Origin of the sequence: Persicitalea jodogahamensis (assembly GCF_014651615.1) — a bacterium.
GTDB classification, from domain to species: domain Bacteria; phylum Bacteroidota; class Bacteroidia; order Cytophagales; family Spirosomataceae; genus Persicitalea; species Persicitalea jodogahamensis.
Genome location: NZ_BMXF01000002.1, coordinates 737,629 through 795,299, shown reverse-complemented (window position 1 = coordinate 795,299; position 57,671 = coordinate 737,629). Strand labels below are relative to the sequence as shown.

Below are 57,671 nucleotides of genomic sequence, written 5' to 3'. Positions count from 1 at the left end.
CAATCGCCCGATCTATTCCTATCGTCTGTCGATCGTCCACTTCTGGGCATTGATCTTCCTCTACATCTGGGCCGGGCCGCACCACTTGCTTTACAACTCCCTGCCCGACTGGGCCCAAACCCTCGGTGTTGTGTTCTCAATAATGTTGATTGCCCCGTCCTGGGGCGGGATGATCAACGGTCTGTTTACACTGCGCGGTGCCTGGGACAAGGTGCGGGAAGATGTGGTACTTAAATTCATGGTCGTGGCCCTGACCGCTTACGGCATGGCCACCTTTGAAGGACCAATGCTGTCACTCAAAAGCGTCAATGCCATCAGCCACTTTACGGACTGGACCATTGCCCACGTCCACGTCGGGGCGCTTGGCTGGAACGGCTTCCTTACCTTCGGAATCCTGTATTGGCTTATACCCCGCATCTACAACACCAAACTGCACTCACAGAAACTGGCCAATTTTCACTTCTGGATTGGTACGCTCGGTATCATCTTCTACGCCGTGCCTATGTACTGGGCTGGCTGGACGCAAAGCTCCATGTGGCAGCAGTTTACGGAGGAGGGGCTTTTGAAGTACCCCAACTTTCTTGAAACGGTAATCCAGTTAATACCGCTGTACATACTCCGCGGCATTGGGGGCATCCTGTACCTGGTGGGCTTTGTGGTGATGGTGTACAACCTCTACATGACCGGCAAAAACGGCACGCTTATCGAAACGGAAACGGCCCGCGCTCCGTCGATCGCGTCCATCTGGAATCCCAGTAAAGGTGAGTACTGGCATAGCCGGACCATTGAGCGCAGACCCGTGCTGCTGAGCATTCTGGCCCTGATTGCGGTGGCCATCGGTGGCATCATCGAACTCGTACCGACTTTCATGATTGAATCCAATGTACCTACCATCGCCAGCGTCAAACCCTACACTCCCCTTGAATTGCAGGGCCGCGACATCTACGTCCGGGAGGGTTGCTACGTCTGCCATTCTCAGATGATCCGTCCCTTCCGGGCCGAGATCGAGCGGTACGGCGAGTACTCCAAAGCCGGGGAGTTCGTATACGATCACCCGTTCCAGTGGGGCAGCAAACGTACGGGCCCCGACCTGCACCGCGTGGGCCAAAAGTACCCCGATTCCTGGCACTACAACCACATGGAAGACCCGCGCTCGATGTCGCCCGGCTCAATGATGCCGCCTTACTCCTTTCTGCTGGAAGCCCCGCTCGACACGACCACCACTGCCGTAAAGATCCGCGCCATGCAAACGCTGGGTGTCCCTTACGAAGAAGGCTACGATCAGTTGGCAAACCAGGACCTGATGAAACAGGCCGATCAGATCAAGGCCAGTTTGAAGCAAAGCGGCATTGAGACCAAATCCGACCGTGAAATCGTGGCTTTGATTGCCTACCTGCAAAGATTGGGTACCGATATCAAGAGCAATAACAACGTAGCCACCCAGTCTGGACTTTAAAATCCCATCAATCATGAAATTCAAGAACTATTTGGAAACCATTGCGGGCATCAGCATTTATCCACTCATATCGCTGGTCATCTTCGTAGCTTTTTTTGTGGGTTTGCTTTGGTATGTTTTCAAAATGAGCCGGCAGCACGAAGACGAAATGAAGGCAATTCCGCTTGATGACGGGGTCATCAAAAAAACAGTACTGACTTTGATCGGCCTTCTCACATTCCCTGCTGCCTTCGCCCAGGGAGCCGAAGCATCGCCCTATCAGAATGTGCTGTGGTACACGGTACTTTTCATACTGGCCGGTATGATTGTAATCATGATCATCGTGATGTTTCAAGTGGTAATTCTCTACCAAAAACTAACCGCCGGTGCCCAACCCGCCGAAGTCCGCGAGACCGCCACGCCTCTGTTCAGCCCCGGCTGGTGGCAAAAATTCGTGGGATTCTCTACGCCGCTCAACAAGGAAGAGAAAATCCTCTTGGCGGACCATGAGTACGACGGAATCTACGAGCTGGACAATCGGATGCCACCCTGGCTGCAGTTTATGTTCGTCGGCACGGTGGTGTTCGCAATCTCCTATGCCCTGTACTACCATGCCTTCGGATTTGGAGAATTGCAGATGGAAGAATTGGAAAGCGAATTGGCAATGGCCGATATCCAAAAGAAAGCCTATATCGAAAAAATGGGAGCGGGCATTAACGAAGAGAATGTCACGCTGCTCACTGACGGCCCGCTGATCAAAGAGGGTGGCGTTATTTTCACCGAAAAATGCGCCGCTTGCCATGCCGCCGACGGCGGGGGCGGCGTAGGCCCCAACCTGACTGACGACTATTGGATTCATGGCGGTGGCATTCAGGATATTTTTAAAGTGATCAAGTACGGTGTACCCGAAAAAGGCATGATTTCCTGGAAGAAGCAACTCCCGCCGCAGGAAATGCAGAAAGTGGCCAGCTATATCATGGCTTCCCTCCATGGCAGCAGTCCAGCCAGCCCTAAGGCACCTCAGGGAGAGCTTTACAACGCACCCGAAGAAGTACCTGCCAATCCGGTACCCGTGGCAATTGAAGAAGCAAAAAATCAGTAGAACCCAGCTGCATGAAAAATGACTCTCCATACCTCGGCGACGCTTTCCGCGACCAATACAATGCGGTCAACGAGGAGGGAAAGCGCAACTGGTTCTATCCGCAGAAGCCCGAAGGCTACTGGCACCGTCGCCGCGCGTGGTTTTCGGTGGTGGCCCTCGCGCTGCTATTCGCCGGGCCGTTCCTGCGGCTGGACGGCCAGCCCATGTTCCTGTTCAATATCATCGAGCGAAAAATCATTGTATTCGGCCTCTTCATCGGTCCACAGGACTATTGGCTGTTCGGATTGGCGATGCTATCGTTCATGGTCTTCATCGTGCTGTTCACAGCGGTGTTCGGCCGGTTGTTTTGCGGCTGGGCCTGCCCGCAAACCATCTTTCTGGAAATGGTTTTCCGCAAGGTAGAATTCGCCATCGAAGGTACGCACACCCAGCAAAAGCTGCTCGACAAAGCACCCTGGACTACGGATAAAATAATCAAGAAAGTAAGCAAATGGAGTGTATTTCTGCTCATCTCGTTCGTCATCGCCAACCTGCTGCTCGCCTATGTTGTGGGCGTGGATGAGTTAGAGAAAATCATCACTGAGCCCCTCTCGGAACACCTTTCGCTGTTTGGCGGCGTGGTGGGTTTCACGGCGGTGTTTTACTTTGTTTTTGCCTGGGCCCGCGACCAGGTCTGCACCGTGATTTGTCCCTATGGCCGTCTGCAGGGCGTGTTGCTTGACCGTAATTCTATGGTTGTAGCCTACGACTATGAGCGCGGCGAACCCCGCGAAAAATTGCATAAGAAAGAGGAGCGCAACGCCGGCGACTGCATCATGTGCCTGCAGTGCGTGGCGGTATGCCCGACGGGCATCGACATCCGCAATGGCACTCAAATGGAGTGCGTGAATTGCACCGCCTGCATTGACGCCTGCGACCATATCATGGACAAAGTGGATCTGCCGCGCGGGCTGATTCGCTATGCTTCCGAAAACTCCATCTCCGAAGGCCGCAAGAAGTTCATCACGCCCCGTGTCGTTGGTTACGCTGTGGTACTGGCTTTGCTCTGGAGCGCGCTGGGCTTCGTGGTCGCCACCCGCACCGACACCGAAACCACGCTTTTCCGCGCCCCTGGCACAACCTTCGTCGACAATGGCGATGGTACGGTGAGCAACCTTTACACTTTTAAGATTTTCAATAAAACCAACCATGAAATAAAGCCAAAGCTCGTCCTTGAAGCGCCGCAAGGCACAGTAAAATTTGCCGGAACGCCCGACCTGACTCTCGAGCCCGCCGGCTTGTCGCAGGGTAGCCTTTTCGTAACCATTCCCAAATCAGAAATTAAAAAACGCCTGACGGACGTAAAGTTCTCGGTCTATCGAGGCAAAGAAAAAATCGAGGAATTCAAGACGACGTTCATTGCGCCACAATAGGGCAGTGGCATTAAAATAACAAAATCATGAAAAACATAAACTGGGGTACGGGAATTGCAATTCTCTATATAAGTTTTGTCGTAGGCATTCTGGCTTTAGTGACTTTGACCACGACCCAGCGCGTGGACCTCGTCTCGGAGGACTACTATGCCCTGGAACTGGACTTCCAGAATAAGATCGACAAAACTCACCGCGCCAACACCCTCGCGGAGCCACTCCGCTGGCAATTGACTGAGAAGACGCTGGAAGTGCAGTTTCCAAAAGAGTTTCTTCGTAAAGATCTGGCTGGAAAAATCCGCTTCTACTGCCCCTCCGACAACACCAACGACGCCGACTTCGCCATCATGCCCGATGCCAGGAACCAACAGCGTATTGCGCTTGCCAAGCTCCAACCTGGCCGCTACCTACTCCAATTTGACTGGAAAAACGGAGAAACGACGTACTGGAACGAGGGAGCCATCGTAGTGAAGAATAGTGAACGGCAATAAATGAGATTTGCCCCTGCGCCGGTTCGATTTACCGCTTTAATCCTTAAAAGCCTCTGACTACGTCCATGCTCCTCCTCGCTTTCACCCTCGGCCTCATGAGTAGTTTCCACTGTGTGGGAATGTGCGGGCCGATTGCGCTCGCGCTGCCTGTTCACCACGGCAGCCGTTGGCGACAGGTAACGGGGCTTCTGACCTACAACCTGGGACGGGTGGGTACTTATACTTTGCTGGGAGCGGGAATTGGCGCACTGGGTGGCGCGGTGCTGTGGATGGGGTACTTGCGTTACTTGTCCATAGTTGCCGGGGCAGCCATGCTGATGTACGTTTTCTGGCCCACCCACCTCGACCGAATATTAAAAACTCCGCTTTTTTGGCAGAAGGCCATCGGGCAACTGAAAAGCAGAATGGCTGCGCAGCTGCGCAGTCAAAAACTCCACAGCTGGGCCGCTTTGGGAATGCTCAACGGACTGCTGCCCTGCGGATTGGTGTACCTCGCGCTGATTAGCTCCGTGGCTACGGGCAGCGCGATCAGCGGAGGCGTTTATATGCTGGCTTTCGGCTTGGGTACTTTGCCCGCAATGATGGCAGTGGGCTTTTTCAAACAGTGGTTCAGCCCGTCCCTGCGTGGACAAATGCGCCGCCTGACGCCTGTTTTCGTCGCGGTGGCCGGGATTTGGCTACTGGGCAGGGGGTTGTGGATTCGGGTCCCGGCCGGGCTGCCCGCATCCGGCGAAACTACCGAATTACCTGTTTGTCATGGCGGGACGGTACTGAAATAGCACTTGCCCTTTCATTTTTATAAGGTAGTTGAACAACTAGGTTGGCGTCTACAGGGGTGAGCAGTGGCGAACTACCGCTGTGGTCGAAGAACTACCTTCTCCTTATATCACTCTCATTCCTGACCTCCGTCATATTGTGACTTAAAACGTCCGCCTATTTTTGGCAGCGATACTATCCATTTTCAATCTTCCATTGAAAAAATGAACGACTTGCTCCAAAAATACAATGTTCCCGGCCCCCGCTATACCAGCTACCCGACCGTCCCCTACTGGAACGAAACTCCACCTGCGCCCGAATACTGGGGCGAACTTGTCAACGATACTTTTGCTGCTACCAACAGCAGGCACGGCATCAGCCTCTATATCCATATTCCCTTCTGCGAAAGTCTCTGTACCTATTGCGGCTGCAATACCCGCATTACGGTAAATCATAAGGTGGAACGTCCCTATATGGAGGCGGTTCTGAAAGAGTGGGAATTATACAAAAAAGCACTCGGCACTGAAATGCCCGTCATCCGCGAGTTGCACATCGGCGGCGGAACCCCCACTTTTTTCAGCCCTCAACATCTGAAAGAAATGATTTCACGACTATTGGAAGGATGCACAATTCATGAGAAAGCGGACTTCAGCTTCGAGGCGCACCCCGGCAACACTACCGACCAGCACCTGCAAGCCCTGTACGAAGTAGGTTTCCGGCGCGTCAGTATCGGCGTTCAGGATTTCAACCCCATCGTGCTGGAAATCATCAACCGCCACCAAAGCTACGACCAGATTAAGCACCTGACCGAAAAGGCACGGGAGATCGGCTACACTTCCGTCAACTACGACATCGTCTATGGCCTTCCGCAACAGAAGGTTTGCTCTATGGCGCAAACCATATTCAAGGCCATCCAGCTTCGGCCCGACCGCATTGCGTTTTACAGCTACGCCCACGTCCCCTGGATCAAACCCGGCCAGCGTCGCTTTACCGAAGAAGACCTCCCCGATTCGATGAAGAAATTGGCGATTTACGAAACCTGCCGGGGTGCCCTGGAACTGGCGGGCTATGAGGACATCGGCATGGACCACTTCGCCCTTAAAACCGACAGCCTGTACAGAGCCGCCGCCGAAAAACGCCTGCATCGCAACTTCATGGGCTACACCGACACCCAGACGGCCCTGCTGATCGGCCTTGGCACTTCCGCCATCAGCGATGCCTGGTGGGGATATGCCCAAAACGAAAAAGGGGTGGAAGCTTACTACAAAAGATTGAAAAAAGATGAACTGCCCTTGTTCAGAGGTCATGTCCTGACTAAGGAAGACCTCATCCTGCGTCGCCACATACAGCGGCTGATGTGCAACTTCGAGACCACCTGGCACAATGAAAATGAAAAGTGTAAAACCCTGTACGAAGCGATCAACCGCCTGGAAGAAATGGAGGCCGATGGTCTGGTAGAAATCAAACCCTATCAATTGCGTGTCACGCCCGAGGGACGAAACTTCGTCAGAAACGTCTGCATGGCATTCGATGCCCGTCTTTGGAAGAAAGTGCCGAGAACGGATTTGTTCAGTTCAACGGTTTGAAAAAAAGTACCAGAGCAGCTAAACCCCAAAGTACCTCAGCACCATCACTTTCCCCATCGGGTACTTCACCCCTTTACCACTACTAGACTCCTTTTTTGTATGTTCGCAGTATATAGTAAACATACTGAAGAAATAATGCGGCATATCGAGATGCTCAATGCGCTCTTTAAGTACGCGACGGAGGGCATAGTGGTCGTGGATGGAAAGGGTACGATCGCCATGGTAAACCCGACGGCGAAGCGACTTTTTGATTACAAAGAGGAGGAGTTGGTGGGTAACAAGATAGAACTTCTGGTGCCGATTCCCGCGGCGCATCATCACGTTCATCTGCGTGACAACTACATGAAGGAGCCGCGTGCCCGGGGCATGGGCCACAACCGCGACCTTTTCGGCCGCAAGAGTGATGGAACCGAATTTCCGGTGGAAGTGAGTCTCAGTCCATTTTCCACCAGCGAGGGAGATTTCGTAGTGGCCTTTGTGGTGGATATCACAGAGCGAAAAAAGCACGAGAGTGATATTCTGGCGGCCAACAGCGAAATTCAAAAACTGAACACCGAACTGGAAACGCGGGTCGAGCAGCGCACCCGGGAACTGGCCGAAACGCTCCTGAAACTGGAAGAATCACAAAAGGAAGCACTGCGGGCTCTGGAAAAAGAGCGCGAACTCAACGACATGAAAAGCCAGTTCGTTACTATTGCATCACACGAGTTCCGTACCCCACTGGCCACCATCCTGTCGTCGGCATCGCTCATTGGCCGGTACGTAAGCAGGGAAGAGGACGAAAAACGCCAAAAGCATGTGCAGCGCATCAAGTCGGCCGTGAATAACCTGACCGGGATCTTAAACGATTTTCTTTCCATCGGCAAGCTTGAAGAAGGGCATATGCACAGTGTCCCGATGCAGGTAGACTTGCCGGTTTTTTGTCTCGAATTGCTCGAAGAAATGAAGGGCATTTGTAAAATCGGCCAGCGTATCGACTACCAGCACCAGGGCGCAGCAGAAACCTGGCTCGACCAGCACCTGGTGCATAATGTACTGATCAACCTGCTTAGCAACGCCATCAAGTACTCAGCCCAGCAGACCGAAATCCACCTGCACACCCGCGTGGAAGACGGAAATGTATTTTTCACCATTAAAGATCAGGGCATTGGCATTCCCGTGAGTGACCAACCGCACGTCTTCAATCGATTTTTCCGAGCCCATAATGCCGGGAATGCCCAGGGGACCGGGCTGGGACTCAATATTGTCAAGAAATATATCGACCTGATGAACGGCGAAATCTCATTTGAAAGCGCGCCGGATACCGGCACGACATTCATCGTCAGACTCCCCACGGTCTCGCCCACCGAAGCCTAAACCTGCTGCTATGAACGAAAAGAAAATTTTGCTGATTGAAGACAATCCCGAAATGCGGGAGAATACCGCCGAAATTCTGGAACTGGCCAATTACAAAGTCGTGACTGCCACCAATGGCAAGGAAGGGGTGAAACTGGCTCAGCACGAGCAGCCCGACCTTATCATCTGTGATATTATGATGCCCGAACTCGACGGTTACGGGGTGCTGCACATGCTGGGCAAAGATGATCACACGGCTGGTATCCCCTTCATTTTCCTGACCGCCAAAGCCGAACGCACCGACCAGCGCAAGGGCATGACGATGGGCGCCGACGATTACCTCACCAAGCCTTACGACGACATTGAGCTTCTGAACGCCGTAGAGGTGCGGCTTCAGAAAACTGAACGGCTGCGGGCGGGGTTCAGCCGCACCGTTGAGGGGCTTGATGCCTTCATGCAGGAAGTGCGCGGCAATGATGCTTTGCACAAATTGACTGAAGAAAAGCGGATCAAGTCATTCAGAAAGAAGGAAACCATTTTTACCGAAGGTAGTTTTCCAACCGGAATTTTCTTTTTGATCGAGGGAAAAATAAAGGCCTACCGTGCCAATGAATCCGGCAAGGAGTTCATCACCGATTTGTATAAGGAAGGGGATTTCTTCGGCTACGTGGACTTGTTGCAGGAAACACCTTACCAGGACTCTGCCGTGGCGCTGGAAGAATCGCAGGTGGCCATTGTTCCCAAGGAGGATTTCTTTGAACTGCTTCAGGCAAACCGGGAGGTGTCGTCCCGGTTTATCAAAATGCTCTCCAACGAGGTGAAGGAGCGCGAGGAACGACTGCTTCAGCTTGCCTATAACTCCGTCCGGAAGCGGGTGGCTGAGGCGCTCGTCATGCTGGCTCAGCGCTATCAGGCCGACAAAGAACGGCCATTTTCGATGGCGATCACCCGCGAAGATATCGCCTCGCTCGTCGGCACGGCGACCGAAACCGTCATCCGCACGCTCTCCGATTTCAAGCACGAAAAATTGGTGGAGATGAAGGGCAGTTTGATCACCATTCTGAACTACGAAAAACTGGTGCGAATGCGAAATTGAGAAGAGAGTCTATTTGAAAATTACTTTGGCCAGTGGAAACGCTGGCCTTTTTTTATGCAACAGGACAGGCATGTTTAGATGCAGAATTAAGATTATCTTAGCAACATGAAAAAAATTCTTGCCTGGCTGCATGTGCATAAGTACGAGGTACTTCTCGTGTCGCTGATTCAGCATCTGTTCATTGGGGTGTTTCTGGAAGACGTTGATTTTTACGCCAAGGTAATTTGGCCCATCAATATTCTCGTTGTGGGCATGGCCAGCGTGGGGATTTTTGTCAAAAAAGGTCGGTGGAAGAAGATCGTGCGCGATATCCTGTTCGTGGTAGTGCTGATCTTACCCATAGCGCTGCCATTTTTTGGTCGCCTGCCCTATTTCATGCTAAGTCTGAACATCGCCTACGTGATATTCTTTTCCTTCATCTTTCGGGAAATAATCGCCTTCCTGATTCGTCCCGGCTATATAAATAAAGATCTTATAACAGCTTCTGCCTGCGGTTATTTTCTCTTGCTGGAAATCAGCGTCTTCCTCATGCAAGTATTTGTTTATGAGGATAAGGATACTCAGGCACTCAACGGAATTGACTATTCCAGCCAAGCCGCTGTGTTCATGGACCTTGTTTATTTCAACAGTGTGACTTTCACCAGTATAGGTTTTGGCGACATTACACCCGAGGCGCACTACGTCAAGCTACTCACAGCTTTTGTAGGTATCATCGGGCAGTTTTATTCCGTAGTATTAGTCGGAATTCTTATCAGTAAGTTCTCGGCCAAAACTACCTTCGCCAACGAGCACGAAGAATCTACACCACCAGATTCGCCATAAATAATACTACTATGCAAGAGCTTGCCGAAATAGTAACGAAACACCTCAGCGCTTTTATTGAAATCCTGGCTGCCGTTGTAATCGGTGTCGCGCTGTTACAATTCCTTTACGCGTACATCCTCAACTTCACGAAACCTAACTCTGGCCGTTCCATTCAGGACATCCGCATCCGTTTCGGTAGTTCACTCACCGTGTCGCTTGAACTACTGCTGGGCGCCGATATCCTGGCTACGGCCATTGCGCCCACCTGGGACGAGATCGGGAAACTAGCCGCCATCGCCACGTTGCGGACGGCCCTCAACTACTTTCTGGAAAGGGAATTGAAGAATTCGGGTGAAAACGACCGAATCGGGCTGACCAGAAACCAGGCCGACCACTTCTCTACCACTCGAACAGATAAGGCTTAAGCCAGTTTATCTTTCATCTCATTGATCGTCCGTGTCAGCAGCGCGATTTCTTTACGTAGTTCTGCTACGTCGCTGGCGCCGGCTACGGGCGCATTCTTTTCTTCGGCATCGCGACCAATGAAAAATGTCGCCAGTGTGGCTGTCACATACCCAAAAATAGCAAAGCCGAATAGGGTGATCAGGAAAGCCAGGCCACGCCCTTCCGGTGTGGTGGGAGAGTACTCGCTGCCGGCCGTAGTCACGCGCATGGCGGTCCACCAAAGCGCCATACCGTAGCTATCGAACCCGGGCGCGGGCTGTTCTATAGCATACATTCCGGCTGCTCCCGTGAACGTGACGACCAGCGACAGAAGTACCACGTAGCCAAACGCCCGCCGTTTCATGGTGGCTGACAGGCTCTTCATGCTGCGGTTAAGTGAAGACACGATCCTGACCAACCGCAGCCCGCGCAAACTACGCAGTACCCGCAAAAACCTGAAAATGCGGAATACCCGTAGCGCCGGAATGATTAGCGAAATCGCCGTGAGCCAATTTTTCCTGACGTAGTCCAGCTTGGCAGGAGCGAGGATAAACTTGACGATGAAGTCGATAATGAATAGAATCCAGATCGTGATACTGATGTAATCCAGTGTTTTGGACAAGCCCCAGATCAAATCAACAATCAGCAGCACCAGCCACACAAATCCCAGAAAGATCATTGGACCGTCGAGCAGGCGGTCGATAGCGTAGAGAAGTCGGTTGCGTTCGCGTTGAAGTTGTTGTTTCATTTTGTGCATTTTAATAAATATACTGGTTGAAGGTATTTAAAAAGCTTGCCCAGCATTCTGTTTTTAGCAAAAGTCGGAAAGAGATTTTATCCTTTCCCCCTTCTGATTACCTTCGCCATCAAAAAAAAACATGCACCCCAATACTGCCCCGTTAGCCGAAAGAATGCGCCCGCACGCCCTGAACGATTACGTTGGACAGGAAAAACTGGTCGGGCCGAACGGTCCGCTGCGCCGGGCCATCGAGAGCAATACGATCCCGTCGCTCATTCTGTGGGGACCTCCGGGCGTAGGCAAAACTACCCTGGCTTTCCTGATTGCCGAAGCCACTAAGCGCCCTTTCCATAGTTTGAGTGCAGTAAGCTCGGGCGTGAAAGATTTACGGGAAATACTGAATCGGCCGATGGGATTGTTCTCCCCTATCCTGTTTATTGACGAAATCCACCGCTATAATAAAAGCCAGCAAGACGCCCTGCTCGGGGCCGTAGAAAAGGGTCAAATCACGCTCATTGGCGCTACGACCGAGAATCCATCTTTTGAGGTAAACTCCGCCCTGCTGTCGCGCTGCCAGGTGTATATTCTGGAAGCGCTCGGCGAAAAGGAATTGCGTGAATTGGTGGAGCGTGCTTTGGAAAAAGACAGCTGGTTAAAGCAAAAGTCCATCACGTTTGAATCATACGATGCCCTGTTTCGCTTATCCGGCGGCGACGGGCGCAAACTACTAAACCTGCTTGAACTCGTCGTGATGGGCGAAGGCGCAAAAGAAAGCATCAGCATCACCGACGAACTCGTAACGGAGATAGCCCAGCAAAGCATGGCCCGTTACGATAAATCGGGCGAGCAGCATTATGATATCATTTCGGCCTTTATCAAGTCCCTGCGCGGCGGTGACCCCAATGCCGCGCTCTACTGGATGGCCCGCATGATTGTGGCCGGGGAAGACCCGGTGTTCATCGCGCGGCGGATGCTCATTATGGCTTCTGAGGATATTGGCAATGCCAATCCCACCGCCATGATTGTGGCCAACGCCTGCATCCAGGCCGTAAAAGCCATTGGCTACCCCGAGTGCCGCATCATCCTGTCGCAGGTGGCCGTGTACCTGGCCACTTCGCCCAAGAGCAACGCCAGCTACCTGGCCATCGACCAAGCCATTGCGCTGGCCGAGAAAACGGCCCACCTGCCCGTCCCGTTAGCCTTGCGCAATGCCCCGACCAAGCTGTTGAAGCAAATCGGTTATGGCAAAGATTACAAGTACTCGCATAATTACGAAGGGAACTTTACCCGTCAGAATTTCCTGCCGGAAGAGATACAAGGAACACCGATCTACAAACCAGGTCACAACGCGCGGGAAGAAGAAATCAGAAAGCGACTGGCGCAGTGGTGGGGGGAGTGGTATGGGTATTAGACAAATCTAGGCACAAAAAAATCCGCTAACTACTTATAAGTTAGCGGATTAATCAAGTGCACCCGAAGGGATTCGAACCCCTATCGTCGGTACCGGAAACCGAAATTCTATCCATTGAACTACGGGTGCTTGGGGTATCGGGCTGCAAATATAGGCGTAATTTTAAAATTGTGGTACTATCCAGGGAAGGGTTTCTGGCAAATTCGCTAAAAATTATTCTGCTTAAAGCTGCTTAAGCAATGCCCAGTCGCCGATTTCTTTCAGATACAGGTAATCCAATAGAATGCCATTCGTGTTGGTAATCAGTCGGTGGCCTTCTATAAAGGGCACAACATGGGTTGTAATGCGTTCATGGTCAGATTCGACGCCCATATTCTGCTCGTGGTAGGCCATGATTTGGTTTTTGGGCAATTCAATTTCGTAGTAGAAAAAGTACATCGCCTCGTCGCTGGTGCCTGTGGAAGGGTAACAGGCATGTTGAAGCAGACGCGTCAGTTGTTCTTTGGTCACTTCGAGGCCCGTTTCTTCGTGGACTTCGCGGGCAGCCACTGCGGCGGGATCGCTTTCACTGTCCAGCATGCCAGCCGGATGTTCATAAGAATAGCCGCCATCGCAGATGCGCCGCTGCTTTACCAGCAGCAGGTACTTTTTCCGGGTCTTTGCTTCAATAAAACAGACCAGAACACAAACTACCTCCCCTTTCAGAAAGCAAATCGGCGGAATTTTGTCGCCCTCTGGTGTGGTGGCGTCAGTCATCAGCAGCGAAAACAACACTTCTCCCTGACCATTTCTTCGTGAATAGACCTCTTCAATGTTCTGGATATCCAGCCCGTTGCTTTCAAGTTTATTCCGCCAGAGACGGTACTTGTGTGAGTCGGTAAGTTTTTCCAATGGTATATTTGTCTGGTCCTTACTTGCTTTTACTGTTTCTTATCAATGGAACTCACGCTCAGCACTCCCGCCCTGCTTTTCTCCACCGTTTCGCTGTTGATGATCGCCTTCACAAACCGCTTTCTGGCGATTGCCAACCTTATCCGGGACTTGCACAAACAGTTTCAGCAAAACCCCGACGGCGTCGTGGTGGCTCAGATCCGAAATCTGCACATGCGATTGCGATTGATCCGTACGATCCAGGGAATGGCTGTATTGAGCCTGCTGCTGAGCGCGGTCTGTATGCTGGTGCTGTTACAGGAGCATTTTATGGCGGCCCGAATCCTTTTCATTGGTGCCCTGGTTTTGCAGATCACCGCCCTGGCTTTGTCTTTTTTAGAAATCTCCGTGTCGATCAAAGCCCTGCAAATAGAACTCAAAGATATGGAGGATACGCTGGACAGCCGCAGCAGCTTTGAGTTTTTCAATCTGCGTTCGAGATCGGCCGATTCAACGGGTACAGCTAGCAAAAAAGGTAGTTCCGAAGACTAACCCGGTCAATTGTAAAGCGGAAATGACAAGGCGACATAGGGCATTTGGTAGTTCGCTGAAAACCGCTTTTGCCCGTTGTTGAGCTTGAAGTCCGAGCGGTAAGAGATTTGCCCGATCATGTACCCCAGTTTCAGGCCTATCTGCTTGCCAAACCAGATCCTGACGAAGGCTTCGGCCTGTCCATTGTTGTTGCGCAGGAAAGCCGGGACGGCATTCAGATTAGCCGGAGCAATGCCAACGCCTTTGCCATTCAGATCCAGACTTATTGTGTCCGACTCGGCCACACTGGTAGAATCCGCAAGGCGATAGATCGCATTCCTTCTTGCGCCGAAAGCAAAAGACAGCAGGTCGGCATTCACGCCGATGTCCACCCTATCGGCGATACGCAGGCTGAGGCCCATCACGAAGCTCACACCCGTGGCTGACGCCCGGCTGAGCTGCATGGTGTCATTCATGGAACGTCCGCCTGGTGCCGTCAGGTAGGTATCCTGGGCCTGGTAGTTCCACACTCGTGCCCCGCCCGTCAGGCGAATCCAGGGAGCATTGGCAGGTTGGATGGTTTGGTAGTATAAAAGGGACGGACTAAAATTCGCCTGCCCGATTCCCGTGCCGATATCCAGACCCGCCGACACACGTGAGATGCGCTGGGCCTGGGTTGTGAGGGCACAAAAGCCAATCAGGAGCACAGCGATACATACTTTCTTCATTACAATCTAAGTGGTTTTTACGGGGGCAAAGGTAGGGAAAAGCCCAAAAGAAAAAGGCGGTTGAGCCAACCGCCTTTATTAATTAATTCATAAGGTGCCCCTATTTCTTCTTCAAAACTACCGCTCCCAATGGCGGCAGATTCAGCCTCACCGACTGCGGCCTGCCGTGCCACTGCTGGTTTTCGGTGGATACGGCATTAGGATTACTCACGCCGCTACCGCCAAAATCAGTGGCGTCACTATTGAAAACTTCCGACCGGTCACCTTCCGAAAGTACCCCCACGCGGTAGTCGGGACGGGGAACGGGCGTCAGGTTCAGGATTACTACCACGCTATCGGCAGGCTTGAGCCCCTTACGGGCGTAAATGACCACCGAGTTTTCGCGATCCTGGGTGTCGATCCACTCAAAGCCTTCGGGCGAAAAGCTGTGTTCGTAGAGGCTGGGCTCGGCGCGGTATAGTTCATTAAGAGCTTTTACACAGTTCTTGATGCCCGCGTGCGGACCGAATTCGAGCAGGTGCCAGTCCAGACTTTTCTGAAAATCCCCCGCGCAGGTTTGCCAACACGACGCGGGAGCTTTCGGAGTCAGTTCGAACCATTTTTCAATCATTCAAACCAAGTAAAATTATGAAAAATTTACTGAATTTACGTTTTCTGTACGTCCTCTTTATGCTAATTTGTGCTGCTTCGTGTAATAAACCGCACGACTCGATCCCAAAATTAAGCGCAGACCTGGACAAAAGCCCGAGAGTAGGTAGCGACGAGATAGACGAATTGTACGAGAAGGAGCCCATGTCTAATCTAAAGAGAGAATTCGGCAAGGCACTCGTCAAGTCAATGAATGAGAGTAAGGCTCTGAGAGATTTGATTAGGGCCAAGGCTTTGGAAATGTTTAATAAGGACTACGATGTCCTCTACGGAATGATTGCCGACGAAAAATTAGAGAACGGCATAACCGTCAATGATTTGATGATCAGAAACATGTCTGACAAGGAAACGATGAGCGATCTGGATAATATCAGTCCAACTCTAACGATTCTTGTTCCTGAGTTACCTGAGAACTCCTTCAACGCAGAAAAGTGGGATACATCGAAAGAAATCCCCAGAGTGGCAATTAGACTTACAAAGTCGAACGATGTACCGATCATTGATGGAACTGAAAGAATATTGGAGTGGGAATATACGCCCGCCTTCCCTGTGCTGGTTATTAAAGATAATGAGAGAGTTGTATCTGACAAAGATAGAGAATTTAGTAAAAAGTCAACTAGGCAGTTTTTGAGCAAGAGTGGAAGAAAATACAGATTTACTTTTGATAACTATGACAAACATAAGGAAAAGAGCAAGCGTATTGCTTTCTTCGGATCTGATATGGATCCAAAGCTACTGACAGCGTATAACACTTATTTAAATACAGATGGGTGGCAAAGGGACTATATCTATTATGATATAAGCCCAAGCCAAGACCGAGGCGTATTCAATTATGATTTTAAGGAAAAAATTAAAACTTTCAGTTTAGTTGGAGATCCTATGACTGCGTATAACAAAATATCGGATCAGACTGACGACCCACGCATATTGCAAAATACCCTCCACCCTACATCGAGCTGGACGAATGGTAACTTTGATTTTAAAGTTTCAACGCTTATCAACGCAAAGAATGGAGTAGGTACGGGACATGTCACAGCTTTTGGTGCTACTCCCGATGATCTTTTCAATCTGACGTATGAACTAGTAGAGTCTTATCCTTTTAATTATTATAGATTGACGAATGTAGAGTTGGATTATTATTATATAGATAATGGTGGTTTAGAACTAATCAACTGGGACTTGAATGAGTATGCCTCAAGCATCAATATCCGTATTGAGGAGGTGGACAATACTACAACCACTCACCTGCAAGAGACTAGTACAGTAAAATTCGCAGCAAATTTTGCTATCGAGGCGACGGTATTAAAAAAAATAGGAATCAAATTTGGGGCAAGCCTTGAAAATACTCAGACTCAAACTTATCAGAGATCCTTTACTCAGGATAATGATCTGCTGGGTAGCGTCATCGTAAACTTTGGCGATGATGTGGTTTTGAATACATATGGTAATGGATCCACGGCTCATACTAGGGAATATGCAACAGGATATTACTCCATTTCAGTAGAACCTACGAGAGTGCAGGGGACCCCATAAATGTTTTATTGCGGTTGTATAACGTCGCAGGCGGGAGGCCATTTTGACAATATAGAACTACCAAAATACCTCCCGCTATAACCTTTCGAAAGAACTTTTAACTGCACTGTGTAGTATGTCTCACTGATCAGGCCGTATATACTTGTACAGTTTTTGTGACGCTCCATTATTCATTACAAGCATACCCTATTTTGAAAAAAATTTACTTTCTCGTTATTTTATCACTGTGGGTTTTTGCTTGCAAGCATAATGCTGGTAAGATAGATCCCTCCAACCCAATAGAGCTAAACCCGAACAAAGCTTCATTGACTCACAATGGTCAACTCATTGAGTTTAAAAATATTAAAATTGAAGCTAATGAATTGGATTTGGAGACAGGAATGGGCCTGAGAGCTTTTGGAGAAGAAAAACTAGAAGATGTCAACGGTCACAACTACTATATAATCCTTGATTACCAGCTAGACAGTACCAAAGCCTACCGATTCCATAAAATAAATTTTGGAGTCGACAAAAAACTAGGCCCTCTATCCTATTACCGGATCGTCTATGCGGCACACCTCACTCCGGGCTACAACAACACTAACTTCCAGCACATTATCTCGACGAAAGACTCGGTGATCGATGGTACTTTTTCCGGTAAATTGAGGTCACTGTACGACGGCGATATAATTGTCGAGAAAGGTACTTTTCACCTTGATTTCAAGACCGTCCGGGATTACTAGCTTTTCGCAATGCATTCTACATAGCAACGGCGTCAGATCTCGAGACCTGACGCCGTTGCTATGTTTCTATAAAATCATGGGGCAACAAAAACTACCCCTTTTTCTTCAATAATACCGCTCCGAGCGGCGGTAAGTTCAGCCGCACCGACTGGGGCCTGCCGTGCCATTGTTGATTCTCACTGGCTACGGCATGGGGGTTGGTCACGCCGCTGCCGCCAAACTCCGTGGCGTCGCTGTTAAATACCTCCGTCCAGTCACCTTCCGAAAGTACCCCCACGCGGTAGTCGGGACGGGGAACGGGCGTCAGGTTCAGGATTACTACCACGCTATCGGCAGGCTTGAGCCCCTTACGGGCGTAAATGACCACCGAGTTTTCGCGATCCTGGGTGTCGATCCACTCAAAGCCTTCGGGCGAAAAGCTGTGTTCGTAGAGGCTGGGCTCGGCACGGTATAGTTCGTTGAGGGCTTTTACACAGTTTTTAATACCCGCGTGCGGACCGAATTCGAGCAGGTGCCAGTCCAGACTTTTCTGAAAATCCCACTCGGAGGTTTGCCCGAATTCGCAGCCCATGAACATGAGCTTGGTACCGGGATGCGTGTACATATAGGCGTACAGCAGCCGCAGGTTGGCGCAACGTTGCCATTCGTCGCCGGGCATTTTATTGATCATCGAGCCTTTGCCGTACACTACCTCGTCGTGTGAGAAGGGCAGCATAAAGTTCTCCGAGAAAGCATAAACCAGGCTGAACGTCAGCTGGTCCTGGTGCCACTTACGGAAGGACGGATCTTTCTCGAAGTACTTTAAGGTATCGTTCATCCAGCCCATCATCCACTTCATACCGAAGCCCAGCCCGCCCACGAACACCGGGCGCGACACGCCGGGGAACGAGGTGGATTCCTCGGCGATGGTCTGCACATCAGGAAATTCCTTGTAGGCGGCCTCGTTCATGTCCCGAAGCAGCGAAATGGCTTCAAGATTCTCGCGTCCGCCAAACTCGTTGGGTATCCACTCGCCATGTTTTCGGGAGTAGTCGAGGTATAGCATAGACGCTACGGCGTCTACACGTAATCCATCGCTATGGTAGCGATCGATCCAGAAAAGGGCGTTACTGATCAAGAAAGAACGTACCTCATTGCGCCCGTAGTTGAAAATATAACTCTTCCAGTCGGGGTGGTAGCCTTTGCGGGGATCTTCATGTTCGTAAAGAGCCGAGCCGTCGAAGCGACGCAGACCGTGGGCATCACCGGGAAAGTGCGAAGGCACCCAGTCGATGTACACGCCAATACCCGCCTGGTGCAGGCGGTCGATCAGGTACATGAGTTCCTGCGGATTGCCCATGCGCGAAGCCACCGAAAAGTAGCCCGTAATCTGATACCCCCAGGAAGGTGGATAAGGATGCTCCATAATGGGCATGAATTCCACGTGCGTGAAGCCCATTTCCTCGATGTAGGGAATCAGGGCATCAGCGATTTCGTGGTAGGTCAGGTACCGCTCAGGGTCCGAGGGGTCGCGACGCCAGGAACCAAGATGCATTTCGTATACCGAAATCGGGGCATTTAGCTTGTTGGCATCCTTGCGCTTTTCCAACCATTCGGCATCATCCCACTCGTACCAGGTATCCCAGACAATGGAGGCAGTTTTAGGCGCAACTTCGCACCAAAGCGCAAAGGGGTCAGATTTTTCCAGATGCTCGCCGTTGTTGGAAATGATAAAGTACTTGTAGACCTCGCCCCGGCCGATGTTGGGAATCCAGCCTTCCCAGATACCCGATTCGTCCCATCGCGGGTACAAGGCATGGGATTGTTTGTTCCAGCCGTTGAAGTTACCGATGATGGAAACAGAGCTTGCATTGGGCGCCCACACGGCAAAGTACGTACCCACTACGCCTTCATGCTCCATGACGTGCGATCCGAGCTTGTCATACAGTTTGAAGTGCTTGCCCGCTTTGAACAGGAAAATATCAAATTCAGAAAAGCGGCTTACTCCTTCCACCGGTTTGAAATCGGGCATGGGGTCGGGCATTTCTGCCGGAGGAGGCACGATTTTCGGAGCCTTGGCCGGAGCCTCGGCTTTCTGCTTGGCCGCCGTTACCTTCTTTTTCACTTCGGGCGCCGGGGCTTCCTTTTTAGCCGATTTATCAGTCTTCTTGGCTGATGCAACTGGTTTCTTTCCTGTATCTGTCTTGTCGGTCTTCTTAGCCATTCTGAATTTATGGAATAATGAATTGTACTAAATCGCTTACCAAAGTAAGCATCTTTTCGGCCTAAGCCAATTTTCAGAGAACGTGGTACTGGCTACCCATCTGCTTGCGGCTATCCATGAAGCTTCTCCACCTCCCGGATCACATCGACAATACCTTTCAACGGAATCTTGACCCAGTCCGGGCGGTAGCTGAGTTCATAGCCCAGTTCGTAAACTGCCTTCTCCAGCAAATAGTAGAGCATGAGCGAGTTGATCTCATTCTGATCTTTAAACAGCGGGTGGGGCCAGCCGATCGCCTCCGTGTAGCCGTCGAGATAAGTATCGCGGATGAGCTTGTACCAGCGCTCAGTGACTTTAAGTAGTTTGGTGGGTTCGAGGTATCGGGTCTCGTCGCTCTCGAACAGCTTGGCCGATACGGCATAATGGTAACTACGCACCATGCCTGCCACATCTTTCAACGGCGAGTGCTTGACCTTACGATCAGCAATGCTGGCTTCGGGTTCACCCTCGAAATCGATGACTATAAAATCATTCTGGACGTTAAGTACCTGTCCCAGGTGGTAGTCGCCGTGAATTCTGATACGCTGTGAGTGAATGTCCCGACTGAGGAGTTCTTCGGCAAATTCATCGATCAACTCCTTGGCCTCCATGAATTTCCAGGCCAGGGCCTGGGTTTGTTCGTCAAGGGCCCGGTACTTGTCGATCAAAAGGTTATAACGACTTTCGAGCAAATGGTTCAGTCGTCCCTGCAGGAACTTGCGATAATCTGCCGTAAAAGGCTCGGGCGAAAAAGTGGCGTCGGCTTCAGGATTGTACAGGGCACGATGCATTTCGCCGGTACGTCGCCCCAACAACCCCACCCGTTCGAATACATCTTCCTGAATGGAAAAAACGCGATTGGGAACGGCATAGAGGAAGTCGTTGAGGTAGTCGCCCGTTCTGTCCCAGTTGTCTTTCTGCGCATCTACCATGCGCTGCATCATACCCAGCGTAATATCGGGCTGGCCAAGGCTCTTCAGCGTCATGCTGCCGCAAAAAGCGGGCATCTGCCGGAAGTCGGAGTGTTCGGTCAAAAACTCGATCATTTCAACCTCGGGATTAGGGAGCTGAAAGAGTTTCCGGTAAAGTTTCAGGAAGTACTTTTCTCCAAATACCAGGGCCGAATTACTTGAATCGACGGGCAGCACCCGCGTAGAAATATGTTCCGGAAGATCTTCCGCTTCCAGTCCCTTGCCCCGTACGAAAGCCATACGCGCGGTTGGCTCGCCGTACGATTCAGCGTTATAGATATGGGTGTAGAGGTTGTACCGAAAAGTTTCGGTATATATCGCGTCTACCAGATACCGTCCGTCAACTTCCAGGATAAGAGTCTGTGCAGTGCTAAATCCCGGCATTTCGCTTACTGAAATGACCGGCAGCTGGTACCTTTCTGTATCGCCCTCCTCATAACCCACTTCGACTATCCAAATTGTGGCTTCCCCAAACGGAATCTGCTGAATGACCGAAGCAAGTACCACCTGCCGTGCCTTACCGGCAAACCAGCGGCATTTTTTTAAAAAGTCGACTAATTGGTCAGAAGATATGGGCATAGTTTTTCATTTTTGGGGACAGAGCGACATTCTTCGACTCCGCTCAGAATAACAAAAAGCGACAAAGCGACAAAGCGACAAATAGGAAAATAGAGACTGGTCGTTCGCTACTTCTAACTTAAATAAAACTTTGTGACTCTGAATCTTTATCGCTCTATTCTCTCTGTGAGCTAAAAAGACTGCGCCACCTTCTCCGCCGCAGCCAAAACCCGCATGACGTTGCCGCCCCAGATTTTTTCGATGTCTTTTTCAGAATAGCCACGCCGTACAAGCTCGGCGGTAATATTGCCGATATCGGACACGTCCTGGCAGCCGACGAGCTGGCCTCCTCCGTCCATGTCCATGCCGATGCCTACGTGGTCTACCCCGACAAGCTTGATGACGTGTTCGATATGATCGACCCCTTCGGCCACGGTCGGCATGTCACCCGCATATTTGGCACGCATATCCTTCATTTCCTGATACAAAGCCTTTTTATCGGCGTCCGACAGATCAACCTGACGCATTTTGAGGCGGATGGCCTTCATGGAAAGTTCCTGCTGCTGGCTGGGTTCCTTGACGAAACTCGGCACGAAGTTGATCTGAATCACCCCCCCGTTTTTGGCAAGTACCCTGATCATGTCGTCGGTCATGTTACGGGGATGGTTGCAAAGGGCTCGGCAAGATGAGTGCGAGGCAATAGCCGGTGCTTTCGTCAGTTTCATCACATCGTAGAAAGTCGAATCAGAAACGTGGGAGATGTCCACCATAATCCCCAAACGGTTCATTTCCTGCACCACTTTTTCACCAAACGGACTCAGGCCGTTGTATTCCGGCCCGTCGGGATCGGTAGAGGAATCGCAAATGTCATTATTGGCGGAGTGCGACAATGTGATGTACCGCAGCCCGAGGTCATAATAAAGTTTTAGATTGGCAAGGTCGTTGCCGACGGGCCAGCCGTTTTCCATTCCGAAGAATACCGACCGCTTCCCCTGCTTCTGCAATTCATAAGCGTCCTTCGGCGTAGTAGCAATACCCGCCACATCAGGATTGGCGGCTACGGCTTTGTGAATTTTGTCAAAAATCGCCAGTGCCTTTTCTTTCGCCTCGGCGGTGGCTTCGGGCGTCCGTCGCCCCTGGCCCATGTACACGGCGAAGAACATCCCGTCCATACCTCCTTCCTTCATGCGTGGAAAGTCGATCTGGGAACCATCCTGGTCGAAATCGTGCCGCGCGGCCACGTCGAAACCGTCCTTCATCATGTTGATGGGCACATCGGCGTGGGTGTCAATGGTCAGTACCTTCGCGTGGATTTTAGCCGCTTTTTCCTTTTGCTTTTCGGTAATAGGCTGGCTCTGAGCCATCGCACTTCCCGCCAGGCCAAGGAAAGCCAGGACCACAACATACTGTTTTTTCATTGTTTGGTTGTTTTAAAACCTTCTTATCCTAGCTTGTATAGAGCTGGCGATCAAAGGCATCGTGAATTACTGCGCGGCCAAAATCTTTATTCTCAACGGTATTCAAACACTAAGAGCCGGAGGCTGATAGCCTACGGCCCCTTAATACATGTCCTCTATTCGGAAGAGGTGAAACGGCATAATGTGCGGGTTCAGCTCGACGTAGTTCCATTCACCCTGCCACGTATGCATGGTACCCGTCACCAGGTCATGGACCCGGAAATAATCATGCTCCATTTTGCCCAGTAATCGCAGCGGCAACTGTACCCATCCCGCTTGTGTATTATACCCATCCAGATTCACGACGCACAGGATGCGATTTCCATTGGCGTGCGTTTTGACGTAGGCTACAATGTTCTCATTGTCGATATGGCAAAATTGCAGGTTATTCGTGAACTGCAACGCAGTGTTCTCTTTCCGCAGCCGATTGACAATGCGGATCAGGTACGTCAGCTTGGTTTCGCGGTTCCAGTCCCAATGCCGGACTTCGTATTTTTCAGAGTTAAGGTACTCCTCCTTACCCGGATAAGCATCGTGCACCATGTACTCGAACGTTGGGCCGAAGATGCCGTAGTTGGAAGACATCGTGGCTGCCATAAAGTACCGAATCAGGAAGTACGGCTCATGCCCCCCCTGCAGCAAATACGGGTTGATGTCGTGGGTATTGGGCCAGAAGTTGGGCCGGTAGTAGTACTTCATCTCCGACTGCGTGAGTTCAGTCAGATACTCTTCAATCTCCCATTTTTCGGTGCGCCAGGTATAGTACGTGTACGACTGCGTGAATCCGACTTTGGCCAATTGCCGCATAACCTTCGGGCGGGTGAATGCTTCGGACAGGAAAATCATGTCCGGATATTGCGCCTTTACCTCAGCGATAACCCATTCCCAAAACTTGAACGCCTTCGTGTGCGGATTGTCCACACGGATGATACGGGTACCCCATTCGCCCCAAAGCAGTAGAATGCGGCGCATTTCGAGCCACAAACCCTGCCAGTCGGAACTTTCAAAGTTGATGGGATAAATATCCTGGTACTTTTTGGGTGGATTTTCGGCGTACTGAATCGTGCCGTCGGGCCGAATCGTAAACCATTCCGGGTGATCCTTCACCCAAGGGTGGTCAGGCGAGCACTGGATCGCTAAGTCCATCGCGACTTCCATCCCAAAGTCCTTGGCGGCGGCAACCAGTTGCTTGTAGTCGTCCAGCGTACCGAGATCGGGGCTGATCGCGTCGTGGCCGCCCAGTTCGCTGCCAATAGCATAAGGCACCCCCGGCTCACCGGGCTGGGCCGTAACGACGTTGTTCTTGCCCTTCCTGAACTGCTTGCCGATGGGATGAATCGGCGGCAGGTACAGGACGTCGAACCCCAGATCGGCGATCCGGGGCAGCAGTTTGATCTGATCCTGGAAAGTACCGTGGCGGTCAGGCTCAGGGGCCGACGAGCGCGGAAACATGGAGTACCAGGCACTGAACCCGGCGCGTTCGCGATCGACGTACAAGGGTAGTTCGCGATAGCGGGTCGTGAATTTCCGTTCGGGATAGCGTTGCAGCCACTCGGTCATCCGAAAACTCAAAGCCAGTTGACGAGCCTCCTCATTGCGATGCTCGTTTCGCATGATGTCGATAGCCTCCGCAATGAGCGGCTTATCCCCGGCGGTGGCTTTGTCCAGCATGCCTTCCAGAAAGTTGGCGCCCATCAGCAGTTCAAGCGGCACACGCTGTCCGGCCTTGATTTTCAGCTCAGTATCGTGTTGCCAGGTATCTATATGATCGACCCATCCTTCAATGGTATAGACGTATTGACCTTGTTTCTCAACGGTAAAATCAGCCTCGTAGCGGTCGTTGACGATAAGCGTCATACCCACTTCCGACCAGTCGGAATCGTCGATGTGTTTGTAGAGCAGCCGGGCGGTGATGTGGTCGTGGCCGTCGCAAAAAACGTCGGCCTCGACATGGATGCTCTCGCCGGGAACGGCCTTGACCGCAAACTGGCCTTCGTTTATTTCGGGGATGAAGTTTTCAATGACCACACGGGTGCGGCCTTCAATATTTTCAGGAATCAGAAAGTTTTTCTTTTTCGCCATGAAAGCGTGATTTGGTTCGTTTGTTTTTGGCAAAATAAGGAAAAACCGGGATTTTAGGGCCAACTACCCCTTGGCAACAGCCAAAAGACAGGTGGGATATCGCTATATCCCTGCAATTTATTGCCATATTAAAATTCTGAAAGCGGCCCGACAGGACGTGCTATAGTCTCTATCGCAAAATTGGTCCCAAATCGGCCTCATTCTCCTTCAACCATTCGGCAATCTCTTCCACAATCTGCCTGATGCCGATCTCCGGCTTCCAGCCTGTCAGTTCCGTCACTCGGGTATTGTCCGTCACATAAAGCCGTATGTCGGCAGTGCGGGTTTCGGCCACGGCCTTGATCGGGATGGTGTGGCCCGTCACTTTCTGGCAGATTTCAGTGAGTTCCTGTAACGACGCGCTGCTCTCCAACCCGCCACCCGCGTTCAGGATTTGCCCGTCGACTTTATCGAGATTGTGTAGTTGCCAGTCGATAAGTCGGTAGAGATCGGCGACGTGCAGCATGTCGCGGATTTGCTTGCCTGTGCCGCCGTAGCCAAAGTACCCGAGTTGCTGCTGGAAGTAGTGCTTCGCCACCCAAAGTACCATCACGCCCTGATCGACTTTGCCCATCTGCCAGGGTCCGGTAATCACGCCACAACGATTGATGACCGTTTTGAGGTTATAGAATTCATTGTACTCCTGAATCAGTAATTCGGAGGCTAACTTCGTAGTTCCATACAGTGACCTCGGGCCATCAAGCGGAAAATCCTCTGCGATGCCCCGGGACGATGCCCCCGGCACGGGCTGATCATCAGCTAGAGCGAAGCGGGTTTCCTCCTCTACGAAATTGAGCGATTCCAGCGTCTTGATAGGATAGACGCGGCTTGTGGACAGAAATATAAAGGCCGCTTTATGCTTAAGAGCGTAGTTCAGGCAATTGACCGTACCGAAAAGATTGGTGTTGATGAGGTAGTCGGGCGTACCGTCCAACCCGGCGAGTACTGAGGGCTCGGCAGAGGCTTCAATGACAGTGTCGACGGCAGGCAAGGCGTCAAAATCTTCTTTGTTGCGAATATCTCCATGAACGAACTCGACCCCAGCTTTTTTTAAGCGGCTTAGGTTCAGCTCCGAACCGCGTCTCTTCAAGTTGTCAAGCGCGAATATTTGATAGTCTGGATAGTTATTTTTCAAGGCAATTGCCAGGGAGGAACCAACGAATCCGGCTCCGCCCGTAATGAGAATTTTCATGGGTCAGTGACAAGGTTATTATTTTATACAGGTTCAAAGTTAAGGCATCTTTGGGACGCTTTACGCCCTTTTGGCTTTGAAAAACTGCCGGAACGATATTTTTAACATCCGCATTTTGCATAAAACAAAACCAACCCCTACATGAAAACCCTAATCATTGGAGAAAGTGATAAAATTCCGGCCTTAGGGCTGGGTACCTGGAAATCTAAGGAAGGAGAACTTTATAAGGCCATCCTTGAAGCCATCGAAATAGGCTACCGCCACTTTGACTGCGCCGCGATTTACGGAAATGAAGCCGAAGTAGGCCGGGCCTTGCGTCATGCAATGGATGAAGGCCGTGTGAAACGCGATCAGCTTTGGATCACCTCCAAACTCTGGAATAGCATGCATAGGCCGGAGGACGTGCGGCCCGCCCTGGAGAAAACGCTCGCCGACCTGCAACTTGACTACCTCGACCTCTATCTTGTTCACTGGCCCATTGCGCTGAAACCAAGCTTGGGCATCAATTTTCCAACAGGCAGCGACGATTTCCTCAGCCTGCGGGAAGTGCCGCTGGCCGCCACCTGGACAGCCATGGAAGCCTGCGTGGACGCCGGCCTTACGAAGCACATCGGGGTATCCAATTTCAGCATGAAGAAGATTCAGGAACTACTGCTGACCGCCCGAATCAAGCCCGCTATGAACCAGGTGGAAATGCATCCGTTCTTGCAACAAGCTACACTGGTTGACTTCTGTCACAAGAACGGCATTCAACTCACCGCCTACTCACCGCTTGGCTCCAACGACCGGCCTGATCGCCTCAAGAAGGACGATGATCCAAGCTTGCAGGATAATCCCACAGTTAAGATTCTTGAAAAGAAACATGACTGCACCTGGGCGCAGATCGCTCTGGCTTGGGCAGTTTCCCGCGATACGGCAGTAATCCCGAAATCGGTGAACAAGAAGCGATTACAGGAAAACTTTGATGCAGCCGGCATCAAGCTAGATGAAGATGACATGGCCAAAATTTCCATGCTGGATCGTCACTTCCGCTACATCAATGGAGAAACATGGGCACAGCAAGGCACTGACTATACGGTGGCCAATATCTGGGATGAGTGAGGCTTTAACTATAGACTCGCCGGAGCTTTACATTTTCGGCGGGCCGTATAATCAACGGCACCTTCTCAATTTTCACTGAGCTGCTGTCTAGACCAAACCAGCGGTCCTCGGAAGTGGTAAAATCCTTGATAAAGAAGTAAGCCTTCATCACGACCTGCTCGAAAAAGGGCAGGTCGTTTTCAAATGACAGGAAGCGTTCCAGTACTACGAAGCGGAAATCTCCCGTCATATTCTGCCGGCTCAGCGACTCATAACGACTTGTGATGTCCACTTCCTTATTTTTGACCATGTCTTCAATCACCCGGCGGAAGAAAAGGTTAATCCGCTGTTCAACACGAAAGCCCAACCGGAAGGTTACTTTAATCACATCATCTTCTTCCAGTACATCCACCTTGTACTCCATCGTGTAGGGATCGTCGAGCGTGTCCACATGGACGAACCAATAAATGTCAGCGCGTTTGGGACGTTTCTGGAATATGGAGTAAATCACTTTGGTTTCGATTTCGCTGGCGCGCGAGGCATTGCTCATGTACACCAGGTGCGTGGCGTATTTGGGAATGCTGATATCGCGGCTAAGCTCCCGAAGAGCAGGAAGGTAGTTTTCCAGTTTGGCAAATTCCGTGAGCCGCAGCTTGATGTAAAAAGCCCGCAGCCACACAAACATCACGCCGCCCATGATACTCGCGATGAATACCGTCACCCAGCCACCGTGGGTAAATTTGACCATATTGGCTATGAGGAAACAGCCCTCGATGAACATATAAAAGCCAATGAAAGCCGCAACCCACCACATGTTGACCTTTTTCATGTAAAGGTAGTAGCCAAACAGAACTGTGTTCATCATCATCGTCATGGTGATGGCCAGGCCATAGGCAGCTTCCATTTTGGACGATTCTCTAAAGTAGAGAACTACCCCCACGCAACCCGCGTAGAGTAAAAAGTTGATACTTGGTACGTAAAGCTGGCCTTTTTGGTTAGAAGGATACACCAACCGCACCTTAGGCCAAAAGTTGAGCCGGATGGCCTCGCTGATCAGCGTGAATGCGCCACTCAGCATAGCCTGGCTGGCGATGACGGTGGCCAGGGTAGCGATTCCGATCCCGAAAGGCAGGAACCAAAGTGGCATGATTTCGTAAAACGGATTTCGCTCGGCCAGCATTTGTCCGCTGAATTTGAGCACGTAGGCTCCCTGCCCGAAATAATTCAGCAAAAGGCAGCTTTTTACAAAAATCCAGCTTATCCTGATGTTGCCCCGACCGCAGTGGCCCAGATCAGAATACAAAGCCTCAGCTCCTGTAGTACATAGAAAAACGGCGCCCAGGAGCCAGAAACCACCCGGGTGTACTACCAATAACTGGTAGGCGTAGTGCGGGCTAACGGCCCGAAGTACCCCCGGATCGCCGAGCAGCGCCACTCCGCCCACTGTTCCCAGCATGACAAACCAGGTGAGCATCACCGGACCAAAAGCGGCTCCGACTTTGTTGGTACCGAATACCTGAATGGTAAACAGGATCGTCAGAATAATCAGGACAATGGGGATCGTCTCGATGGTCGGGTAAATGGCCCTGATCCCCTCAACGGCGGAAGAAACCGAGATGGGGGGCGTGATGATACTATCCGACAATAGCGTGGCCCCGCCGATAATTGCCGGGACAGTAAGCCACCTGGCATGGCGGCGTACCAATGCAAAAAGGGCAAAAATTCCGCCCTCACCGTTATTGTCCGCTCTGAGAATCAGGATTACGTACTTGACGGTGGTCTGGAGGGTCAACGTCCAGAAAATACACGAGAGCGCGCCGAGGATAAGTTCCTCCGTGATCGTTTCAGTACCGGCAATGGCTTTGAGTACGTACAGCGGTGAGGTGCCGATGTCACCAAAGATGATACCCATCGCTACCAGTACTCCGGCGGCGGAAACCCGATCTAAATTTTTGTGATTATCCATTGACGTGCATTGACGACCAGAGAGGGGAAGATCTGTCGAGTATTTCTTGCAAAAAAGTCGCCAAAAGTAAGGGAATTTTTATTACCGGAGTGGAACCCGGGATTAAGTTTTAAATTTTGTGTTTTTCAATTCCCGGCCATAGGCGGCATCCGTTGAACAACTTATTAAAACATCTGCTTCCACGTGCCTTTGATCCGGTTGTATTTCAAAGTACTCGGCAAGGCCTTCCACCAGTATCTATTCATTTCTACGGCAAATGATGGCTGCATGTAACAATTGATCGCGCAGCCTTCGCAGGCAGGCAGGCGGCCTTCGAGGGCTACGAGCTTCTGAACTTCCTCAGATTGGTAAAGTACCTTCAACTTGCCCTCGATCGGAAACTCCTTCAATCCCAAGTGGTAGCAGGGAAGCACAAGTTTGTTTTCGGGTGAAATTACCAGCGTGGTGCTGGCAGCCTTGCAGATAGGATCTTCAACGTGATTGCCGCCGTCTATTCGTAACTGCACAAAGGCATCGTTAAGATAGACGTTCTTCTGTTTGCCCCAGCGGGTTAATTCGCTCAGGGCGGACGCAGATAGATTTCCGCCCACTTCGTTATAGGAAAAAACCGGATTCAGGATAAGCACCAGGTCATTGGGCAGGCAGATGTCTTCCCTTAATTGCTTGATCTGATGAATATTTTCTTCAAAAACCGTGAAAAGAATATCGGGTCGCTCACCCAGTCGGCGAGCGATCGCGATGGACTCTATCACTTTATCGAAGCATTTCACTCCACGCGACTTATCGTGTTCCTCACGAATAGGCGAATCCAGTGAAAAATGAAGCATGTCGATTAACCCGCTTAGCTTTTCGGCATGTTTGGGGTAAAGCAGACCGTTAGTCGTTACGGTAGTGATCATTCCCTGATCTTTGGCTTCACGAAGCAGCTGATCCAATTGGCGGTGCAATAGCGGCTCACCGCCTGTGAAGTCGATTACTTTCACACCCAGTGCTTTCAGGTCGCTCACGTTTTGCCGAAAGTTTTCGAGCGTCACGTAAGGTGAAGGCCGTTCCCAGATATCGCAAAACCCACAAGTCGCATTACAGCGGTAGGTTAAGTAATAATTGCACAAGACGGGATGGGACACCAACCGCATTATTGAATCATTTTGAGCAGGCTGGTAAGTTTGTCTTTCAGGTCTTTACGATCAACGATGAAGTCAAGGAAGCCGTGTTCCAATACGAACTCGGCGCTCTGGAAGCCTTTTGGTAAATCTTTGCCAATGGTTTCTCGGATCACGCGTGGCCCGGCAAAGCCGATAAGGGCTTCGGGTTCTGAAATGTTGAAGTCACCCAACATGGCATAAGACGCCGTAACGCCCCCCGTAGTGGGGTCGGTGAGTAGCGAAATATACGGAATGCCCGCCTCCGAGAGAAGCGCCAGCTTAGCGGATGTTTTAGCCATTTGCATCAGGGAGAAGCCCGCTTCCATCATTCTGGCTCCGCCCGAGCGGGAAATCATCAGAAAAGGCTGCCGGTTTTTCAGGGCATGGTCGATGGCTCGCGCAATCTTCTCCCCTACTACCGACCCCATTGAGCCACCGATGAAATTGAAATCCATACAGGCGATCACGATTTCCAGGTCATTCATTCTACCATACCCCGTTCGCACCGCGTCTTTCAGGCCGGTTTTTTCCATTGTGCTGCGGATACGGTCGGGATAGGCCTTAGTATCTTTGAAATTCAGCGGGTCAGCAGAGGTCAGGCTGGCATCCAGCTCTGTGAATTTGTTGTGGTCGAAAAGGATCTCGAAGTAAGCTTCCGAACCGACTTTTTCGTGGTAATTACAGTGCTCGCAAGTATAAGCGTTCATCTTGTGCTCACGGGTTTGCATGATTTTCTTGCAATTCGGGCACTGGTACCAAAGTCCGTCCGGAGCTTCGCGCTTCATCTCCGTTGGGGTGTTGATTCCTTTTTCTTTACGTATAAACCAAGACATAAATGGTTGTTAAGTGCTGGATTCTGGATCGTCTCAAATACCCGATTTTACCGTAATCGGGTGCCAAAGATAGTAATGAAAAATTTAACCGAAGAAATGATGGGCATATTGAACGGTAACCGATAATCCCCTATTTCAATCATCTGCCGTATGGCCGCTACAAAGTCAAAATTGAAGAGAAAGGTAATACTGCCTGCGAAAGGGCGGCAGTTTCTCGATAGCGTATCGCAGCGTGGTGCGCGGCAGGGAAGCAATATGCCGGTGCAGAAATTCCTCCATTGCATCGGGATCACGTTTGCCTACTTCGCGCAGCATCCAGCCCACAGCCTTATGAATGAGATGATGCGGATGGGTTAGAAGCATTTTCGACAATGCCAGGGTGTCGGAGAATTGATTTTTCCGGATAAAATACAAAGTGGCTATGATCGCTACCCGCTGCGACCATAAGTGAGGACGCTGTGCCAGATCGTAGATGATACGGCGATCTTTTTCGAACAAATGGTGCCCCACAATTTGTGGAGCTGACAGGTCTACCAAATCCCAGTTGTTGATAAAATCAAGATGAGCCAGATAGCTGTTGAATATTACCTGCTGATCATAAGCATCGGCTTTCGGATACTGCCCCACCCAAATGAGCAGGGCTGCAAAGCGACATTCGTGAACGGGATCGCGGAGTAGTTTTTCGGTCTGCCGGATATTCAGGTTCAACCAACGCTTTGCCACTTCCCGAACTCTGGGATTGGGAATCCCCCAGAATACGTCTCCTTCGGCGTACTGTCCCGGTCCGGTCTGGAAAAACCGCGCTACCTGCAAGGCGCGTGCCTCGTCGGCTATGGCAGCAAGTTCGGAGCGAATGTCCTGCATATTCTAGATTAATATTTACGAAAAAGAGGTGAGAATCACGCTCACCTCTTTTTCATTTTTTAACTCAACCGGATCTGCTCCATTTCACCCGGAGGCAAATTGGGGTGCCGCCAAAGTTCGAGTTGGCTGCGTCGGTAGGCAGGGTTGCGCTCAAGATCGTCCCAGTCGATGCGGCTGCGGTTCCGGAAGCGCTGCACCATTTCCTTGATGCGCTCATACTCTTCTGCTGACCAGTCGTCACCATCATCATGCCGAATGGCTGCCCCACCATGCGTAATGGGCTGTGAATGGTGCGATGGAAGTACCTCCACATCAACAAATGGATCCGATGTACCGTGTGTCGGCGGTGGTGGGCTAAGCACATTACCCGTGGGGGTACCAGGCTCGTTGGCAGTAGTGTTATTATTATTATCCCATGCGCCATTTTCTTCAATAGTCTTATCAGATTCCTGCGCCTGGTCGGCAGATGCTTCAGACGATGTTCCGTTTTGAATCTCCGGTACATTTTCGCCCGATTTTTCAGTGATGGCTACCACTTCCTCGGGAGCATCAGGCGGCGCAATGGCAGGCTTGACACTATCGAAGCCGGCCGCCACTACGGTCACGCGCAGCTTTTGACCCAGCGTGTCGTCAGTGATGGTGCCCAACTTAAACAGGTGTGCTTCACCACCTACCTGAGAGAGCACATGCTTCCAGATCTCGGTCTGCTCCCGCATGGTCGCCTCATGCTTGGTGCTGGATGCCAGGGTAACCAGAATCCGCTCGGCACCCTTGATGTCGCGGTCATTGAGCAATGGCGAATCAAGGGCCTGGCGCACGGCTTCGAAGGCACGTTTGTCCCCCTCCACCTCGGCAGTACCCATCACTGACTGCCCGGCTTCCTTAAGTACCCGCTCGACATCCTTAAAGTCAGTGTTGATGTTACCCCGGGTAGTAATAATCTCAGAAATGCTCTTTACGGCATTGAGCAGGATGCTGTCGGCTTGGACGAAAGCTTCCGTGATGCGCATATCCTCAAAGAGCTCTTCCAGCTTATCGTTGAGAACCACCAATACAGTATCGCTGTACTTTTTGAGAAGCTCGATCCCCTCGAAGGCGTGTTTCTTCTTCAACGACCCCTCCCAGGAATATGGAGCCGTCACGACCGAAACCGTGAGAAGCTTCATTTCTTCCTTGGCGATCTGGGCGATTACCGGGGCAGCTCCTGTGCCTGTTCCTCCGCCCATACCCGCCGTGATGAAGACCATCTGAGTGGCCCCACCCAGCAGGGCTTTTATTTCTTCGATTGTTTCCAGAGCGGCTTCGCGGCCCCGGGTTATCTCCATCCCGGCTCCAAGCCCTTTGGTAAGGGTGGCACCCAGCTGAATTTTGGTCGGTACGGGGCTTTCCAGCAGAGCTTGCCGATCGGTGTTGCAGATCGCAAACTCCACATCTTTAATGCTCTTCTCGTACATGTAATTGACCGCGTTGCTACCGCCGCCACCTACACCGATCACCTTGATGATAGAAGGCTCACCGGCATTGTCTTCAATACTATTCACGATGTAATCCTGATCCAAGGCGTTATACAAATTGCTGTTCATGGGTGTGTGTCTCGTTTTTCAGTCGGGATTTTCAACCCTGTATTAGTATCCTCCTCCGGTCTTGTCATTCTTATTGTCACCACCCCCAAAAAGGTTTTTAAGGTTCCAGCCGGGAAAGAGACCGCCACTGTCAGGATTACTGTTTTGTTCCCCCGAATTATAGCTACGGCTGTCCCGGACTGGCGGCTTTTTGGGAGGTGCGGCTGGTGTCGGACAAATTGAATCAAGGCGGGGGTCCACCCTCTTGATGCCCGCCCAAGCCAGGCCCACCGCCGTAGCGTACAGGGTATTGGCCACTTCATCAGCCTTTGGGGTGTTGGCCAGTCCGGCAGGGATACCAACCTTTACGGGCATTCCACCCGCTACGCGGCTGAACACCGTTTCAATATCGGGCAGATTAGCAGTGCCACCTGTAAGTACCAGGCCTCCCACCAGTTGGTCGGCAAAGCCCGATTCCAGGATTTCGGCATAGACCAGAGCGGCCAATTCCTTGAGTCGCTCTTCTATAATGAGCGCTACGTTTTTCTTAAGTACCCGCTTCGGCTCGCGGCCACGCAGGTAATTAACCAGAATCTCGATATTCAGGGGGATCGGTTCAGAGAGCCCTTCACCATGCTGTTGCTTTAGGCTTTCAGCATTGTTCTTTTGGATACCACAACCAATTTTGAGATCGGAGGTAATCTGCGAACCACCAATTGGAATGGAGACGATGTGCCGGACCACGCCGTCGTGATAAATTACGATATCTGTAACATGATCGCCAATGTCCACCAAAGCGGTCCCCGCTGCCATTTCTTCATCGTTCAGCACGGCCAGTCCGGCAGCGATGGGTGAAAGCAGCAATTGTTCGTGAATAAGTTCGGGGTCGGCCCATTTAAGACTGTTGCGCGTGGCGTCGATTACCTGCTTGTTGCTGGCGACCACCAGAAATTGCCCACCCAGCCGAACGCCGATGCGTCCAACCGGCTCTTTCACACCTTTTCCATTGTCCACGGTGAACTCACCGGGAATGATGTGCATTACCTCGTTATTGGGTTCGGTTTGTGCGCGGTACAGGTCACGGATGAGCTGATCCACGTCAGTCTGAGTTACCTCGTTGCTACTGGCCGAGGTGGGGCGCACCATGTTGGGTGTTATGGACGAAACCTGAATGTTGGTACCACCAAAACCCACATTGACGTTGCGGATGTCCAGATCGGAGCGCATGGCCAGTTCCGAGATGGCGGAGCGAATAGCCATACCTACCTGCTTCACGTTTTTAACAGCCCCCCGCACGATAGCATCCTCAGGAACTTTCACTTCGCTGAATCCGATGATTTCGATCATATCCTGGTCGTGGGCCTCCACAGCCACAGCGGCCACCTTTGTACTGCCAATATCCAATCCAACCGAAATGATACCTTTATTCATGATTCTGTGGGCGTTTATAGTATTATTCGCAAACCACCTGGTCGCGGAATCGGAGATTTATCCGGTCGTAACGGCTCCAGTCGGCAGCCATCACTTTGTTATAAAAAATGCGGAGTTTTAGCAGCTTTGCCGCAACATTCTCCGCTTTACCAAATTCAATCAACTGGTCGCCCAAGGCGGTTTTCAGTTCCACGAATCCAGACTTCGATACGTCCATTTGGATGACCTGCGCCTTCCAGAAAGGGTCTTCGCCCAAATAACGAATCATATCTACCACCTGCCTTCCCGCTTCGGTGTGCAAGTCTTTTTTATTTTTAAAAAAATCTCCCGACACTAGCAGCACTCGTGCCGAAAATCGGTCGGACAGCGGGATAAAATCACCTTCGGCGTTGATATAAAAGCCATCTGTTCCCCGCCACTCCCCTTGCCTTGATGAACCGATCCAACGAGCCAGCGGCTTTTGCTGCTGAATGTCCACGACCAGGTTTCCGTTCAAATCGTGATACACCTGACAATCTTCAATCAACTTATTGGCTTTGACCCGGTTTTCCAAAGTCCTAAGGCTCACCTCCTGCTGCCGGTTGCCATGGACGGGATCCCGTCCATTGTCTGTCAGGATTTTTTCTACATCCGCCTGGTCGATAAACCTTATTCCCGAGTCGTAATCCACTTTGACCACCAAATCGTCGCACTGCTGACGGCTTAGTTTACTTTCGGCCATGCCTACACATATAAGTAAGACCGCAAACCAAACGATTTTACCCAGCCATTTTTTGTAATAGTCAAAATTACGTAACATGCCGTTAATATTATAAGGCTTTGTCCATTAATTAGCAAGCGGAGCTTTCAACAGCTGCGCGATGTCCGGAACCAGCCGGTCGATATCACCAGCGCCAATCGTAACCAACACCTCTATATCAATCCTTTCCAATTTACGAAGTAAATTTTCATTTGAGATAATTTCTTTATCACCCAACTTAACTTTTTCCAACAACATCTGAGAATTCACGCCAGCAATGGGTTGCTCCCGAGCCGGGTAGATTTCCAACAGGAACAGCCGGTCGGCCAGGCCTAAGCTGGTAGCGAAGCCCTCGGCGAAGTCGCGGGTGCGGGTAAAGAGGTGAGGTTGAAAGATAGCGGTGATGTGCCGATTAGGATAAAGGGCTCGAACGGATGTCAGGAATGCTTCAATTTCAGTCGGATGGTGGGCGTAGTCGTCGATAAAAGTAAGATCCTCTGTTTCGATGACATATTCAAATCGCCGCTTCACCCCCCGATAACTGGCCAATCCGTCCCGAATCCGGTCGGGCGACACTCCCAGCCGCAGGGCCGCTGCACTGGCCGCGATTGCATTCTCGACATTGTGGTAGCCCGGTACCCGCATGGATACATCTTTTATTTCCCCGTCCGGATAAATTATATCAAAAACGAAACGGGCATTTTCAATTCGCAGGTTTTTGCTGCGATAATTGCCCGTCTGTAGAGAATATTCCAACACTTCTGCTTTGGTTCCAGCAGCCAATTCCAACCCTTCTCGCATAAACAAAACTCCTTCTGGCTTGATCTGACCCACAAAATCCCGAAAAGACTCCAATAAAGCTCCATGTTCGCCATAAATGTCCAGATGGTCGGCGTCAGTAGATGTAACAATCGCCAGATCAGGATGTAGCGTCAGAAAGGAACGATCAAATTCGTCAGCCTCTACCACACAAACGACCTCATCGGCTTTTTCGGTGGGTTCATTCAGTAAAAAATTCGTACCATAGTTTTGGGTGATCCCCCCCAGAAAAGCGGTACAGTTGACACCCGATGCCCGTAGCAGGTGGGCCACCATTGAGGATGTGGTAGTTTTGCCGTGCGTTCCGGCTACGCCTACCGTGCGCAGATTTTGCGTAATCCAGCCCAGTACCTGCGAGCGTTTCTGTAAAGTATATCCCTGGTCCTTGAAATACTCCATTTGACGGTGTCCGGCGGGAATGGCAGGCGTATATACGATTAAGGTTTTGACTGTATCCTGCAGAACAGCCTCTGGAATCTGCTCTACAGCATCGTCGTAGCAAACGGTAATCCCTTCACTTTCCAAAGCCCGGGTTAATGGTGTCGGGGTGCGATCGTAGCCCCCGACCGCAAATCCGTTGGTGTTGAACCAGCGCGCCAAAGCACTCATGCCAATGCCGCCTATACCGACGAAGAATACGTTTTTCCAGGTAGATTTTAAATTTTGGCTGTCAGACATTGAATGGGAGATATTTTAATTTCCGGTGGGTCAATCCTGTTCGTTTTTAGTGGCAGTTGATTATCTTATAATTAAAATTATTACGATATTCACAATCTCAACCAACACTGCTACGATCCAGGAAACGCTCTACCGATTGTTTAAGGAATCAACTTCAACACTTCCTGAGCGATTTCGGCGGCGGCGTTTGGTCGGGCTAGCTTAGCGATGTTCTGTTTCAATTCCATTTGCTTCGGTTCATCGCCCAATAGTTGGATGGCCGCCTCGACCAATTCTGAGGCGGCACGGTTGTCAGGCATCAGTCTGGCCGCATTTTGCCGGGTCAGATTTTGCGCATTCTTGGTCTGGTGGTCTTCCGATGCAGCTGGGTAAGGTACCAGAATGCACGGCTTGGCGGCAAGACAGAGCTCTGACACCGATAGGGCGCCGGCCCGTGATACCACCACGTCGGCAACGGCATAAGCCAGGTCCATTTCATATATAAAATCAAATACCTTGACTCGTCCGCTATCCACATGCGCCACGACCTCCCGGGCTTTTTCAATGTACGCTTTCCCCGTTTGCCAAAGTACCTGGTAGCCGGCGCCAATGATCTGTTTCAGCCCTGCGCTTATACTCTCATTAATGCTAAGTGCCCCCAGACTTCCGCCCATGACGAATAACGTCTTCCGGTTTTCCTCAAAGCCGAAACGAGTCAGGGCTTCGGCCCGCTTGCTCCCACTGTCGATGATATCACGACGAACGGGATTACCCAGAAACTTTATTTTTCTCTGGAGAAAGAACTTTTCCATACCGGGATAGGCGACACAAATAGTGCTTGCCCTTCTCGCTAAAAGCTTATTGGTAAGGCCCGCGTGGGAATTCTGCTCTTGTATAAGGGTAGGTACGCCCAGCAAAGAAGCCACCATTAACAACGGCCCGCTGGCAAACCCGCCCACGCCCACGGCTACGTCGGGGCGGAAAGTACGAAGTACCGACCGGGCCTTCAGCAGGCTGCGTGTCAGCTTAACGGGAAAAGCAACGTTGTCCAGCGATACCGCCCGCTTGATACCGACGATGGGAAGCCCCACAATACGGTATCCGGCCTTAGGTACTTTCTCCATTTCCATTTTGCCCTCAGCTCCTACAAACAGGATCTCCGTAGTTGGGTCCGCCGCCCGCAGGGCATCAGCAATGGCAATGGCCGGGTAAATATGCCCCCCCGTACCACCGCCACTAATAATGACGCGCCGCGATTGTTTGTCTGTCGATTTGTTGATTTGTGTAATTTTTAAAGGTTTGGTTGCTCAGGCGTTCATGTATTGAATCTTAATTTAGCCGCCAACTTTTCATTATTTAATAATTAAATCTCCTCCAATTCTCCCCGGCTGACGCTGAGAATAATGCCCATGGCCGCACCTGTCAGCAACATTGAAGTACCCCCATTGCTAATAAAGGGGAGCGTCTGACCGGTTGTCGGGAACAGGCCTACCGTGACGGCCATCGTTGCAAATGCCTGAAAAACAATACTGAACGTTAGCCCCGCCGACAGCAGTCCACCGTAGGGCCGTTTGGGTTTACTTATGGCTCTCAGCCCACGATAGAGCAGCAATAAGAAAGCAGCAATCACAACCAGCGCCCCCACCAAACCGTATTCCTCAACGATAATGGCAAAAATAAAGTCGCTGTCGCCGTTGGGGAGATAGTGTTTTTGATAGCTTTTGGCAACGCCTTCTCCCAATATGCCCCCCCGGGCCATGGCCTTGTAGGCATTGGAGGATTGCATCGAAACCGTATCAGAGTCCATGAATGATTCTAACCTCGCTTCGGCAGTTCTGCCTCTTTGTCCGACTTTCAAAACCACCAACAACCCCGAAACTACCAAAAAACTCACCATGGTAATGGCCAGGTAGCGCTTGGGTACTTTACCTACGTAAAGCATCATGAAACAGGTAGCTCCCAGGAGGGCGGCCGTAGAAACGTTGGAGCGAAAAATGAGGGCGCACACCAAGCCAATCATCAACATGGGTTCCACCAGCAGTCGCATATCGCTCCAGTCTTTTTTGAAGCGCAGGGCCAGGATAAGCGCCAGGTGTGCAATCAAAGTAATCTTGGCAACTTCCGAGGGCTGAAAACTCTGGTTGATGATTGGTATTTTTATCCAGCGATCGGCCTCATTGACCCGCACGCCTTCAAAAAAGGTAAAAAGCAGGAGAATCACAGCCAGCCAAACACCCATCCGGGAGAAAAACACAAACTTGGTGTAGGGGATCAAATGTACCAGGTACATAATCACAAAGGTGGCTATGGCAAGCTGTATCTGCTTGAATAATACAAATTCTGTATCGCCGCCGTAATACATGTAAGCCTGCATCACACTGGCGCTGTAGACAACGATGACCCCACCACCCAGCAGAAACAGCGCAATACCCCAAAGCCAGGGATCGCCTTTCATGTTCCGCTCAAACCAGGCCTGTGTTATTTCCCTTGTTTTGCGCAGTGTGTCCATTTCATCCGTGGAGAGTTACTCCTATTTTGTGTTAACTTCAATTGGTGTGGGTTTCAATGCAAGTACTTCGTTTCGGAACTGATCGCCCCGGTCCAGATAGTTTTTGAATAAATCAAAACTGGCACAGGCAGGAGAGAGCAACACCACGTCGCCGGGGGCCGCCCAGGCGCGGGCTGTCCGCACTGCCTCTTCCAGGCTTTGCGTCTCATGAAATTGAGGAACCGCCCCTATAAAATAATCGGCTAGCTTTTTGGTATCCGTACCCAGCGCAATTATGCCCTTGACCTTTTCTTTTACCAATGGCTCGATCTGAGCGTAGTCGTTGCCTTTGTCTACCCCGCCGATAATCAATACAATGGGTCGGTTAAAACTACCAAGTGCGTAGTAAACTGAATCCACGTTGGTAGCCTTGGAATCGTTAACGTACTCTACACCTTCCAGTGTAATGATTGATTCGAGCCGGTGCGGTGCATTGACGAAGGAGCGCAAACCGGAACGGATCTGTTCGGCAGATATTCCAACGGATTGTGCCGCCAAGATGGCCGCCAGAGCATTGATAGCGTTATGGGGACCCTGGATCGGCAGGTCTTCGGAAGGGATTGAAAAATCCTGATCGTGGCCGCGGACAGTCAATACACCGTCGGCCAGGTAGCCTCCTTTAACCAGCTTATTTTCAAGAGATATGGGCCAGAGTCGGGCGGGCAGCGTCCGTTTTTCTAATTCGGTGGTAAGTGCCTTACTTTCGGCAAAGTAAATAAAGTCATCATCCCCAGTCTGGTTCTGAACGATTCGGAATTTGGACTGAACGTATTTCTGAAAATCATAGTCGTAACGATCCAGGTGATCGGGTGTTATATTGAGCAACACCGCAACATTGGCCCGGAAATCGTACATATTATCCAGCTGAAAACTACTGATTTCCAACACATAAAAATCTTTCTGATCGCTGGCAACCTGCGCAGCGAAGCTTGCTCCCACATTTCCGGCCAGCCCAACCGACAGCCCGGCTTCGCGGAGCAAATGGTAGATCAGCAGCGTGGTGGTTGTCTTGCCGTTGCTTCCCGTAATTGCGATAAGCCTGGCATCGGTGTAGCGTGCTGCGAACTCGATTTCTGAAATGACGGGAATGTTGCGACGATAGAGCTCCTGAACGATATGCGCCGTATCCGAAATGCCGGGACTTTTAACTACCTCGTTGGCTTCCAGAATCTTACCTTCAGTATGCGCACCTTCTTCGAAAGGAATTCTGGCGGTATTCAACACTTCGCGGTAGGTAGTCTGAAGCGGGCTGCGATCGGACAGAAAAACCTCAAATCCCCTGGATTTTCCGAGCAGTGCCGCGCCCACGCCGCTTTCGCCGCCTCCCAATATCACTAACTTTCTGCTGGCTGCCGACATCCGATTATAAAAGGTAATTTGACGTAAATTTCGTAGAATTTAAGCTTCCGTTGCAAGAAACTACCTATTATTTATTCAAGATATTTTTAACAAGAAAGCGGGGAGCGATTACCGTCGCCCCCCGCTTTCTTAACAAAATGCAATATCAGTTTACAACCTCCACCTCGCTGGGCTTCTTGATGCGGTTAGCGTAACGGACTATAAAGAAGATGACCAGCGCAATTAGCAGGAACTGTATGACGGTCTGAATGAAATTACCATACATGATGGCGACCTCAGGTTCCTCGCCCACTGCTTCTTTTAATACAACTTTCAGGTTCTGAAAATCCACCCCGCCAATAAACATTCCCAGAATCGGGTTCAAAATATCCTCCACCAGGGAAGTGGTAATTTTGCCAAAGGCTGCGCCAATGATGACGCCGACAGCCAGATCCAGGACGTTGCCCTGGGCAACAAAAGTTTTGAATTCTTTAAGCATAGCAAATGAATTGGTTAGAGTGTATATAATTGATAGATAAACAGAAAGCAATTGTCAAAACGTGTATAGAAAACCAATTGAGAGTGATTGGGCCAACTGGATTTGGTTACTCTGGTCATCGTCGTAGATCACGATCGCACCCAGGTTAACATTCCAGTACTTATTGATTTTAGCGGTCAGCATCGCGTCAAGGCGGTTGTCGATGGAACGCAGATCCTGGTAGCTCGCAAACATCAGGTACCTGAATTTCAAGTTTACGTTCTTGGCTATGTCTTTATTAAAGTTGGCCACCAATTGCAACAGAGCCAATTCGTTTCGCACCCGCCTACCGATGGGGACGCCGTAGTTTTTCGGGAAAGTCTTGTACAGGTTCAAGTCGGCCACGATCGTTTGACGAACAGCACCGGGCGAGAACGTAATAAAGAAGTACTCCACCGGTTTGTATTCGATACCGAGCGCCTCCGTCACGTAAGCCGGAGAAAATAAACCGGAAACCCGCTTACGTTCGAGCTCCCCAGAGGGGAGGTTATTATACTCATATCCAGGCGTGAACTGGGTCAGCAGGTTACCACTGATAATAAAGCTCCAGTGCGGGCTTATTTCCCTGCCATATTTGGTATCGAAGAAGAGACGATCCACGCTTTTGCGGCTTTCCTGTCCCTTGTTCCGAACTATTCCATACTGCGCCTGAAAGTCATTCCGCCAGCTGTTCTTATCTTTCTCGTAAGTAATCAGGGCATTCGTAAATACGCCGAATGCCACCGAACTCACCGCCCCGCCGGTCCAGTTGCTGCTAAAACTACCTTGGTTCAGATTGGCCCCGAATTCTATCTTTTTTTTCCAGGAAGTGTCCACCTCCGCCACGTTCTCTTCCCGCAGGGAATCCACGACGGCCCCCTCGCGGCTGCGAAGCGAGTCGCTCGGAACCTCATCCTGGGCGATAATTTGGGTTGAAGTGGTAAGGATTGTAAAGAATAGGCAAACTAGGGAAACCAAATTTTTCATTTCGACTCTTGACTAGGGGTTTTGATTTGAGAGGGGTTCGTTAAAAATTTCCACTTTTCTCGACTGAAATAGCTGCAGGGGTACGACTGTGGTTGATTCTTCGCTCTGGATCGTAACTGAAACGTTGTCAATTCGGGTGATCGTCCCCCTGACATCGTCCAGCTTTACGACTTGACCTTCTTTGTACTTGCTACGACTATAGATCGAAGAGATCATATTGGCCAGCACATCCTTTGACGCGATGCCGTAGCTTAAGGCGAAAGCGGCTACGATTCCGCCAAGAATCAGATTGAAACTTGATTCAAGCAAGGCGGTTTCCAGACCGATCTGGCCCAGTGCGCTGATGAAGGTGATGATTAGGAAAAAGATAAACACCATGTTGCCGATCAGCTTGGCCGAAGCAATATTAAATGATTTGCAAAGGGCGGTCACGGCATTTTTGATAACATCGGCCAGCATAATCCCGACCTGCAGCATGATGGCGGCAGCAACCAGGTGCGGGATAAACTCCACTATGGATGCTACCATATTGGTGATGGCATCCACGCCCAGCGTTTCGGTGGCTGCCGTCAGAAATACAAGCAGAATGAAGTAGTAAAGCACCGTACCGACGATTTCGCTGAGCTTGATCTCAGTTTTGAGCTGCTTCACGATGCTGATTTCGTTCAACTTCTCTCCGATGCGGTCGAAGCCTACCCTACCCAGCACTTTTTTGACCACTATCGCCACGCCACGGGCCACCAGGTATCCTACCAGCAATATAATGGCACAGCCGATCAGGCGCGGGACAAACTCAACAAACTGAGCAATCAGCGTATTGAAAGTATTGATCAGAATTTCGGTAATATTAGGAATGCGTTCCATAACAGGCTAAGGTTGCGATGGTGATTCACTATCTGACACACATAGCAGCGCCGTGCTAAACAGGCTTTCGGTAAACAGCTCCACGATTTGTATGGTGTCGCGAATGAGGTCGATCTCCGACACCAGCGCGTTTTTCAGGTACGCGGGAACCTCCGCATTAGGTTCTAGTTCCTTAAAGATGTCATTGTTCATCTCTCCACTGTTTTTATTTCAGGATTTTAAGTAGTTCCAGTAGTTTAGCCCCCAATAGTCCGAGGAACATGGCCGTTTCCAGGTACTTGGCGCGCAATCTTTCCCGCGAGCGCAGCAGGCGCATCTTGGTGGCACTCTCCGTAATATTGAAAACATCGGCTATTTCCCTGATACTAAGCTCGTCCTGATATTTCATCATGAGCAGGCTTTTCTCTTCGGGAGTCAGCCTTTCCATCGCCCGTTTCAAATTTTTCACTTCTACGTCCGGCTCCTCAAACATTGTATTCAGATCCGTGTCGTCGGGTATCTCCAGGTTCTCATCCACGTATGTTTCCGCCCTTTTTTTGTTAATCCGCAACTGATCCATGCAGTAGTTGTAAGTAATGGAATACAACCAGGTGGAAAAACGGGCGTTCTCATTATAAGAACCCAGCTTGAAAATCAGTTTAAGGAAAATATCGTGGGTAAAATCCTCTGCCTTCGCCTGGTCCTTTACAAAGGACAGACACTTTCGATATACCTTACCTGAGTACCGTTCGTACAGTTCTTCAAAATAAGGGTTTCGCTGCGTAACGATGAACAGTCGCACGAGTTCCTCATCGGTATATGATGCCATTGGCTTTGCTTGTGGGCTTATGACGTCCATTTCGCGGAAAGGTAACTACCAGGAGGGGAGGTTATGAAAATTTCGAGCATGAATCGACCCGAAATAACAAAAAAAGCCCTGCATTATCGATAATGCAGGGCTTTTTTCAAAAAATACTTCGATGACAGAAACTAACCTTAATGACTAGACGCTGCCGATAGCCACCCGCTTAAAGTCTTTCACTTCAAGACCCTTAGCCGTTTTTTCCAGCAATTGCCGGATGGTCATTGACCCGTCTTTTACGAAGTCCTGATTTAACAGCGTGTTTTCGCGGTAAAACTTATTCAGGCGGCCCATCGCAATCTTCTCCAGCATAGCCTCAGGCTTTCCTTCGGCACGGGCCTGGTCGCGGCCTACCTCGATTTCACGCTCGATGGTTGCCGAATCCACGCCATCCTTATCCAGGGCAACGGGCTTCATGGCTGCAATTTGCATGGCCACGTCCTTGCCCAGATCTGTCACGTCTGTGCCGTTAACTCCGGCAAAACCGACGAGTACACCAAGTTTGCCATTGGAGTGAATGTAAGACACCACTTCCTCAGCACTCATGTTCTCATAAGCCACCACGTCCAGTTTCTCACCGAGTTTGCCAGTCAAATCAATAATGTGCTCTGATACGGAACGGCCATCGGCCATCGTCGCCGACAAAAGAGCATCCTTATCCGCAGCGTTGGTTTCCACAGCTTTGTCCAGAATGGATTGAGCCAGGTTTTTAAAATCCTCCACATTGGATACGGGCTCGGTCTCGCAAGCCAGGGCTACGATCACGCCAGTTTTGGCGTCGTCGCTGATATGCACCAGCACAGCTCCTTCGGAGGTGGCATTGTCGGCCCGCTTGGCGGCTACTTTCTGTCCCTGCTTGCGCAGAATATCCACGGCCTTGTCAAAATCCCCTTCGGCTTCGGTGAGGGCTTTTTTACAGTCCATCATTCCGGCGCCAGTCATCTGGCGGAGTTTGTTTACGTCTTGTGCAGTTATTGCCATGATTGGTTTATTTCGATTTTTGGTGATTATTATTTGTAATGAATTCAGGGTACAGGTGCATTTGGGCTTGTCACCCCTGTTTTAATAAAGTAGCCCATAGCGTGAAGGCTACGGGCTACTCATCTATATCCAGATAATTAGGTCTGAACCTTATGCTATATATATCATCGATGAGGGTTACTCCTTGTTCCCTTCTTCGGCAGCGGCTACCGGCGCTTCGGCCGCTGGTGTCTCAGTCGAAGGAGTTGCCTCAGTAGCCTGCTCTCTTGCCTGTTTGGCCTCTTCGCGGGCTTGCTTTTTAGCGGCTTCTGCCTCGTTACGCAGATCGCTCTGACGCTTCGCTTCCTCCTCTTCGGCAAGGCGCTGGTCTTCTTTGTCCTGCTTGCGCTCCATCAAACCTTCTTCAATGGCTTTGCCTACGGCAAGAGTCAACAACGAAATCGATTTGTAAGCGTCGTCGTTACCAGGAATCGGAAACTCGACCAGGTCAGGGTTGGAGTTGGTATCGCAGATGGCGAATACCGGAATATTCAATCGGCGCGCTTCGGAAATTGCAATGTGCTCACGCTTCACATCCACCACAAACAGGGCCGAAGGCAAACGCGTCAGGTCAGCGATGCCACCCAGTACGCGGTTCAATTTTTCCTGCTCACGGGTAAGCATCAGGCGCTCACGCTTAGCGATATTGTTGACTGTCTCTTCATCGGTCAACATTTTCTCCAGCGTCTGCATTTTCTTGATCGACTTCCGGATGGTACCGAAGTTGGTCAACATGCCTCCCAGCCAGCGGTCGGTCACGTAAGGCATTTTCAGGCGCTTGGCCTCTTCCGTCACAATTTCCTGAGCTTGCTTTTTCGTAGCAACGAACATGATCTTCTTGCCCGAACGCACGATTTGTTTCAAAGCCGCTTCGGCTTGCTCAAGACTGTTCAGGGTCTTGTTGAGATCCACGATATGAATCCCGTTTTTCTCCATAAAAATATATGGAGCCATACGGGGATCCCACTTACGGGTCAGGTGACCAAAATGCACCCCCGCGTTCAATAAGTCTTTATACTCTATCTGTGCCATTTAATTTTTGATAAAAATGTGATTTGAAAAAACAACTACGCAGCACAGCACACCGGACACGATAAGTGCTGCCTGGACTTTTTTAGTTGCAACAGGAACGCCGAAGTATTGAAGAAATGAAACAATGCTGACGCACAGCACTGTTCACTGGTTCCAAATACCAGACTATTAACGCTTCGAGAACTGGAACTTCCGACGAGCTTTGCGACGACCGTACTTCTTACGCTCCACCATACGTGGGTCGCGAGTCAGGAAGCCTTCTTTTTTCAAAGGAGGACGGTTTTCGGCATTAGCTTCTACGAGCGCGCGGGCAATAGCCATACGTGTCGCTTCTGCCTGTCCCGTGATTCCACCACCGCGTACATTCACCTTCAGATCGTAGGTGCCGTTGGCGTTCAGCGTCGTGAACGGCTGCTGAAGCACGATTTGGTGAACTTCAAAGGGAAAATATTCTTTATAATCGCGGCCGTTTACCTTGATTTCACCCTTGCCGGGCTTCATGTAGATACGCGCCACGGCGGTCTTTCTGCGACCAATTGTGTTGATAACTTCCATACTGGATTGTCTTACAAGTTGAATTTAACTTCTTTGGGCTGCGCTCCGGCATGTGGGTGCTCGGCGGATGCGTACACATACAGATTAGTGAACAACCGACGGCCTAAGCGACCTTTGGGCAACATGCCCCGTACTGCCTTTTCTACCAGGCGCTCGGGGTACTTGGCCAAGATTTCACGCGGCGTCTGAAAACGCTGTCCGCCCGGGTAGCCCGTGTGGCGAATGTAAATCTTATCGGTCATTTTCTTCCCGGTCATTTTTACTTTGTCGGCGTTGATAACGATCACGTTATCACCACAGTCAACGTGCGGTGTGAAAGCGGGTTTGTGCTTGCCCCGGATGATTTTGGCGACTTCACTAGCCAAACGGCCCAGCACCACATCCTTGGCATCCACCACGATCCACTCCTTGTTGACGGTGTCTTTGTTCGCCGAGATGGTTTTGTAGCTTAACGTATCCACGATTAACAAAAGGATTTATAATTGATTCTCAGGATTTTAAACATTAAAATACCTGTCCCACCTGAAAATGGGAGTGCAAATATAGAGCTTAACCTTTTGAATAGCAAGGTGGCGAGAGAAATTATGTTTCATAACAAAGGGCGGGCGAAGCGCGCCACAATCTCTGGGCTCCGGAGGAGGTACTTTCCACCAGACCGCAAAGAACTGTTTCTGCCATATAGTTTGTTTGACAGAACCTCTACACCTAATACCATTAGCAGCTTTACGATATGATCTCCACAATCGAAACCCTCAGTGAAGTCTTCGAGCCAAAACTTCTCGAAGAAATTGAAGAAAAGGCCCGATTCATCTCGGCTCCGGAAGGAACTACCATTTTAGACATCGGTCAGAGCATTAAATCCATGCCGATTATCCTTTCCGGCACGGTGAAAATTTCCCGCAACGATGAAGATGGCCGGGAGTTGCTACTCTACTACGTAAACCCGCTTGAAAGCTGTGCCCTCACTTTTACCTGCTGCATGCAACATCAAACCAGTGAAATCAAGGCTGTGGCAGAAGCTCCGGTTGAAATGTTGGCAATTCCGATCACGACTATGGACGAATGGATGGTAAAGTACCCCACCTGGAAAAGCTTCGTGATGAGGACGATCCGTACCCGATTCAACGAACTATTGAACACGATCGACCAGATCGCTTTCCAGAAACTGGATGAACGTCTTGGCCGTTACTTGCGCGAAAAGTCAAAAGCCACGGGGACAACGCTGGTCAACCTATCGCACGAACAGATTGCCAACGACCTCGCTACCTCACGGGAAGTAATTTCGCGGCTATTGAAAAAGCTAGAGAATGACGGAAAACTGTTGCTCTACCGCGGTCAGATTAAGCTTCTGTCCAAACTGTGATTTATGTCACTGTCGGGGTTTCTGAAATACATCACCTTTGTGTGACAAAATCAAATTTTCAGCAACTACTTAACACGACAGGTCATGAAAAAAAATATGGGTTTAATGGACAGGGCGATTCGGGTACTGGCCGCCGTTGGTATCGGCGTACTTTACTATACCGGACAAATAAACGGGACGACTGCGATTATTCTGGGAATACTGGCCTTGGTATTTGTCGCTACCAGTTTCCTGAGTTTTTGTCCCCTGTACCTTCCCTTCGGTCTTTCTACCAGAAAAGAGAAGGTGTAAAGGTTTTCCTTTTTATTCAACAGTTTCGCTCAGTTTTTTCTCATAAACAATCATGCTCGATTTTCTCAAAAAAATGTTCAACTCCGGCCCCAAAACAGACTACAGAACCCTGGTAGCCAACGGCGCACAAATTGTAGATGTAAGAACCAATGCCGAGTACCAGTCCGGCCACCTCAAAGGTTCGGTTAACGTACCTTTGCAAACTCTATCCCAAAACTTGTCCAAAATACGCAAAGACAAGCCGGTAATCGTGTGTTGTGCTTCGGGAATGCGAAGCGGCTCCGCTAAGGGAGTTCTCACCTCAAACGGCTATGACGAAGTGTACAATGGCGGTTCCTGGAACAGCTTACAGAGCCAAATCATGTAGCCAAAGTACTCAAAGCCGCGCCAATGCTCTTTCCGAGACCGTTTGCCCAATGGATAGCGACGATGTGGCCGCCGGGGAAGGCGCATTGACAACGTTAATAGCTGATGCGCTTTCCAGGATGGCGAAGTCGTCGAGCAGGCCACCGTCGTAATCACAGGCCTGGGCACGCACTCCTGCACCGCCGGGCTCGAGGTCATCGGACTGGATTTCGGGAATGAGTTCCTGCAACGCTTCGGTGAAGGCAGCCTTCGAAAAAGAGCGGTACATTTCGCCCAGACCCGTGCGCCAGTACTTGGCGGCCACCTTGCGAAAACCCGGCCAACCCAGCGTTTCCGAAAATTCCTTAAAATTGAAATTTGTTTTGCCGTAGCCCTCCCGGCGAAAGGCCAGCACGGCATTTGGTCCTGCCTCTACCCCACCCTCGATCATCCGTGTAAAGTGAACGCCAAGGAATGGGAAATTAGGGTCCGGCACGGGGTAGATGAGGTTTTTAACCAAGTGTTCTTTTTCAGGTTTCAGCTTGAAGTACTCGCCCCGGAAGGGTATGATGCGTACTTTGATGTCGTCTTCCTGGGTAAGTTGCGCCACGGTGTCGGAATACAAACCGGCGCAGTTAATCACAAGTTTGGATTTATATTCACCGCCCTTCTCAGTACTGATTTGCGAGCGGCCGTTGGTGTGCTGAATTTTGATGACTTTTTCCCCAAACCTAAGCTCCCCGCCCAGCTCTTTGATGCGCTTGGCGTACTTTTCCGATACCGCTTTGTAATCGATTATTCCGGTATAGGGAACCCAAATCCCTTCCAGTCCCTGCACGTGGGGCTCGATTTCCCGCATTTCTTCGAAAGATATTTTCCGGTTCTCCGTCAAGCCATTCTGCAAGCCGCGCTCATGCAGCCCATGCAGAATGGGTACTTGCTCGGGCTGAGTCGCCACGACGATTTTGCCACATAGGTCGTAGGGGATATCCTCTTGATCACAAAAATCCAGCAACATCCGGTAGCCCCGGATGCAATTGGTGGCTTTCAGACTACCTGGCTTGTAGTATAGTCCCGAATGGATGACGCCGCTGTTGTGACCTGTTTGGTGCTGGGCTACACTCTTTTCCTTTTCTAGCAGCAGTAGTCGCAACGCGGGCTGCTGCTCTTTAAGGCGTAGTGCAGTGGCCAATCCAACGATTCCGCCGCCGATGATGGTAACGTCGTACATTTATTTCGATTGAGGGTTGATAGAAGGATTCATGCTCACATGGAGGTTACCTCGGGAATGAAATTTTCCCCATACTCACGCTCGGCACACCTTCACGGGTGCCAAAGTCGGTGCCGCCGCCGGTAACGGTTTCGTTGGCTAGTACTGCAAAAAGCACGGCTTCCTTGGCATCTCCTGCCACGCCAAGTTTTTCCGTACTGTCTACTGCGAAATTGGGTAGCTGTTCACAGATGTGCTGCATCAATATCGGATTATGCGCTCCGCCACCGCTGGCGTAAAGGGTGTATTTTTCGGAGAATTCAATCACTCTTTTTATGGATTCCGCGATAGTCTCGGCGCTGAACCGGGTGAGTGTAGCCAGGAGATCATGGGGCAAAGTACCCTGCGTACCACTCCGTACTTGCGCCACCTGAACATACTCAGCATTGAACACCTCCGGTCCGGTAGTTTTGGGAAAGCTGGCATCAAAAAAGGAATGATCTTTTAAGGCTGCCAATAACTTTGGCTCGATCTTCCCCGAAGCGGCCAACGCGCCATTCTCATCATAAGGTTTTTGAAAATATAGGCTGGTGAAGGCATCAAGCAAAGTGTTCCCCGGACCGGTATCAGTAGTGAATACCTCATCGGCACGTTGAGAGCCGGGTAGGTAGGTAAAATTGGCGATCCCCCCCATATTGAGCAGGATCCGGTTTTCGTCTTTTTTTGAAAAGAGCAAGTAGTCACCATAAACGGCCAGGGGGGCCCCTTCACCACCCGCTGCGATGTGCTTCTGCCGGAAGTCGCTGATGGTAATAATGCCGGTAGTATGGGCCATATGGTCGCCATCACCGATTTGTAGCGTGGCATTGGGGTAGTCTGCCAGCCCGTGCTGTTTCTTGGGTGCATGATAGACCGTTTGTCCGTGGCTGGCAATCAGGTCGATTTCATTGGCGTTAACTTTCCAGGTATCCAGACAATCCAATACCATGCGTCCGTGTTGGGTACCGATGTGGGCATTCAACAAGCACAAATGCTGAAAGTCAATTGTCTTTTTGGCAAAGACCGACCGGATATCGTCCCGGAATCTTTCGGCGTAGGGAACGGTGGTGAACCGCTCCACCGTCAGTTCCGTCGCGAGCCCGCTGCCGCTTACCTGGCACAAGGCCACGTCCAGCCCATCCAGCGAAGTACCCGACATCAGGCCGATGATACGGCGTGAGGGGCTACACGCAATCTTATAAAGTTTTTCTATTTGACGCATTATATGGCCATTTTCGCAACTAATCTGTGGTACTTGAAGGTGGATAGGTTTGCCAAGCTTTTTCAGAGAAAAGGCTACCCGGTTTGGGCAGCCTTTTCTCTGAAATCCACTCATACACCAATCACCTACTAATTTTGCTTCATCCTAAACGCCCGAACTCTTCGGCTTACGCTGTTTGTTCCGGTTGTTCCGGCTCTTCTTGCGCTTTTTCTTTTTCGGAGCTTCGCTATACTTTCTGTCCAGGCTTTCCAGATCGGTGTTGAGCGATCCGGCCTCCTTGGTTTCTTCGGCCAGAGCCACTTCGGGCATCACCAAAATTTCGAGCGTCTCGGGAATTTCGCCTTTCTTGTTCAGGAGAAGAATCTCCTTCACCTTATCCGTGGCTATAGGGTACCAGTTGTTATCCTTCTCGAAGCTGAAATACATAATCCGCTTGAAAATGTCCGTCTTTTGGAGAACGGCGTTCCCCTTTTTGGTCTTCAGCGGTGCATGTACCGTGGGGATATGGCTCAGGGCGTCGATGTAAGTTTCCAACTCGTAGTTAAGACAGCATTTGAGCCGTCCGCATTGGCCTGAGAGCTTGGCGGGATTGAGCGATAAGTTCTGATAGCGCGCCGCCGAAGTAGAGATGGTTTTGAAATCGGTGATCCAGGTTGAGCAGCAGAGTTCACGCCCACAGGCACCCACCCCACCCAGTCGTCCGGCTTCCTGCCGCAGACTGATCTGCCGCATCTCGACCCTGATTCTGAATTCGGTGGCCAGCAGCTTGATCAGCTCCCGGAAATCCACCCGCTCTTCGGAGGAGTAATAAAAAGTGGCCTTGGTGTTGTCAGACTGAAACTCCACGTCCGACAGCTTCATATTCAGCTTCAGATTCCTAATAATCTCGCGGCTGCGGTACATTGTCGGCAGATCGCGGGCAATGGTCTGGGTATGTTTTTCGAGGTCTTTCTCGTCGGCTATGCGGTAAATTACTTTCAGATCATCGTTGACAACTACCTTTTTGCGCTTCATTTGCAATCGCACGAGTTCGCCCTGCAGCGACACCATCCCGACATGGTAACCCGATTGCATTTCGCAGACAACAAAGTCGCCCGTCGTGAGATCGAGCTGGTTGACGTTGCGGAAAAATTCCTTACGCCCCCCTTTGAACTTCACTTCCAGCACATCAAACCGCTGCGCCACTGGAATTTCCATGTGGCTCAGCCAGTCGAATGTGTTCATTTTATTGCAACCGCCGGTTCCGCAGTTGCCATTACTTTTGCATCCGGGGGCCGTGCCGCTTTCGCTGGAGCCGCAGCCGCCGGATGAACATGATATGCATCCCATAATCTATTTCCTCAATCTTTATATCGTAAGAGATCGAGGCCGATATCATGGCGGTAGTATTTTCCTTCAAACTGTACTGTCTGGGCCGCTCGTTGTGATTTGTGAACGGCATTTTCCAAAGAGTTCGCAATGCCCGTGAGGACCAATACTCTTCCACCGTTGGTAACGACCTCCGTATTGCCATTGAATGCGGTTCCGGCATGAAACACCACCACATCCTCGGCCTTGTCCGTATCGGCAATTACCTTGCCTTTTTCATAGTCGCCGGGATATCCTCCCGACACTACCACCGTCGTGACGGCCACTTGTGGCGAGATCGTCATGGGTACATCCTGTAGATTCCCCTTCGCCGTGGCCGTCAGCAGCGTCACCAAATCCGACTGAATGCGTGGAAGCACCACTTCGGTTTCGGGATCGCCCATGCGCACATTATATTCAATCACGTAGGGTTCGCTCTTGACGTTCATCAGGCCAATAAAAATGAACCCCACGTACTTTATTCCTTCTTTCTGAAGACCGTCCAAAGTGGGTTTCACCACTTTCTCCTCCACTTTTTTCAGAAAATATTCGTCAGCAAAAATAACGGGCGAAACCGCGCCCATACCACCCGTATTCAGTCCGGTATCATTTTCGCCAATACGCTTGTAATCTTTGGCTTCGGGCAATATTTTATAATGGGTACCATCGGTCAAAACAAAGACCGAAAGTTCAATGCCTTTGAGAAATTGCTCGACAACTACCTTATTCCCTGCCGCGCCGAATTTGCCATCCACCAGCATTTCCTGCAGGGCTTGCTGGGCCTGCGCTACGGTCTCGGCGATGATGACACCCTTGCCCGCCGCTAGTCCGTCAGCCTTAAGAACGACAGGCATGGCGTGCGATTGCAGGTAAGCCATTCCTTCGTCAATAGTCTCCGCCGTGAACGTACGGTAGCTGGCGGTAGGTATGGCGTATTTCTCCATAAAATTTTTGGAAAAATCCTTGCTTCCTTCCAACTGCGCCCCGGCTTTGTCGGGACCAATGAGCCGGACGTGGTTTAGTTCGGGGCGGCTCTGCAGGAAATCGACGATGCCTTGCACAAGCGGCTCTTCGGGACCGATGATAACCAACTCGATGCGCTTTTCGACAATCAGCGAGGCGACAGCCTCGAAATCATTGTAGCCGATTGCAACATTGGTCGCCACCGAAGCCGTTCCAGCGTTGCCGGGTGCTACATACAGTTCGTCACAAAGCGGACTTTGCGCCACTTTCCAGGCAAATGCGTGTTCACGCCCGCCCGAACCCAGTATTAGTATATTCATAAAGTAGTAACCCAGTTTCTTCCCTAAGGTACAGGGAAGCCATTCATGTATTTGTGTACGTGTGGCTAGTTGGCGAATTCAGACAGGAATTTGATTCGCACCAACCGGAGTTCTTCTTCGGTGACGTCCTCATCGGCAAATTCCACCAATGCTGCGGCGATATTATCGGTTTCCGCAGTCATGAAATACTCCTTAATATCCTGCTGACGGTCACTGTCAATGACCTGATTGATGTAGTAGTTGAGGTTGAGCTTGGTACCCGAGTAGCATATATGTTCGATTTCCTCGATCAATTCTTCCATCGCAAGGCCTTTGGCGTCGGCGATTTCTTCCAGATCAACCTTACGGTCTACCTGTTGAATGATAAAAATCTTGATTTTGGATTTGTTGACCATCGACTTTACCACCACGTCTTTGGCCGTTTCGATTTCATTTTCCTCCACATACCTGGTGATGGCGTCGATGAACTGAGTACCAAACTTCTGGACCTTACCCATGCCCACACCATTGACCTGCGACATCTCCTGCGCAGTAGTCGGGTAAACCGTGGCCATTTCTTCCAGGGAAGGGTCCTGAAAAATCACGTAAGGTGGCAGATTTTTCTCTTTCGCCACCTTTTTGCGCAGGGCTTTCAGCAGAGATAGCAGGGCTTCATCGTAGGCATGACCACCGCTGGAAGCCGGGCCGCCGTTGTCGTCATCGTCTTTGCTCACTTCTTCTTCATAGTTATGATCTGCATGGATCGTGACCGGATATGGATCGCTCAGGAAAGCTTCGCCGCGTTCTGAAATACGAAGCACGCCGTAATTCTCGATGTCCTTGACAAGGTAATCGAAAATTACCATTTGGCGAATCAGTGAAATCCAAAAATCGTGCGATTCTTTAAGTTCCTTGCCTTTGCCATACACATCCAGCTTGTCATGTTCATAACTACGGACGTACTGATTCTCCTTAGCCATCAGCAGGTCGGCGATGTGTTCGCCGTCGAAACGCTCTTCGGTGAGTTTTACGGCTTTCAAAGCCAGCAGTACTTCATCCTGCACAGTGAAAGTTTCCGTCGGCTTCATGCAGTTATCGCAGAAACCACAGTCCTCGCCGTAGTACTCCCCAAAATAACTTAACAACTGCCGGCGGCGGCACACGCCCAGGTTGGCATAGGCAACCATTTCGCCCAACAGATGGCGGGCATTGTCGCGCTCGGTCACCGACTTGTCCTTATTGAATTTTTCCAGCTTTTGAATGTCCGCGTAGCTGTAAAACATCAGGCAGTTTCCTTCCAGTCCGTCGCGGCCGGCGCGGCCCGTTTCCTGGTAGTAGCCTTCCAGCGACTTGGGAACATCGTAGTGAATCACAAAACGCACATCGGGCTTATCGATCCCCATGCCGAAGGCGATGGTTGCCACGATCACTTCCACATCCTCATTCAGAAAAGCATCCTGATTGGCCATGCGCGTGTGGGAATCCAGCCCGGCATGGTAAGGAAGTGCCCGCACGTCATTTACATTCAGCAGCGAGGCGATCTCCTCGACCTTTTTACGGCTCAGGCAATAAATGATGCCCGATTTGCCTTTGTTGTGGTGAACATACCGAATGAGTTGCTTTTTGGCGTCGTGCTTGGCCCTGATCTCGTAATACAGGTTTTCGCGGTTGAAGGACGACTTGAACGTTTGGGCCTCCTCCATTTGCAGGTTCTTGCGAATATCCTGCTGTACCTTGGGCGTGGCCGTTGCAGTAAGGGCGATAATCGGCAAATCGCCAATATCGTCGATAATCCCGTGGATACGGCGGTATTCGGGCCGGAAGTCGTGGCCCCACTCCGAAATACAGTGCGCTTCGTCGATCGCAACGAAAGAAAGGTTGGTTTTTTGTAAAAAATCAAGATTCTCCTCTTTCGTCAGCGACTCCGGAGCGATGTAGAGCATTTTCAGACTACCATCGAGCGCATCACGCTTGACCCGGCTGATCTCGGCCTTGGTAAGCGTGGAGTTCAGGAACTGGGCATTGATTCCGAAGGCATTGAGCTGATCCACCTGGTTTTTCATCAAGGCGATGAGGGGCGAAATCACTATGGCCATACCGTCTTTGACGAGGGCCGGAAGCTGGTAGCACAGCGATTTGCCGGCTCCGGTGGGCATGATTACGAAGGTGTTCTTACCAGCCAGAATGTTATTAATGATGACTTCCTGATCGCCTCTGAACTGGCTAAATCCGAAAATCTCTTTCAAACTTGTTTTTAGGGTATCTACGGCGACTTTTTCGGTCTGTTGTATCATTGTTAGCTTACGGGAGGGTTATTTCAAAGTTCTCTACCTTTGCTCTTTCAGATTTTTCATAAAATTAGCAATTCCGGTAGTCGGATTCAAAATTGAAATTAGTAAAAAATATTCAGTCCATCGCAAAAGAAGTGTTGGCGCGAGAGGCCGAAGCTATCCAGAATCTGGTAGAACACATCGGCAAAGATTTCGAAAACTGCGTGGAGGCCATTTTGCAAGCAGGCGGCAGAGTAGTGATTACGGGCATCGGCAAAAGCGCTCTGGTGGGCCAGAAAATCGTCGCCACCCTCAATTCCACCGGAACGCCCGCTCTGTTCATGCATGCCGCCGACGCCATTCACGGCGACCTGGGAATGATTCAGGCCGGGGATGTGGTCATTGCCATTTCCAAAAGTGGCAACACGCCGGAAGTAAAGGTACTGCTTCCACTGCTGAAAAGAGCAGGCATTACTCTGATTGCAATGGTGAGTAATAAGGATTCCTACCTGGCAAAGAATGCAGACTACATCATCCACGCGCACGCCCCACAGGAGGCCGATCCGCTCAACCTGGCTCCTACCACCAGCACTACGGTATGCATGGCATTGGGTGACGCCCTGGCTATCTGCCTGTTAGAGGCTCGTGGCTTCACCCGCCAGGACTTCGCCCGCAATCATCCCGGGGGTAGTTTGGGCAAGAAACTTTACCTGCGCGTCAGCGACATTTACCCCCACAATGACCTGCCTGCCGTATCGGAAACCGCTAATCTCAAAGAGGTGATTCTGGAAATCACGTCGAAACGGCTGGGGGCTACGGCAGTCCTGACCGAAAAAGAGGGTACTTTGGCGGGCATCGTCACCGACGGCGACCTGCGCCGGATGCTCAATCAGCACCACGAAACCGACCTGCTGCACCTGACTGCCCACGACATCATGACCCCCTCCCCCATCGGTATCGCTCCCGACGAATACGCCGTGAATGCCCTGCAACTCATGCAGGCGCGGAGTATCACGCAGCTAGTAGTCGTGGAAGCCGGGAGGTTGAAGGGCTTCGTGCATCTGCACGATTTGCTGAAAGAAGGGCTGATTTAAAAATTGGATTCCTTTTTCGGCATATCCTCGCAAAACTACGGTAAGGTTGTAGGGACAAAGCCATTTTATAACTTATTCAATACAATATAAAATGATAATATAAATTTATGAATATTTATTTGGATCAAAATAGCTAATTGTATAGATTGAGTTTTATTCAACTACTTTATTAACTTTAAATCGTATGGAAAAGATCTTTTTACCCAGAAGGTTTCCGTCTTTTTTCTTAATTGTCCTGTCAGCATTTCT

Annotated in this window: 53 protein-coding genes and 1 tRNA gene (1 of these 54 running past the window's edge); 19 read left to right on the top strand and 35 right to left on the bottom strand. The window is 50.6% G+C overall.

Annotated features, from left to right (window positions below):
* The 10 genes from ccoN to IE117_RS13530 all read left to right on the top strand — a co-directional run.
* Nucleotides 1–1,456, top strand: partial view of a cytochrome-c oxidase, cbb3-type subunit I gene (gene ccoN / locus IE117_RS13575; protein ID WP_229580842.1) — the 3' portion only. 722 nt of this gene lie to the left of the window's left edge; only the last 1,456 of its 2,178 coding nucleotides appear in the window; its start codon lies off the left edge, out of view; the stop codon is at nucleotides 1,454–1,456.
* 13 nt (nucleotides 1,457–1,469) lie between these two features.
* Nucleotides 1,470–2,537, top strand: a complete 1,068-nt coding sequence (locus tag IE117_RS13570; protein WP_189564976.1) for a cbb3-type cytochrome c oxidase N-terminal domain-containing protein — start codon at nucleotides 1,470–1,472, stop codon at nucleotides 2,535–2,537.
* 11 nt (nucleotides 2,538–2,548) lie between these two features.
* Nucleotides 2,549–3,949, top strand: a complete 1,401-nt coding sequence (gene ccoG, locus IE117_RS13565; protein ID WP_189564975.1) for a cytochrome c oxidase accessory protein CcoG — start codon at nucleotides 2,549–2,551, stop codon at nucleotides 3,947–3,949.
* Between the two features lie 26 nt (nucleotides 3,950–3,975).
* Nucleotides 3,976–4,437 (top strand): FixH family protein, encoded by a 462-nt coding sequence (locus IE117_RS13560; protein ID WP_189564974.1) that lies wholly within the window; start codon nucleotides 3,976–3,978, stop codon nucleotides 4,435–4,437.
* A gap of 65 nt (nucleotides 4,438–4,502) precedes the next feature.
* Nucleotides 4,503–5,216: a sulfite exporter TauE/SafE family protein gene (locus IE117_RS13555; RefSeq protein WP_189564973.1), complete on the top strand. Its 714-nt coding sequence runs from the start codon at nucleotides 4,503–4,505 to the stop codon at nucleotides 5,214–5,216.
* Between the two features lie 201 nt (nucleotides 5,217–5,417).
* Nucleotides 5,418–6,779 (top strand): oxygen-independent coproporphyrinogen III oxidase, encoded by a 1,362-nt coding sequence (gene hemN, locus IE117_RS13550; RefSeq protein WP_189564972.1) that lies wholly within the window; start codon nucleotides 5,418–5,420, stop codon nucleotides 6,777–6,779.
* 135 nt (nucleotides 6,780–6,914) lie between these two features.
* A complete protein-coding gene (locus IE117_RS13545) occupies nucleotides 6,915–8,135 on the top strand; it encodes a sensor histidine kinase (protein WP_229580840.1) in 1,221 nt (406 codons plus the stop codon).
* Between the two features lie 10 nt (nucleotides 8,136–8,145).
* Nucleotides 8,146–9,210 (top strand): response regulator, encoded by a 1,065-nt coding sequence (locus IE117_RS13540; protein WP_189564970.1) that lies wholly within the window; start codon nucleotides 8,146–8,148, stop codon nucleotides 9,208–9,210.
* 105 nt (nucleotides 9,211–9,315) lie between these two features.
* Nucleotides 9,316–10,032: a potassium channel family protein gene (locus tag IE117_RS13535; protein WP_189564969.1), complete on the top strand. Its 717-nt coding sequence runs from the start codon at nucleotides 9,316–9,318 to the stop codon at nucleotides 10,030–10,032.
* Nucleotides 10,033–10,043: 11 nt separating this feature from the next.
* The gene (locus IE117_RS13530) at nucleotides 10,044–10,439 is read left to right on the top strand and encodes a DUF1622 domain-containing protein (RefSeq protein ID WP_189564968.1); all 396 of its coding nucleotides are present in this window, start codon (nucleotides 10,044–10,046) and stop codon (nucleotides 10,437–10,439) included.
* Here IE117_RS13530 and IE117_RS13525 read toward each other — a convergent pair.
* Nucleotides 10,436–11,206: an ion transporter gene (locus IE117_RS13525; protein ID WP_229580838.1), complete on the bottom strand. Its 771-nt coding sequence runs from the start codon at nucleotides 11,204–11,206 to the stop codon at nucleotides 10,436–10,438. The genes IE117_RS13530 and IE117_RS13525 overlap by 4 nt on opposite strands.
* A gap of 130 nt (nucleotides 11,207–11,336) precedes the next feature.
* On the opposite strand from IE117_RS13525, the gene IE117_RS13520 reads away from it, so the two are divergent.
* Nucleotides 11,337–12,608 (top strand): replication-associated recombination protein A, encoded by a 1,272-nt coding sequence (locus tag IE117_RS13520; RefSeq protein ID WP_189564966.1) that lies wholly within the window; start codon nucleotides 11,337–11,339, stop codon nucleotides 12,606–12,608.
* A 57-nt stretch (nucleotides 12,609–12,665) separates the two neighbouring features.
* On the opposite strand, the gene IE117_RS13515 is transcribed toward IE117_RS13520, so the two are convergent.
* Nucleotides 12,666–12,737, bottom strand: a tRNA-Arg gene (locus IE117_RS13515).
* Nucleotides 12,738–12,830: 93 nt separating this feature from the next.
* Nucleotides 12,831–13,499, bottom strand: coding sequence for an NUDIX hydrolase (locus IE117_RS13510; protein WP_189564965.1), 669 nt, complete (start codon nucleotides 13,497–13,499; stop codon nucleotides 12,831–12,833).
* A 45-nt stretch (nucleotides 13,500–13,544) separates the two neighbouring features.
* Here IE117_RS13510 and IE117_RS13505 point away from each other — a divergent pair, with 45 nt between their 5' ends.
* Nucleotides 13,545–14,030 carry a DUF2721 domain-containing protein gene (locus tag IE117_RS13505; protein ID WP_189564964.1) on the top strand — a complete coding sequence of 162 codons (486 nt, stop codon included), beginning with the start codon at nucleotides 13,545–13,547 and terminating at the stop codon, nucleotides 14,028–14,030.
* Nucleotides 14,031–14,035: 5 nt separating this feature from the next.
* Here the strand turns inward: IE117_RS13505 and IE117_RS13500 are convergent, their stop codons facing one another.
* Together IE117_RS13500 and IE117_RS13495 are read right to left on the bottom strand one after the other, a co-directional pair.
* Nucleotides 14,036–14,737: a hypothetical protein gene (locus tag IE117_RS13500; protein WP_189564963.1), complete on the bottom strand. Its 702-nt coding sequence runs from the start codon at nucleotides 14,735–14,737 to the stop codon at nucleotides 14,036–14,038.
* 100 nt (nucleotides 14,738–14,837) lie between these two features.
* Nucleotides 14,838–15,347 (bottom strand): alpha amylase C-terminal domain-containing protein, encoded by a 510-nt coding sequence (locus tag IE117_RS13495; protein ID WP_189564962.1) that lies wholly within the window; start codon nucleotides 15,345–15,347, stop codon nucleotides 14,838–14,840.
* 17 nt (nucleotides 15,348–15,364) lie between these two features.
* Between IE117_RS13495 and IE117_RS13490 the strand changes: the two genes are divergently transcribed.
* Nucleotides 15,365–16,918 carry a hypothetical protein gene (locus IE117_RS13490; protein WP_189564961.1) on the top strand — a complete coding sequence of 518 codons (1,554 nt, stop codon included), beginning with the start codon at nucleotides 15,365–15,367 and terminating at the stop codon, nucleotides 16,916–16,918.
* A 305-nt stretch (nucleotides 16,919–17,223) separates the two neighbouring features.
* Nucleotides 17,224–17,640, top strand: a complete 417-nt coding sequence (locus IE117_RS13485; protein WP_189564960.1) for a hypothetical protein — start codon at nucleotides 17,224–17,226, stop codon at nucleotides 17,638–17,640.
* A gap of 91 nt (nucleotides 17,641–17,731) precedes the next feature.
* Here IE117_RS13485 and glgB read toward each other — a convergent pair whose 3' ends face one another.
* From glgB to IE117_RS13460, 5 genes are all read right to left on the bottom strand, one after another.
* The gene (glgB, locus tag IE117_RS13480; protein ID WP_374757966.1) at nucleotides 17,732–19,843 is read right to left on the bottom strand and encodes a 1,4-alpha-glucan branching protein GlgB; all 2,112 of its coding nucleotides are present in this window, start codon (nucleotides 19,841–19,843) and stop codon (nucleotides 17,732–17,734) included.
* Nucleotides 19,844–19,953: 110 nt separating this feature from the next.
* The gene (locus tag IE117_RS13475; protein ID WP_189564959.1) at nucleotides 19,954–21,432 is read right to left on the bottom strand and encodes a putative maltokinase; all 1,479 of its coding nucleotides are present in this window, start codon (nucleotides 21,430–21,432) and stop codon (nucleotides 19,954–19,956) included.
* 170 nt (nucleotides 21,433–21,602) lie between these two features.
* Nucleotides 21,603–22,775, bottom strand: coding sequence for a dipeptidase (locus tag IE117_RS13470; RefSeq protein ID WP_229580938.1), 1,173 nt, complete (start codon nucleotides 22,773–22,775; stop codon nucleotides 21,603–21,605).
* Between the two features lie 195 nt (nucleotides 22,776–22,970).
* Complete coding sequence (locus IE117_RS13465; RefSeq protein ID WP_189564957.1) at nucleotides 22,971–24,950, bottom strand: alpha-1,4-glucan--maltose-1-phosphate maltosyltransferase; 1,980 nt, start codon at nucleotides 24,948–24,950, stop codon at nucleotides 22,971–22,973.
* A 169-nt stretch (nucleotides 24,951–25,119) separates the two neighbouring features.
* Nucleotides 25,120–26,181 carry an NAD-dependent epimerase/dehydratase family protein gene (locus tag IE117_RS13460; RefSeq protein ID WP_189564956.1) on the bottom strand — a complete coding sequence of 354 codons (1,062 nt, stop codon included), beginning with the start codon at nucleotides 26,179–26,181 and terminating at the stop codon, nucleotides 25,120–25,122.
* A 141-nt stretch (nucleotides 26,182–26,322) separates the two neighbouring features.
* Between IE117_RS13460 and IE117_RS13455 the strand changes: the two genes are divergently transcribed.
* Nucleotides 26,323–27,282: an aldo/keto reductase gene (locus tag IE117_RS13455; RefSeq protein ID WP_189564955.1), complete on the top strand. Its 960-nt coding sequence runs from the start codon at nucleotides 26,323–26,325 to the stop codon at nucleotides 27,280–27,282.
* A gap of 4 nt (nucleotides 27,283–27,286) precedes the next feature.
* On the opposite strand, the gene IE117_RS13450 is transcribed toward IE117_RS13455, so the two are convergent.
* The 20 genes from IE117_RS13450 to rplM form a co-directional block, all read right to left on the bottom strand.
* The gene (locus tag IE117_RS13450) at nucleotides 27,287–29,227 is read right to left on the bottom strand and encodes a KUP/HAK/KT family potassium transporter (protein WP_189564954.1); all 1,941 of its coding nucleotides are present in this window, start codon (nucleotides 29,225–29,227) and stop codon (nucleotides 27,287–27,289) included.
* A 164-nt stretch (nucleotides 29,228–29,391) separates the two neighbouring features.
* The gene (locus IE117_RS13445; RefSeq protein ID WP_189564953.1) at nucleotides 29,392–30,363 is read right to left on the bottom strand and encodes a radical SAM protein; all 972 of its coding nucleotides are present in this window, start codon (nucleotides 30,361–30,363) and stop codon (nucleotides 29,392–29,394) included.
* Nucleotides 30,363–31,205, bottom strand: coding sequence for an acetyl-CoA carboxylase, carboxyltransferase subunit beta (gene accD, locus IE117_RS13440; RefSeq protein WP_189564952.1), 843 nt, complete (start codon nucleotides 31,203–31,205; stop codon nucleotides 30,363–30,365). The genes IE117_RS13445 and accD overlap by 1 nt, the downstream gene beginning before the upstream one ends.
* A gap of 165 nt (nucleotides 31,206–31,370) precedes the next feature.
* Nucleotides 31,371–32,069, bottom strand: a complete 699-nt coding sequence (locus IE117_RS13435; RefSeq protein ID WP_189564951.1) for a DNA alkylation repair protein — start codon at nucleotides 32,067–32,069, stop codon at nucleotides 31,371–31,373.
* 59 nt (nucleotides 32,070–32,128) lie between these two features.
* Entirely contained in the window at nucleotides 32,129–33,652 is a 1,524-nt protein-coding gene (gene ftsZ, locus IE117_RS13430) for a cell division protein FtsZ (RefSeq protein ID WP_189564950.1), read from the bottom strand.
* Nucleotides 33,653–33,694: 42 nt separating this feature from the next.
* Complete coding sequence (gene ftsA / locus IE117_RS13425; protein ID WP_189564949.1) at nucleotides 33,695–35,062, bottom strand: cell division protein FtsA; 1,368 nt, start codon at nucleotides 35,060–35,062, stop codon at nucleotides 33,695–33,697.
* Nucleotides 35,063–35,084: 22 nt separating this feature from the next.
* Entirely contained in the window at nucleotides 35,085–35,861 is a 777-nt protein-coding gene (locus IE117_RS13420; protein ID WP_189564948.1) for a cell division protein FtsQ/DivIB, read from the bottom strand.
* Nucleotides 35,862–35,888: 27 nt separating this feature from the next.
* The gene (murC, locus tag IE117_RS13415; RefSeq protein WP_189564947.1) at nucleotides 35,889–37,298 is read right to left on the bottom strand and encodes a UDP-N-acetylmuramate--L-alanine ligase; all 1,410 of its coding nucleotides are present in this window, start codon (nucleotides 37,296–37,298) and stop codon (nucleotides 35,889–35,891) included.
* Nucleotides 37,299–37,438: 140 nt separating this feature from the next.
* Nucleotides 37,439–38,557 carry an undecaprenyldiphospho-muramoylpentapeptide beta-N-acetylglucosaminyltransferase gene (murG, locus tag IE117_RS13410; protein ID WP_189565379.1) on the bottom strand — a complete coding sequence of 373 codons (1,119 nt, stop codon included), beginning with the start codon at nucleotides 38,555–38,557 and terminating at the stop codon, nucleotides 37,439–37,441.
* An 83-nt stretch (nucleotides 38,558–38,640) separates the two neighbouring features.
* Entirely contained in the window at nucleotides 38,641–39,786 is a 1,146-nt protein-coding gene (locus tag IE117_RS13405) for an FtsW/RodA/SpoVE family cell cycle protein (RefSeq protein WP_189564946.1), read from the bottom strand.
* A 21-nt stretch (nucleotides 39,787–39,807) separates the two neighbouring features.
* Nucleotides 39,808–41,184, bottom strand: coding sequence for a UDP-N-acetylmuramoyl-L-alanine--D-glutamate ligase (gene murD / locus IE117_RS13400; protein WP_189564945.1), 1,377 nt, complete (start codon nucleotides 41,182–41,184; stop codon nucleotides 39,808–39,810).
* A 145-nt stretch (nucleotides 41,185–41,329) separates the two neighbouring features.
* Nucleotides 41,330–41,662 (bottom strand): large-conductance mechanosensitive channel protein MscL, encoded by a 333-nt coding sequence (gene mscL / locus IE117_RS13395; RefSeq protein ID WP_189564944.1) that lies wholly within the window; start codon nucleotides 41,660–41,662, stop codon nucleotides 41,330–41,332.
* Between the two features lie 54 nt (nucleotides 41,663–41,716).
* Nucleotides 41,717–42,667, bottom strand: coding sequence for a DUF3078 domain-containing protein (locus IE117_RS13390; RefSeq protein ID WP_189564943.1), 951 nt, complete (start codon nucleotides 42,665–42,667; stop codon nucleotides 41,717–41,719).
* 12 nt (nucleotides 42,668–42,679) lie between these two features.
* Nucleotides 42,680–43,531 carry a mechanosensitive ion channel family protein gene (locus tag IE117_RS13385; RefSeq protein WP_189564942.1) on the bottom strand — a complete coding sequence of 284 codons (852 nt, stop codon included), beginning with the start codon at nucleotides 43,529–43,531 and terminating at the stop codon, nucleotides 42,680–42,682.
* A 6-nt stretch (nucleotides 43,532–43,537) separates the two neighbouring features.
* Nucleotides 43,538–43,723: a hypothetical protein gene (locus tag IE117_RS13380; protein ID WP_189564941.1), complete on the bottom strand. Its 186-nt coding sequence runs from the start codon at nucleotides 43,721–43,723 to the stop codon at nucleotides 43,538–43,540.
* Nucleotides 43,724–43,736: 13 nt separating this feature from the next.
* Complete coding sequence (locus IE117_RS13375; protein WP_189564940.1) at nucleotides 43,737–44,339, bottom strand: RNA polymerase sigma factor; 603 nt, start codon at nucleotides 44,337–44,339, stop codon at nucleotides 43,737–43,739.
* A gap of 174 nt (nucleotides 44,340–44,513) precedes the next feature.
* Nucleotides 44,514–45,353 (bottom strand): translation elongation factor Ts, encoded by an 840-nt coding sequence (gene tsf / locus IE117_RS13370; RefSeq protein WP_189564939.1) that lies wholly within the window; start codon nucleotides 45,351–45,353, stop codon nucleotides 44,514–44,516.
* Nucleotides 45,354–45,530: 177 nt separating this feature from the next.
* Complete coding sequence (gene rpsB, locus IE117_RS13365) at nucleotides 45,531–46,424, bottom strand: 30S ribosomal protein S2 (protein WP_189564938.1); 894 nt, start codon at nucleotides 46,422–46,424, stop codon at nucleotides 45,531–45,533.
* A 168-nt stretch (nucleotides 46,425–46,592) separates the two neighbouring features.
* Nucleotides 46,593–46,979: a 30S ribosomal protein S9 gene (rpsI, locus tag IE117_RS13360; RefSeq protein ID WP_189564937.1), complete on the bottom strand. Its 387-nt coding sequence runs from the start codon at nucleotides 46,977–46,979 to the stop codon at nucleotides 46,593–46,595.
* Nucleotides 46,980–46,990: 11 nt separating this feature from the next.
* Nucleotides 46,991–47,440 carry a 50S ribosomal protein L13 gene (rplM, locus tag IE117_RS13355; protein ID WP_189564936.1) on the bottom strand — a complete coding sequence of 150 codons (450 nt, stop codon included), beginning with the start codon at nucleotides 47,438–47,440 and terminating at the stop codon, nucleotides 46,991–46,993.
* A 269-nt stretch (nucleotides 47,441–47,709) separates the two neighbouring features.
* Between rplM and IE117_RS13350 the strand changes: the two genes are divergently transcribed.
* The 3 genes from IE117_RS13350 (at nucleotide 47,710) to IE117_RS13340 (ending at nucleotide 49,000) form a co-directional block, all read left to right on the top strand.
* Nucleotides 47,710–48,342 (top strand): Crp/Fnr family transcriptional regulator, encoded by a 633-nt coding sequence (locus tag IE117_RS13350; RefSeq protein WP_229580836.1) that lies wholly within the window; start codon nucleotides 47,710–47,712, stop codon nucleotides 48,340–48,342.
* Nucleotides 48,343–48,426: 84 nt separating this feature from the next.
* On the top strand, nucleotides 48,427–48,633 hold the full coding sequence (locus IE117_RS13345; RefSeq protein ID WP_189564935.1) for a YgaP family membrane protein: 207 nt from the start codon (nucleotides 48,427–48,429) through the stop codon (nucleotides 48,631–48,633).
* A 52-nt stretch (nucleotides 48,634–48,685) separates the two neighbouring features.
* Nucleotides 48,686–49,000 (top strand): rhodanese-like domain-containing protein, encoded by a 315-nt coding sequence (locus IE117_RS13340; RefSeq protein ID WP_189564934.1) that lies wholly within the window; start codon nucleotides 48,686–48,688, stop codon nucleotides 48,998–49,000.
* Nucleotides 49,001–49,009: 9 nt separating this feature from the next.
* Here IE117_RS13340 and lhgD read toward each other — a convergent pair whose 3' ends face one another.
* The 5 genes from lhgD to recQ all read right to left on the bottom strand — a co-directional run bounded on the left by lhgD (nucleotide 49,010) and on the right by recQ (nucleotide 56,352).
* Nucleotides 49,010–50,209 (bottom strand): L-2-hydroxyglutarate dehydrogenase, encoded by a 1,200-nt coding sequence (gene lhgD / locus IE117_RS13335; protein WP_189564933.1) that lies wholly within the window; start codon nucleotides 50,207–50,209, stop codon nucleotides 49,010–49,012.
* 46 nt (nucleotides 50,210–50,255) lie between these two features.
* Nucleotides 50,256–51,452, bottom strand: coding sequence for an anhydro-N-acetylmuramic acid kinase (locus IE117_RS13330; RefSeq protein ID WP_189565377.1), 1,197 nt, complete (start codon nucleotides 51,450–51,452; stop codon nucleotides 50,256–50,258).
* Between the two features lie 141 nt (nucleotides 51,453–51,593).
* Entirely contained in the window at nucleotides 51,594–52,673 is a 1,080-nt protein-coding gene (locus IE117_RS13325) for a PSP1 domain-containing protein (protein WP_308439287.1), read from the bottom strand.
* A gap of 116 nt (nucleotides 52,674–52,789) precedes the next feature.
* Nucleotides 52,790–54,079: a phosphoribosylamine--glycine ligase gene (gene purD, locus IE117_RS13320; protein ID WP_189564931.1), complete on the bottom strand. Its 1,290-nt coding sequence runs from the start codon at nucleotides 54,077–54,079 to the stop codon at nucleotides 52,790–52,792.
* Between the two features lie 65 nt (nucleotides 54,080–54,144).
* Nucleotides 54,145–56,352, bottom strand: coding sequence for a DNA helicase RecQ (gene recQ, locus IE117_RS13315; protein WP_189564930.1), 2,208 nt, complete (start codon nucleotides 56,350–56,352; stop codon nucleotides 54,145–54,147).
* A 92-nt stretch (nucleotides 56,353–56,444) separates the two neighbouring features.
* Between recQ and IE117_RS13310 the strand changes: the two genes are divergently transcribed.
* Nucleotides 56,445–57,422 carry a KpsF/GutQ family sugar-phosphate isomerase gene (locus IE117_RS13310; RefSeq protein WP_189564929.1) on the top strand — a complete coding sequence of 326 codons (978 nt, stop codon included), beginning with the start codon at nucleotides 56,445–56,447 and terminating at the stop codon, nucleotides 57,420–57,422.
* The last annotated feature ends 249 nt before the right edge of the window (nucleotides 57,423–57,671 follow it).

Excerpts from the sequence above, each read along its gene's own strand:
- IE117_RS13570 (WP_189564976.1), top strand. The coding sequence starts at position 1,470 with ATGAAATTCAAGAACTATTTGGAAACCATTGCGGGCATCAGCATTTAT.
- ccoG (WP_189564975.1), top strand. The coding sequence starts at position 2,549 with ATGAAAAATGACTCTCCATACCTCGGCGACGCTTTCCGCGACCAATAC.
- IE117_RS13560 (WP_189564974.1), top strand. The coding sequence starts at position 3,976 with ATGAAAAACATAAACTGGGGTACGGGAATTGCAATTCTCTATATAAGT.
- IE117_RS13555 (WP_189564973.1), top strand. The coding sequence starts at position 4,503 with ATGCTCCTCCTCGCTTTCACCCTCGGCCTCATGAGTAGTTTCCACTGT.
- hemN (WP_189564972.1), top strand. The coding sequence starts at position 5,418 with ATGAACGACTTGCTCCAAAAATACAATGTTCCCGGCCCCCGCTATACC.
- IE117_RS13545 (WP_229580840.1), top strand. The coding sequence starts at position 6,915 with ATGCGGCATATCGAGATGCTCAATGCGCTCTTTAAGTACGCGACGGAG.
- IE117_RS13540 (WP_189564970.1), top strand. The coding sequence starts at position 8,146 with ATGAACGAAAAGAAAATTTTGCTGATTGAAGACAATCCCGAAATGCGG.
- IE117_RS13535 (WP_189564969.1), top strand. The coding sequence starts at position 9,316 with ATGAAAAAAATTCTTGCCTGGCTGCATGTGCATAAGTACGAGGTACTT.
- IE117_RS13530 (WP_189564968.1), top strand. The coding sequence starts at position 10,044 with ATGCAAGAGCTTGCCGAAATAGTAACGAAACACCTCAGCGCTTTTATT.
- IE117_RS13525 (WP_229580838.1), bottom strand. The coding sequence starts at position 11,206 with ATGAAACAACAACTTCAACGCGAACGCAACCGACTTCTCTACGCTATC.
- IE117_RS13520 (WP_189564966.1), top strand. The coding sequence starts at position 11,337 with ATGCACCCCAATACTGCCCCGTTAGCCGAAAGAATGCGCCCGCACGCC.
- IE117_RS13505 (WP_189564964.1), top strand. The coding sequence starts at position 13,545 with ATGGAACTCACGCTCAGCACTCCCGCCCTGCTTTTCTCCACCGTTTCG.
- IE117_RS13500 (WP_189564963.1), bottom strand. The coding sequence starts at position 14,737 with ATGAAGAAAGTATGTATCGCTGTGCTCCTGATTGGCTTTTGTGCCCTC.
- IE117_RS13495 (WP_189564962.1), bottom strand. The coding sequence starts at position 15,347 with ATGATTGAAAAATGGTTCGAACTGACTCCGAAAGCTCCCGCGTCGTGT.
- IE117_RS13490 (WP_189564961.1), top strand. The coding sequence starts at position 15,365 with ATGAAAAATTTACTGAATTTACGTTTTCTGTACGTCCTCTTTATGCTA.
- glgB (WP_374757966.1), bottom strand. The coding sequence starts at position 19,843 with ATGGCTAAGAAGACCGACAAGACAGATACAGGAAAGAAACCAGTTGCA.
- IE117_RS13475 (WP_189564959.1), bottom strand. The coding sequence starts at position 21,432 with ATGCCCATATCTTCTGACCAATTAGTCGACTTTTTAAAAAAATGCCGC.
- IE117_RS13470 (WP_229580938.1), bottom strand. The coding sequence starts at position 22,775 with ATGGCTCAGAGCCAGCCTATTACCGAAAAGCAAAAGGAAAAAGCGGCT.
- IE117_RS13465 (WP_189564957.1), bottom strand. The coding sequence starts at position 24,950 with ATGGCGAAAAAGAAAAACTTTCTGATTCCTGAAAATATTGAAGGCCGC.
- IE117_RS13460 (WP_189564956.1), bottom strand. The coding sequence starts at position 26,181 with ATGAAAATTCTCATTACGGGCGGAGCCGGATTCGTTGGTTCCTCCCTG.
- IE117_RS13455 (WP_189564955.1), top strand. The coding sequence starts at position 26,323 with ATGAAAACCCTAATCATTGGAGAAAGTGATAAAATTCCGGCCTTAGGG.
- IE117_RS13450 (WP_189564954.1), bottom strand. The coding sequence starts at position 29,227 with ATGGATAATCACAAAAATTTAGATCGGGTTTCCGCCGCCGGAGTACTG.
- IE117_RS13445 (WP_189564953.1), bottom strand. The coding sequence starts at position 30,363 with ATGCGGTTGGTGTCCCATCCCGTCTTGTGCAATTATTACTTAACCTAC.
- accD (WP_189564952.1), bottom strand. The coding sequence starts at position 31,205 with ATGTCTTGGTTTATACGTAAAGAAAAAGGAATCAACACCCCAACGGAG.
- IE117_RS13435 (WP_189564951.1), bottom strand. The coding sequence starts at position 32,069 with ATGCAGGACATTCGCTCCGAACTTGCTGCCATAGCCGACGAGGCACGC.
- ftsZ (WP_189564950.1), bottom strand. The coding sequence starts at position 33,652 with ATGAACAGCAATTTGTATAACGCCTTGGATCAGGATTACATCGTGAAT.
- ftsA (WP_189564949.1), bottom strand. The coding sequence starts at position 35,062 with ATGAATAAAGGTATCATTTCGGTTGGATTGGATATTGGCAGTACAAAG.
- IE117_RS13420 (WP_189564948.1), bottom strand. The coding sequence starts at position 35,861 with ATGTTACGTAATTTTGACTATTACAAAAAATGGCTGGGTAAAATCGTT.
- murC (WP_189564947.1), bottom strand. The coding sequence starts at position 37,298 with ATGTCTGACAGCCAAAATTTAAAATCTACCTGGAAAAACGTATTCTTC.
- IE117_RS13405 (WP_189564946.1), bottom strand. The coding sequence starts at position 39,786 with ATGGACACACTGCGCAAAACAAGGGAAATAACACAGGCCTGGTTTGAG.
- murD (WP_189564945.1), bottom strand. The coding sequence starts at position 41,184 with ATGTCGGCAGCCAGCAGAAAGTTAGTGATATTGGGAGGCGGCGAAAGC.
- mscL (WP_189564944.1), bottom strand. The coding sequence starts at position 41,662 with ATGCTTAAAGAATTCAAAACTTTTGTTGCCCAGGGCAACGTCCTGGAT.
- IE117_RS13390 (WP_189564943.1), bottom strand. The coding sequence starts at position 42,667 with ATGAAAAATTTGGTTTCCCTAGTTTGCCTATTCTTTACAATCCTTACC.
- IE117_RS13385 (WP_189564942.1), bottom strand. The coding sequence starts at position 43,531 with ATGGAACGCATTCCTAATATTACCGAAATTCTGATCAATACTTTCAAT.
- IE117_RS13380 (WP_189564941.1), bottom strand. The coding sequence starts at position 43,723 with ATGAACAATGACATCTTTAAGGAACTAGAACCTAATGCGGAGGTTCCC.
- IE117_RS13375 (WP_189564940.1), bottom strand. The coding sequence starts at position 44,339 with ATGGCATCATATACCGATGAGGAACTCGTGCGACTGTTCATCGTTACG.
- tsf (WP_189564939.1), bottom strand. The coding sequence starts at position 45,353 with ATGGCAATAACTGCACAAGACGTAAACAAACTCCGCCAGATGACTGGC.
- rpsB (WP_189564938.1), bottom strand. The coding sequence starts at position 46,424 with ATGGCACAGATAGAGTATAAAGACTTATTGAACGCGGGGGTGCATTTT.
- rpsI (WP_189564937.1), bottom strand. The coding sequence starts at position 46,979 with ATGGAAGTTATCAACACAATTGGTCGCAGAAAGACCGCCGTGGCGCGT.
- IE117_RS13350 (WP_229580836.1), top strand. The coding sequence starts at position 47,710 with ATGATCTCCACAATCGAAACCCTCAGTGAAGTCTTCGAGCCAAAACTT.
- IE117_RS13345 (WP_189564935.1), top strand. The coding sequence starts at position 48,427 with ATGAAAAAAAATATGGGTTTAATGGACAGGGCGATTCGGGTACTGGCC.
- IE117_RS13340 (WP_189564934.1), top strand. The coding sequence starts at position 48,686 with ATGCTCGATTTTCTCAAAAAAATGTTCAACTCCGGCCCCAAAACAGAC.
- lhgD (WP_189564933.1), bottom strand. The coding sequence starts at position 50,209 with ATGTACGACGTTACCATCATCGGCGGCGGAATCGTTGGATTGGCCACT.
- IE117_RS13325 (WP_308439287.1), bottom strand. The coding sequence starts at position 52,673 with ATGAACACATTCGACTGGCTGAGCCACATGGAAATTCCAGTGGCGCAG.
- purD (WP_189564931.1), bottom strand. The coding sequence starts at position 54,079 with ATGAATATACTAATACTGGGTTCGGGCGGGCGTGAACACGCATTTGCC.
- recQ (WP_189564930.1), bottom strand. The coding sequence starts at position 56,352 with ATGATACAACAGACCGAAAAAGTCGCCGTAGATACCCTAAAAACAAGT.